At 52.9% G+C, this 57,671-nt stretch carries 30 protein-coding genes and 1 pseudogene (2 of these 31 cut by a window edge); 16 read left to right on the top strand and 15 right to left on the bottom strand.

The features are described 5' to 3' along the window. Nucleotides 1-1,669, top strand: partial view of an alpha-xylosidase gene (gene yicI, locus U8T64_RS12360; RefSeq protein WP_322183910.1) — the 3' portion only. 662 nt of this gene lie to the left of the window's left edge; only the last 1,669 of its 2,331 coding nucleotides appear in the window; its start codon lies off the left edge, out of view; it ends in the stop codon at nt 1,667-1,669. 118 nt (nt 1,670-1,787) lie between these two features. Here yicI and U8T64_RS12355 read toward each other — a convergent pair whose 3' ends face one another. Continuing rightward, nucleotides 1,788-2,414 carry a hypothetical protein gene (locus tag U8T64_RS12355; RefSeq protein WP_322183908.1) on the bottom strand — a complete coding sequence of 209 codons (627 nt, stop codon included), beginning with the start codon at nt 2,412-2,414 and terminating at the stop codon, nt 1,788-1,790. Nucleotides 2,415-2,566: 152 nt separating this feature from the next. Continuing rightward, on the bottom strand, nt 2,567-2,944 hold the full coding sequence (locus U8T64_RS12350) for a hypothetical protein (RefSeq protein ID WP_322183906.1): 378 nt from the start codon (nt 2,942-2,944) through the stop codon (nt 2,567-2,569). 645 nt (nt 2,945-3,589) lie between these two features. On the opposite strand from U8T64_RS12350, the gene U8T64_RS12345 reads away from it, so the two are divergent. The 4 genes from U8T64_RS12345 (at nt 3,590) to U8T64_RS12330 (ending at nt 7,107) form a co-directional block, all read left to right on the top strand. Continuing rightward, nucleotides 3,590-5,305 (top strand): S-layer homology domain-containing protein, encoded by a 1,716-nt coding sequence (locus U8T64_RS12345; protein ID WP_322183996.1) that lies wholly within the window; start codon nt 3,590-3,592, stop codon nt 5,303-5,305. Further along, nucleotides 5,274-5,549: a hypothetical protein gene (locus tag U8T64_RS12340; protein ID WP_322183904.1), complete on the top strand. Its 276-nt coding sequence runs from the start codon at nt 5,274-5,276 to the stop codon at nt 5,547-5,549. The genes U8T64_RS12345 and U8T64_RS12340 overlap by 32 nt, the downstream gene beginning before the upstream one ends. A gap of 17 nt (nt 5,550-5,566) precedes the next feature. Further along, on the top strand, nt 5,567-6,250 hold the full coding sequence (locus tag U8T64_RS12335; protein WP_322183902.1) for a hypothetical protein: 684 nt from the start codon (nt 5,567-5,569) through the stop codon (nt 6,248-6,250). Nucleotides 6,251-6,381: 131 nt separating this feature from the next. Beyond that, nucleotides 6,382-7,107, top strand: a complete 726-nt coding sequence (locus U8T64_RS12330; protein WP_322183901.1) for an S-layer homology domain-containing protein — start codon at nt 6,382-6,384, stop codon at nt 7,105-7,107. A gap of 460 nt (nt 7,108-7,567) precedes the next feature. Here the strand turns inward: U8T64_RS12330 and U8T64_RS12325 are convergent, their stop codons facing one another. From U8T64_RS12325 to U8T64_RS12315, 4 genes and pseudogenes are all read right to left on the bottom strand, one after another. Further along, complete coding sequence (locus U8T64_RS12325) at nt 7,568-8,200, bottom strand: hypothetical protein (protein ID WP_322183899.1); 633 nt, start codon at nt 8,198-8,200, stop codon at nt 7,568-7,570. A 1-nt stretch (nt 8,201) separates the two neighbouring features. Continuing rightward, complete coding sequence (locus U8T64_RS12320) at nt 8,202-9,173, bottom strand: DUF4854 domain-containing protein (RefSeq protein ID WP_322183897.1); 972 nt, start codon at nt 9,171-9,173, stop codon at nt 8,202-8,204. A 300-nt stretch (nt 9,174-9,473) separates the two neighbouring features. Then, a pseudogene (locus U8T64_RS13905) lies at nt 9,474-9,539 on the bottom strand (zinc-ribbon domain-containing protein); the annotation flags it as partial. An 81-nt stretch (nt 9,540-9,620) separates the two neighbouring features. Beyond that, nucleotides 9,621-11,870: a glycoside hydrolase family 3 protein gene (locus tag U8T64_RS12315; RefSeq protein ID WP_322183895.1), complete on the bottom strand. Its 2,250-nt coding sequence runs from the start codon at nt 11,868-11,870 to the stop codon at nt 9,621-9,623. Between the two features lie 518 nt (nt 11,871-12,388). Between U8T64_RS12315 and U8T64_RS12310 the strand changes: the two genes are divergently transcribed. The 7 genes from U8T64_RS12310 to U8T64_RS12280 all read left to right on the top strand — a co-directional run bounded on the left by U8T64_RS12310 (nt 12,389) and on the right by U8T64_RS12280 (nt 17,017). Continuing rightward, nucleotides 12,389-12,646, top strand: a complete 258-nt coding sequence (locus tag U8T64_RS12310; RefSeq protein WP_322183893.1) for a hypothetical protein — start codon at nt 12,389-12,391, stop codon at nt 12,644-12,646. Between the two features lie 292 nt (nt 12,647-12,938). Next, the gene (locus U8T64_RS12305) at nt 12,939-13,205 is read left to right on the top strand and encodes a hypothetical protein (protein WP_322183891.1); all 267 of its coding nucleotides are present in this window, start codon (nt 12,939-12,941) and stop codon (nt 13,203-13,205) included. Nucleotides 13,206-13,368: 163 nt separating this feature from the next. Then, nucleotides 13,369-13,626, top strand: a complete 258-nt coding sequence (locus U8T64_RS12300) for a hypothetical protein (protein ID WP_322183889.1) — start codon at nt 13,369-13,371, stop codon at nt 13,624-13,626. 292 nt (nt 13,627-13,918) lie between these two features. Then, entirely contained in the window at nt 13,919-14,191 is a 273-nt protein-coding gene (locus U8T64_RS12295; RefSeq protein WP_322183887.1) for a lung seven transmembrane receptor family protein, read from the top strand. A gap of 169 nt (nt 14,192-14,360) precedes the next feature. Continuing rightward, on the top strand, nt 14,361-15,941 hold the full coding sequence (locus U8T64_RS12290) for a hypothetical protein (protein ID WP_322183885.1): 1,581 nt from the start codon (nt 14,361-14,363) through the stop codon (nt 15,939-15,941). Then, the gene (locus tag U8T64_RS12285; protein WP_322183883.1) at nt 15,942-16,517 is read left to right on the top strand and encodes a hypothetical protein; all 576 of its coding nucleotides are present in this window, start codon (nt 15,942-15,944) and stop codon (nt 16,515-16,517) included. It abuts the gene before it with no gap. Between the two features lie 323 nt (nt 16,518-16,840). After that, nucleotides 16,841-17,017, top strand: coding sequence for a hypothetical protein (locus U8T64_RS12280; protein WP_322183881.1), 177 nt, complete (start codon nt 16,841-16,843; stop codon nt 17,015-17,017). 17 nt (nt 17,018-17,034) lie between these two features. Here U8T64_RS12280 and U8T64_RS12275 read toward each other — a convergent pair whose 3' ends face one another. The 3 genes from U8T64_RS12275 to rlmB all read right to left on the bottom strand — a co-directional run bounded on the left by U8T64_RS12275 (nt 17,035) and on the right by rlmB (nt 21,174). Continuing rightward, a complete protein-coding gene (locus tag U8T64_RS12275) occupies nt 17,035-17,238 on the bottom strand; it encodes a hypothetical protein (RefSeq protein WP_322183879.1) in 204 nt (67 codons plus the stop codon). 116 nt (nt 17,239-17,354) lie between these two features. Next, nucleotides 17,355-20,315: a hypothetical protein gene (locus U8T64_RS12270; RefSeq protein ID WP_322183877.1), complete on the bottom strand. Its 2,961-nt coding sequence runs from the start codon at nt 20,313-20,315 to the stop codon at nt 17,355-17,357. A 4-nt stretch (nt 20,316-20,319) separates the two neighbouring features. After that, nucleotides 20,320-21,174, bottom strand: coding sequence for a 23S rRNA (guanosine(2251)-2'-O)-methyltransferase RlmB (gene rlmB / locus U8T64_RS12265; protein WP_322183875.1), 855 nt, complete (start codon nt 21,172-21,174; stop codon nt 20,320-20,322). An 800-nt stretch (nt 21,175-21,974) separates the two neighbouring features. Between rlmB and U8T64_RS12260 the strand changes: the two genes are divergently transcribed. Further along, nucleotides 21,975-22,685, top strand: a complete 711-nt coding sequence (locus tag U8T64_RS12260; RefSeq protein ID WP_322183873.1) for a DUF6062 family protein — start codon at nt 21,975-21,977, stop codon at nt 22,683-22,685. Next, the gene (locus U8T64_RS12255) at nt 22,682-23,518 is read left to right on the top strand and encodes a DNA-3-methyladenine glycosylase family protein (protein WP_322183871.1); all 837 of its coding nucleotides are present in this window, start codon (nt 22,682-22,684) and stop codon (nt 23,516-23,518) included. The genes U8T64_RS12260 and U8T64_RS12255 overlap by 4 nt, the downstream gene beginning before the upstream one ends. Nucleotides 23,519-24,922: 1,404 nt before the next feature. On the opposite strand, the gene hemW is transcribed toward U8T64_RS12255, so the two are convergent. The 4 genes from hemW to U8T64_RS12235 all read right to left on the bottom strand — a co-directional run bounded on the left by hemW (nt 24,923) and on the right by U8T64_RS12235 (nt 32,454). Then, nucleotides 24,923-26,038 carry a radical SAM family heme chaperone HemW gene (gene hemW, locus U8T64_RS12250; RefSeq protein WP_322183869.1) on the bottom strand — a complete coding sequence of 372 codons (1,116 nt, stop codon included), beginning with the start codon at nt 26,036-26,038 and terminating at the stop codon, nt 24,923-24,925. 62 nt (nt 26,039-26,100) lie between these two features. Continuing rightward, nucleotides 26,101-26,838, bottom strand: coding sequence for an endonuclease/exonuclease/phosphatase family protein (locus U8T64_RS12245; RefSeq protein ID WP_322183867.1), 738 nt, complete (start codon nt 26,836-26,838; stop codon nt 26,101-26,103). A gap of 14 nt (nt 26,839-26,852) precedes the next feature. Then, nucleotides 26,853-28,655 carry a translation elongation factor 4 gene (lepA, locus tag U8T64_RS12240; protein WP_322183865.1) on the bottom strand — a complete coding sequence of 601 codons (1,803 nt, stop codon included), beginning with the start codon at nt 28,653-28,655 and terminating at the stop codon, nt 26,853-26,855. 727 nt (nt 28,656-29,382) lie between these two features. After that, entirely contained in the window at nt 29,383-32,454 is a 3,072-nt protein-coding gene (locus U8T64_RS12235; protein ID WP_322183863.1) for an S-layer homology domain-containing protein, read from the bottom strand. Between the two features lie 496 nt (nt 32,455-32,950). Between U8T64_RS12235 and U8T64_RS12230 the strand changes: the two genes are divergently transcribed. Further along, on the top strand, nt 32,951-33,259 hold the full coding sequence (locus tag U8T64_RS12230) for a hypothetical protein (RefSeq protein WP_322183861.1): 309 nt from the start codon (nt 32,951-32,953) through the stop codon (nt 33,257-33,259). Between the two features lie 58 nt (nt 33,260-33,317). Here the strand turns inward: U8T64_RS12230 and U8T64_RS12225 are convergent, their stop codons facing one another. After that, nucleotides 33,318-39,164, bottom strand: coding sequence for a hypothetical protein (locus tag U8T64_RS12225; RefSeq protein ID WP_322183859.1), 5,847 nt, complete (start codon nt 39,162-39,164; stop codon nt 33,318-33,320). Between U8T64_RS12225 and U8T64_RS12220 the strand changes: the two genes are divergently transcribed. Then, nucleotides 39,163-39,531: a hypothetical protein gene (locus tag U8T64_RS12220; RefSeq protein ID WP_322183857.1), complete on the top strand. Its 369-nt coding sequence runs from the start codon at nt 39,163-39,165 to the stop codon at nt 39,529-39,531. The two genes, U8T64_RS12225 and U8T64_RS12220, sit on opposite strands and share 2 nt — an antisense overlap. A 4-nt stretch (nt 39,532-39,535) precedes the next feature. Here U8T64_RS12220 and U8T64_RS12215 read toward each other — a convergent pair whose 3' ends face one another. Then, on the bottom strand, nt 39,536-57,671 hold the 3' portion of the coding sequence (locus U8T64_RS12215) for a hypothetical protein (RefSeq protein WP_322183855.1). Its footprint extends 11,297 nt past the window's final position; 18,136 of the gene's 29,433 nt are visible here — the last part of the coding sequence; its start codon lies off the right edge, out of view; its stop codon occupies nt 39,536-39,538.

Raw genomic sequence — 57,671 nt, 5'->3', positions numbered from 1 at the left:
GGTGGTCACCCGGGTGCAGTTCTCCGTGCCGGGAGAGAAGCTGGATTTCATGGTCATCGGCGGCGGAGACGGCAAAACCGTGCTACAAAACTACACCGCCCTCACAGGCCGCCCTGCCCTGCCCCCCGCCTGGTCCTTCGGCCTGTGGCTCACCACCTCCTTCACCACCAGCTATGATGAAAAAACGGTCACAAGCTTTGTGGACGGCATGTCGGAGCGGAAGATCCCCCTGCACGTGTTCCACTTCGACTGCTACTGGATGAAGGAAAACGAATGGTGCAATTTCACCTGGGACGAGGCCATGTTTGACGACGTGCCGGGCATGCTTTCCCGTATGAAGAACGAAAAGGGCCTGAAGATCTGCGTATGGATCAACTCCTACATCGGCCAGAAATCGCCCTTGTTCCGGGAAGCCATGGAAAGGGGATATCTCTTAAAGCGTCCGAACGGCGATGTGTGGCAGTGGGACCTGTGGCAGGCCGGCATGGGCCTGGTGGACTTTACCAACCCCGCCGCCTGGAAATGGTATCAGGAAAAGCTCCGCGCCCTGCTGGAGATGGGTGTGGACTGCTTCAAAACCGACTTCGGCGAGCGCATTCCCACCGACGTGGTCTATTATGACGGCAGCGACCCGGAGCTGATGCACAACTATTATACCTATTTGTATAACAAGTGCGTCTTTGAGCTTTTGGAGGAATACAAGGGCAAAAACGGGGCCTGCCTCTTTGCCCGCAGCGCCACGGTAGGCGGCCAGAAATTCCCGGTACACTGGGGCGGCGACTGCTCCTCCAACTACCCCTCCATGAGCGAATCCCTGCGGGCCGGGCTTTCCCTGTGCCTCTCCGGCTTCGGCTTCTGGAGCCACGATATCAGCGGCTTTGAGGGCACCGCCCCGGCTGACGTATACAAGCGCTGGGCGGCCTTCGGCCTGCTTTCCACCCATTCCCGGCTTCACGGCTCCAATTCCTACCGGGTGCCCTGGCTCTTCGATGAAGAGGCGGTGGACGTGCTGCGGAAATTCACCAACCTGAAATGCACTCTCATGCCCTACCTGTATTCCGCCGCCGTGGAGACCCACCGCACCGGCGTACCCACCATGCGCGCCATGGTGCTGGAATTTCCCACGGACGCCGATCCTCTAAACATTCCCTGCGCCGATCTGGATCGTCAGTATATGCTGGGAGAAAGCCTGCTGGTGGCTCCGGTATTCACCAGGGAAGGCGATGTGGATTACTATCTTCCCGCCGGCACCTGGACGGGCCTCCTGGATAACCGCACGGTAGAGGGCGGCCGGTGGCTCCACGAGGTACACGATTTCATGAGCCTGCCCCTGATGGTGCGGGAAAATACCCTTCTCCCCATCGGCGCGGACGACCAGAACGTGGAATACGATTACGGCAAGGATCTGACCCTTCACGTGTTCCAGCTGAAGACAAAGGCCTATACCGATATCAAGGACCAAAACGGGGACGATCTCCTGCAGGTCTCCGCCGAAAACCAAAACGGCACGCTTACTTTCCACTTCGAGGGCAAAGCCGAAAATCTGAAGCTCCTGCTTCGCAATATCAGCAGCGTAAAGGAAGTTTCCGGCGCCGCCGCGGAGCAGACCGGGGAAGGCGTTCTCCTGGCCGTAAACCCGGAGCTCCGGAACGTGACGGTTCGGTTGTAACGATCGCTTTTGAAAAACTATTCTTAAAGAAAGAAGCAGGGCTGTCGATAAAGGCAGCCCTGCTTCTTTCTTTAAGAATGTGATAAATTGAGATAAACAATACGGCACATTTGATCCATCAAAGGACAATTCTCGAATACGTTTCGTATGTAATAAAGTCATAAGTACCCCAAGTATTGTAGGAACTGGCTCGAATTCCTACTTTAATGTTTTTTGGGGGAGATACAGATAAGCTTTCTCCGCTTTTCATATTCGTTTTGTGAGCAAGGTCAGAGCCTGTATTTAAATTGGTATATCCTAAATTATACGTAGTTCCGGGGACGATTTGCGTAAAAGAACGAATCATGGTCGTATCAAACCGAACCTTGTTTTCAATGTACCTTGTGGTAGAAATCGTTCTGAAAGGCTTACTGGCCGCAGTTTCAGACGGTTTCCGAAGAGAGACGCTGTCAACATATTGAGTTACTTCTGTTGTAGTTGAGTAGGGGGAGCTTTCGGAATAAACTTCCGCTTTCGGCAAACCAGCAGGAACAGACCAATCAGCAGGGAAAAGCTCAGAGAATTCAGGCAGCTTTTCCAGCACATTTCCTTCTAAATCCATTACATAAGCATCTATGCCATCGGCTGACCAGGACTCTGCATAAATCAGTTCATTTCTAGCTTCCAATATTTTAGCTTTAGTTATAGAATCAGCGTTATCAAGGTTCATAATATGCGTAATGACGAATTGTGTAAAACTCTCCAAGGTCTTTGGCAACAGCAGAAAGAGAAGTAGTGGATAATAGAACTAAAGATAAGAAACAGGCAAATATAAACCGAATGCGCTAAATGCGTTTTTTCATATATAGCTCCTCCTATCATTTAAGCAACGAGTAAAAGTCATAGAAAACCTGGTCGTTAAAAACACTTTGGCTGTTCCCAGTCTGAAGGGAACAACTCATGAAATTCCGGAACTCTTTCAATGATATTTCCCTCCAGATCTGTTACGTAAGCTTCAATGCCATCGGCGGCCCAGCCGTCAAAACGGTTCATCACTCTTCGGCGAGCCTCCAGAATGACAGGCTCAAGAGAAGCTTCCGCATCGGCAAGCTTCATGTAAGCATAATAGTCCACTCCGTTTTCCTGAAACAGCTCGTCCATTTCCGCGGCGGATACTGTTTCCGGTGCATCGGCTTGAGAAATCACATTGTCCGATGCAAGGGCAGAGCGGTTTCCTGCTGTGACGCAAAACAGGACAAAAATAAGCATCAGGGCCGCAGCTTTCCATTTTTTCATAACGCTTCTTCCTCCTTGATTATGGTGATTATTATTTTTTGCTCATACTCCCAAAGTATTCCGAGAAAGCTACTAAAAGTCTCGTTTTTTCACTTAAAAGCTTATCACTTTTTGCAGAGTTTGTAAATTGTTAAATTGTACAAATCATACAATAAATTTAGTGACATTTATCGATATGCACATTTATAGTTAAGATGAAGCCGAAAACCTGAAGCTCCTGCTTCGCAATATCAGCAGCGTAAAGGAAGTTTCCGGCGCCGCCGCGGAGCAGACCGGGGAAGGCGTTCTCCTGGCCGTAAACCCGGAGCTCCGGGACGTAACGGTTTGTTTATAACGCGTAAAAATTTCTTTCAGAAAAGGAGCGGGGCTGCCTGACATCGGCAGCCTCGCCCTCTCTTATTTGGGGACTTATATTATACAACACACCCTCGAAAAACACTCCCTTATTTACTGTAAAATATTTCTTCCAAAATTTTTAATTTTTGCGAATATTCACAAAGCGAAATTTTTGATATGGTTAATGTGACCCCAAAAACTGTCTAGAAATCTTTTTTTGACGCTTTTCTTACTCAAAATTAAGAAAAAAGACAGAACCACTATTTTTGGTTTGTGAAACGATTCAAAAAAGCAAAAAAGCTGTTGAGTATGGTTCTTCTTGCTTCTACTCTGCTTGCAACCGCCGCCATACCGGCAGAAGCTACCGCCTTTTCCGATGTCTCTGGATCAAATGCTTACCTGGACGCAATCAATTATGTTTCCGACAATAACCTGATGGTGGGAACTACCAGTACCCAGTTTTCCCCCGGTACCGGCCTTACCCGGGCTATGATCGTTTCCATTCTTTACAGAAAAGCCGGGTCTCCTGCTGTAACCACCAACAGCACGCCCTTTACGGATGTTCCCGCTACCGCTTATTATCGCAAGGCTGTAATCTGGGCGGCAAATCAGGGTATTGTTGCCGGAACGACTGATACCACCTTTTCTCCCAACCAAAATGTGACCAGAGAACAGGCCTCTTGCTTTTTCCAACGCTTTTCCAAAAAGACTACCACTACCGTAACAAAAAGCGATTCCTACACCGGATATGCCGATTCCGGCAGCGTTTCCAATTTTGCCAAGGAATCCGTAGGCTGGGCTATTGCCAACGGCCTTTTGGAAACACCCTCTAACAAAATAAGGCCTACCTCCCATATGACCCGAGGAGAAGCAGCCTTTGCCCTGACCGCCTTCGGCACCAATGTGGAGCGAATCCTTTCCGGAAAGGATCACTTTAAGTTCCGAAATGTCAGCAGTAATTTTTCTTCAAAATACTATATGACCAACAATCATTATACAAAGGCAAAGAATAGGGTTTATAATAAATACTATACTACCGAAAGTAAGAAGGTTTATAATAATGCAATAAAAGAGTTAGACTACTGGAGAAACTCTTCGTGGAAAGGCCATTGCTTCGGTATGTGCGCCACCTCCATTTCTCAGATCGGCGCAAAACCGGGAACAGAACAGGAAAGCGCCCTGACCTATTACCACCTTGCGCAGCACTATGATAACCTTTGCGGCATTTCGCACGATGTCTGGACCACTAATACTTCACAAGAATTTAACAATACCGTCAAAAAATTGCAATTTGCAAAAGGACCCGCTCTATTGTCTTACATTTCCGTGAATGACACTGACGAAGTGCATCACGCTGTTATTGTGAATTCCTGTACGTGGAACAGTACCGGTGATCGCTATTACTGGAAGGTTTATGATCCCAACACCGCACAGACAAGCCAATGGGCTATTACTATAAAAGATGGCTATTATCACCTTCCTGACGGTACCCATTTTTTAACCTTACACGCATTGGCTAATTATACTGAAAACGGGAAGGAAATCAATGAACTAAACAAGTTTAACTATCTTGATATTGACGGATATCAAAATTTGAAAAATTACTCCTCTGGAACACTCTCTTTAGATGAGCCTTCCATGGAAAGCAATACTTTGCCGGAGGCCTTTGCCACTATGGAAGAGGAGCGCCGTGACCCTAACACCTACTCCACGATCGGCTTCTATCTTCAGGACGGCCTCATTATTACCAACGACTGCGGGGAAACTCTGGAATGGAGCAGAGAAAACGGCTTTACCGGTGATATGGAGATTTATGACTTCCGACCCATCATTGGAAGGCCCCCTTCAGGTACACCTGGAAGTTCCCCTCAGCAAAACCTTTACAGTGAAAAGCCCCGAAGAACAGAGCCAGTATTTTACCATTGTAGATCAATACCGCTTCCAATACGCCACTGGCTTTTCCGGCTCCGCTGTACTGAGCAGCAACGGTTCCATGGAGCTGGAACACTGCCTGGAGGAGTTTGAAGTGGGCTATTACTGTGCGGAAGAAGCTGATACTCAAAGGCTTTCCGGGAAAAACGGGCACGCCGTAAAAATCGATTATACCGATGGCCTGCTCAGCGCCGCCGGAGAAATGGAACAGTATACCGTAACCAAAACCGATGCGTCCGGCGTCAGGCATACAACGGTTCACACTGCTGAAGCGGTGGTGGAGGAAGCCTCTTCTTCATTGATTCCTGAACCGGAAGAAAGCTCTTTGTCTGAATAACCTGGGAGGGCACTCTAATGAAACCCCTGCTTCACAAGCTTTTCCTGCTGCTTCTGACGCTTTGTTTTCTGTGTAGCTGCGAAAGCGATTCCTTAGCTTCCAGACCTTGGATCAAAGGGTATTCTCCCCGGCCTGATAACTACAATCCTGCTGACTATACAAACTTATATTTTAACAGCTACAAGGGACTATGTATTACCAACGCAGAAGAAGAAACTTTTCACTATGACGGAGACTATCTATGTAATGGTATTACTTACTTGTATTATGGGAATATGAAAATCTATCGCGCTCATTTTGCGATTGGTTTCGGCGCGATGACAGAATTGGAGGTCCTTTCCAGCCGGTATTACATGTTTGAATATTCCCTGAACCCAGGCACGGACATTTCTCTCAGCATAAACGATACAAACGCTTATACGGGCAGATGCACGTATCCCTCTCCGGGCGTCACTGTCTCCGCCACTGCAATCACCAAAGCTGTTTTATTCCAAAGCGGCACCGCCATTCTGGACGGTGATCTTTCCGAATTTGAGGTTTCCTATCAGCGCCCGGACAATACGGAAACTAAGTTATGTTTGACCGGCTCTGGGAAAGACCATGTGGAGGTTTATTACGAAAACGGCACACTTGTTGCCGAGGGCGAGGAACTGGAATATTACGTTACGAAGGAACCAATCTGGCAGGCTCTACCTGAATAATCTGGGAGGGCACTCTAATGAAAACCCTGCTTCAAAGAGTTTAACGGCTCTTCTGAAACAGCGGGATAGCTCTCTGCAAGCTTTATTCCGGCAGTTTTATTTTTCCGCCCTACCGGTTGAGAGGAATATTTATGAAACGACTCCTGCATAAGCTTCTGCTTTTGATCGTTTCCACGGCTCTGATCCTGCAAAGCAGTTCCATAGCCTTGGCAAAAACAGAATCTGCCGTTTCTTGGTTTGCCGATGTCTCTCTGGGGAAGGAGGGCTTTTATGATGACGTCATATATGCTGGGTGGGAGCTCGGTTTCTTCTATGGAACCGCTCCGGAACAATTCTCTCCCAGGAAACCGGTGACCCTGGCGGAATCCGTTACTTTTCTGGGAAGAGTATACGAGAAGCTTTCCGGGATAAAGCTGGAAGAATCGTACAGCGTTGCGGATATTGACCCCGGCAGGTTTTACAGCCGGTATGCCATATGGGCCAGAGAGAAGGGGCTTCTTGATCCTTTTTTCCAAAAAAGTTTCCAGCCGGAGCATCCCATGACCAGGGAAGACACCGCGATTCTGCTTTACAGATTTCTTCTGCTCTTTGATACCACGAAAATGATAGGCATGGAAAACGCCTTTCACTATGCGGACGAGGAAGAGCTTTCCACGGAAGGGCAGGCGGCTGTATACACACTTTCCGCTATTCCCCTTGTTCCCTATGACCGATGTGACTATGAAAAAAAGTGGCTGGCCCCCGCAAAAAATACCTTGCGCAGGGAAATGGCTTCTTATACAATGCGGATATGGCGTATTGCAGCCATATCAATGATTTCGGCAAAATCAAGGGCAAGGACGGAACCGGCCCGTTAAGTTCAATCAAAAACAACCGTGAAAATTTCTTTCAGAAAAAAAAAGGGGGGGGGGAACCGCCGTATATTGGCAGCTCCTCCCTCTCTTGTTTTTGGGGCTTATAGTACAATGCTTTTCCCCGAAAGCACCCACTTTTTTCGTTAAATATTCCAAGGAAAAATTAAGGTCGAGATTCTTCGTAAAGAAGTGAAACTTCTTTTCCTCAGTAATGACAAAGAAGAGACCTTGACCTTTTTTAACGACTAACAACTAGTTCGCTAAATCATAATTTAAGGGTAAGTCGCATATTTCACTTCTGTCATTCTGAGCCGCCAAAGGCGGTGAAGAATCTCGCCCTTCTCTAACGACTAACAACTAACAGCTAACGACTATTATCATCTTCCTTGTGGTCGGCAAAATAACTATATTCTCCCGTACCAAACAGGAACATGTGTGCCTGCTCATTGCTCATTTTTAATTGCTAATGATTCCTTTCCTCCCGTTCCCTGAAAAACTCCTCGCAGAAGCGGTTCCACTGCTGCTCGTATTCCTCATGGGGGAGAAGCTTCAAATCCATAGGGGTGAACACGCCCCGCTTTTGGGCCTCCGCGGCGAATTCCAGCAGCACCTCGTTTTCCTCCGCCAGAAAGCCCCGAACTGTGGGAAAACCCTTTTTTGCCGCCAGATACAGCCGGGTGTGGCCATCGCAGGAAAGGTACCGTTCTCCATAACGGATCAAGGGAATGACGATTTCCTCCCAGGCGGAAATAAAATCCTCCACCGCCCGCAGCTTTTCCTCGTCTACAAAAAACTGAGAGGGCTGAATTTCCGAAAGCGTTACCGGAAACAGCTCTACCGGGGGAAATTCGGCGATCAGCGTTCCATCTTCTTTCAGAAACCGTGTAATATGCTCCGCGTAAAAGCGAAAGGTTTCTATCAGCTCCTTGTACGCTTCCCCGCTTTCGGGAAGCTCTCCCAGCCGGATCACGGCTGTGGTTTCCCCTGTAATTTCCACCTCGCAGGGAATGCCATCCACCAGAAAACACCCGTGCTGGCGCAGAGCCTCTTCCCGAAACCGGGAGTCCTTGTAATTGTCGATCCGCTCTATTTCCATATCAGGAACCTCGATATTCCTTAGAGTAAAGTTCTGTGCCATCTTCCGCTATATATTTGAGGACAATAACGGGGTCTTCTACTTCCACCAGGGTCTTTAAGAGATTTGCCATGCTAGCATATTTTTCGCTTAAATCTTTATCATCTAAATAACTTCTCACAGCTTCCACAAAGGCCTTCTCATCCACATCATATATGTCTTTATAAATATAAGTATAAATAAGCTTGTTTTCCTGCCCAGATATTTCAACTTCTAGGATGTCTGGATCTGTCATTTCCCGCAAGTTTTTCAACTGCAATTGCACAAGATCAGACTGAACATACTCTTCCATGGTCTTAAACTTGCCCTCAGCTGTAAAGCCACGCTCTTCTTTCTGTTTTTTCCACGCCTTTACCTCATATTTTCCAATCAGGTCATAAATCTCCTCATCACCGTTCAAAATCTCTAAACTTTGCTCCAGCGCACTGGCAGCTGCTTCATAATCACCTTGAGCATCGTACGCCTCTACCGCCAGCAAAAGATCCCGCTTGTACGACTGACAAAAGGCTTTCACCTTTCCTTGGGCCGCTTCATACTGCAAGTCGTCCTCTACCACCTTATTATAGTACGAAAAGGCTTCTGTATCCTCTCCCTTCTTTTCCGCTTCTACAGCCTTCTCAAAATCTACTTTGGATTGCCGCAGCACTTTCAGATCCTGCACAAGCCCCGGCAGTCCGTTTTCTGTACAGTAAGTGGACAAGGTTTTAATCAGCGCTTCCGCTTCTTCATACGCAATTTCTCCCCAGTTGTACTCTTCATAGGCGTTTTCTGCCAGCTCTGTGAACCGGTCGATAGCCTGAAGCCTGTTTTCGTCATCTAAAAGCTCCAGTTGAAGCCCGGCCGTTTCATAGTCTTCCGTCCCCATAGCCCGGTTGTAGACCTGGAGGGGAGCGTTGTACCACCCCAGAAAACAGGCCAAAGCAATACCAGCCACTACAAGAAAGCCCCCAACGCTTCCCAGGACGATCCAGCGGGTCTTCTTTTTGGAGGGCTGCTTCGGAAAGCCGCCCGGCGCAAACTGAGGCGCGGCAGACGGCGCAGGCGCATAGCCATAGCCGGGCTGCTGGGGCGCCTGTCCGGCCTGCTGAGATTCATAAGGCCCCTGCTGGGGTATGTAAGGAGCCTGGGGCGGAACGACAGGCTGCTGAGGACAGGCGTTCTGGGGAACCTGCTGATGCCCCGCTTCCGGTCTTCCCTGAGAAACAGGGGCGGCAGGGGCCGCGGGCTGCACGGGCGCTCCGCAAAACGGGCAGAACCGTGTATTCTCCGGTATTTCTCTGTGACAGTTTCTGCAAATCATAGGTTTCTCCTTATCCATTCCCACAATATTTTTCCCTTTGCGGGCCGCCAAAGCTGCCGGCCCCCGCAAGCCTGACAAACACTATCTTTTATACTTTTCTGTTCTGCCGTCTGAAATAGGGCCGCTCCAATTCAGGCCGAAGCCGAAATCATAGGTGTTCCCGCACTCGTCCGTATAGGGAAGCATATCGAAGGGAACGTCCTCCTGCTGGGTCTCCACGGTGTCCATATCCTTGGGCAGCTGGATAGGCAGCAGGCCGCCGGGCTCCGCGTTTCCCACCAGAATGTCCAGTTCGGCCTGGGCCTGTACGCCGAAATGGGCTACAATTCCTGCCGCCTCCTGTTCAAATTCCGCCATGACCATGGGCTTATTCAGCTCGGCAATGACGATGACCGGCTTTTCGCCCATGCGGTCCTTGGTTTCCAGAATGTTGGCTAGATCCCGCTCGTTGGCGGCCCGCACCGTTTTGCCCCGGTAGCCCCGGTCGGTGAAATCCTCGTAAGGATCTCCCCCGGCAATGCTGTGCTCTCTGGCCTTTTCCGCCGTGTAGGGAGAAAATTGCAGGCTGACGGGGAGGTAGCCGTTGCCGCCACGTTCCCGGTCGCTGGTCTCATAGGGATTGGTAATGGGCGTTTCCACAAACACCAGCCCCACGTCCGCCTCCTCCGGGGTATCCACAACGGTGAAATATTTGGAAAGCAGGCTTTTGGGAACCGGGTCAAAGTCCCGGGCCTCGTCCATGTTGCGGAAGAAGGCGGGGGTGGCGTCTATGTGGCGGCGGGGCACGTAAACCTTCACGCCCTTTCTCAGGGGCAGCACGTTTTCTTTATTTTTCAGCAGGATCACCGATTTCAGCTGGGCTTCATAGCCCTCCCGGCAGAATTCCTCGCAGCCTACCAAAGCCGCGCTCTCCTCCGGGTCGAGATAGGGGTTTTCAAAAAGCCCGCAGCGGAAGGTGTTGAGAAGCAGCCGCACGGCGGATTCCTCAAACCGCCTGCGCATGGTCTCTTCCCCGTATTTCTCACAGCCCAGGCGGTAGGCCTCCAGCACTGGGCCGGCCTCCGCGTTGCCGCCGAACTGATCCACGCCGTTCATGAGAATGCGCAGGTGGCGCTCCGCCTCGCTTAATTCCTCCACGCCCCAGCAGCGGCTGGCAAAGCCCTCTACGCCTTCCCCGTGGTCGGCGGTAATGCCCCAGTCGGTACAGACCACGCCCTCGTAGCCGTACTTTTCCCGAAGCAGGTCGTGAATGATGTATTCGCTGTAGGAATTTCCCACGTTTTCGCCATTCTTTTGATCCTGTCCCCAGGGCACGGAATAGTAGGGCATAACGGCGGAGGCGGCGCCGGTGGGGCCGGAAAGCCGGAAGGCCCCCTCCAAAAAGGGCTTCAGGTGTTCTTCAAAATTATTGCCGGGATATACCGCGTATTTGCCCCAGGCGTAGTGGGCGTCTCTTCCCCCTTCGCAGGTACCGCCGCCGGGCCAGTGCTTCGCCATGGCGTTTACGCTGTCCCGACCCCAGCCGGTTTTCTCCCCCTCGGTGGTCTGCATGCCGTCGCAGTATGCCCTTGCCATATCGGCGGAAAGCCCGGCGTGCTCGCCGAAGGTATCGCCGAAACGCATCCAGCGGGGCTCGGTGGCAAGGTCAATCTGGGGAGAAAGGGCGGTGGCGATGCCCATGGCCCTGTACTCCCTGGAAGCGATCTCCGCGAAGCGCCTGCACAGCTCCGGGGAGAAGGTAGCGGACATGGCAAGGCCCTCGGGCCACTTGGAAACGTCGCCGCCCGCGCCGCCCCGGTATTCCGCGCCGGAGGAGGCCGCGCCGTGGCGGGGGTCGCTGCTGGTGTTCACCGGCAGGCCCAGGGGCAGGCTTTCCGCCATGGCCTGCATTTCGTTGTTCCACCGGGCGGCGGTATCGGCGTTTTCCAGCTTCATGGCCAGAATGTGCCGGATATTGTCTTTTTCCAGCAAAGCCTTCTGCTGGTCGGTCAGGGCCCAGGGCTTTTCCCCGCTTTCCGGGAAGGTCTTTCCGCCATAGGTGCCGGGGAAGGGGCCAAAGGGCATGGCCGGTACCATTTGATGGGGGGAATAGAGCATCAGCCCGGCGATCTGCTCCACCGTCATGCGGGAGGCCAGATCCTTCGCCCTTTCCTTCGGGGGAAGCCGCCAGTCCTCATAGGGCAGAAGCTCCCCGGTTTTCGCCAGGTCCTTAAAATAACAGCCGTCCCGCTCCAGAAGCTCCACCCCGGAATCCGGGCTGAAGCCCAGGGCAGGACCGTTCCTGTTTTCCACGATCACAAATTTTCCGTCCTTTGAGCGCTTTTTTTCCACGCGGCATCTTCCTTTCCGTCAAGCAAGATTCAGAACTTGTACCAACAGAGAAAGCGTACAGCTTTCCCCACTTCGGCGCTTTCAAAAAACACCGAGGTTCCTTTTCTCTTATTGTATCGGCGGCGGAAAAAATTGTCAAGATATCTAAAAAACTAAAACAGAAGAAAAATGAATCTGGGCGGTATGCCTTTGCTTCTTCCCTGCCGCGGCGGTTTCCTGCTTAGTGCAAATTTTCTATGGTATTTTTCTGTTTTCTTAATTTTTTAGTGAATTTTATTGACTTTTCCTTGATTGAGGTGTAAAATCAGTACAGAGCAATATTAACGCGTCCTTTTGAAAAATGTCTTATCACATTTTTGTTTTTTAGCCCTTGAAAATTTAACAATGCCCGAAATAATTTTTCGTAAAGTGATTTTGGACAAAGCGGCTTTCTTCTAACGCAAATTGTTGAGGGAGAAAGGAGGAATAAACCCATGTAAAATCTTCATCTGTAGTATCTCTATAAAAGGAGGAATTCTGTGTTATCTGAAAACGGAAAAGACTGGCTTCATTGTTCTGTTCTTGTTGCCGCTATCATCGTTGATTGTTTTGTTGTATCACACGTAAAACTGTTTTACAGCAGCTATTTAATCATTTTCGTTTTTTTATGTTGCATTTTAAATGTTGGTCGTGATATTTCACAAAACCGGAAAAACAAGAATCGCCTGAAAGAAGAACCGGAAAAGGAAAAAGAGGATACTTCTCCAGTTTTTCAGGATGATGAAAGAAGGAAATAGCGGCAGTTTGTTTTCCCATAGTTTTTTCAAGAAAGGGGTGTTCCTTAAATGCAAGATTGGTTCAGCAAAAACAGAGAGGTGCTTTCCAGGCTCTGCTTTCTGTTTGTCGGAGTATTTAACATCATTTATTTTTCCTTAAAGGATATCGTCTCTCCGGTAGCTTTGATATTTTGGTCATTCTATACCTGCATTTGTCTGGGGGTGGTCATATGGGCCCTGTGGAAAAAACTAAAATGCAATGACAGCTGAATAAAATACAGCGTTTTTTATTCTTAAGAAAGGGGAGATTCTCTTGCCATATAAATACGAGCCTACCGTATCAGACCTTTACAAAAGCTGGCTGATTTGCAGTGTTTGCTCGCTTGGTATTAACATCATAAGCTTCGGCTCGATCGGGGCGATCATAGTCACCGCGATCTCACTGCTGTTTTTTCTTGGATCACTGCTTTATCTCTGGTGGAAAAAGGCAAAAAGCAAGCGTGAAATTAGAGAAATCATGGAAAAATCCGAAAACGAACAAGATAGTTCTGTGTTTCGAGATGAGGAAAAGAGAAAATAGTGACAAAGTGTTTTCTCATAGTGAAAATAGGAACTAGTCTTTAGGAAATAACGCAGGAAAAGGAGGCGGTATCATTTCAAAACGGAAAATTGTTGGGGGAGAAAGGAGGAATAAACCAATGTAAAATCTTCATCTGTAGTATCTCTATAAAAGGAGGAATTTCGTGCTATCTCAAAATGGAAAAGACTGGCTGTACTGCTCCGTCCTTACCATAGCTATCATCATTGATTGCTTTGTCGTATCGCACGTAAGATTATTTTACAGTAGCTCTTTGATTTTTTTGGTCTTAGCTTATTCAATTTTAAATGTTGGTCGTGATATTTCACAAAACCGGAAAAGCAAGAATCGCCTGAAAGAAGAACCGGAAAAGGAAAAAGAGGATACTTCTCCAGTTTTTCAAGATGAAGAAAGAAGGAAATAGCGGCAGTCTGTTTTCCCATAGTTTTTTCAAGAAAGGTGTGTTCCTTAAGTGCAAGACTGGTTCAGCAAAAACAGCGAGCTGCTTTCCAGGCTCTGCTTTCTGTTTGTCGGAATTTTTAACATCATTTATTTTTCCTTAAAGGATATCGTCTCTCCGGTAGCTTTGATATTTTGGTCATTCTATACCTGCATTTGTCTTGGGCTGGTCATATGGGCCCTGTGGAAAAAACTAAAATGCAATGACAGCTGAATAAAATACAGCGTTTTTTATTCTTAAGAAAGGGGAAATTCTCTTGCCATATAAATACGAGCCCGATCCCGGCCAGGGTATTATCTTTTCGGCAATCGGCGCCGCAGTTTGGTTTTTGTGGGCAATGATCGATTTCTTTACCCACCGCTCTCCACTGGATATTTTTATCAAGGTAGATTTTGCAATCGGCTCCCTCGCCTATCTCATCTATGGAGTCAAAAAGAATAAGTCCGATGAAACTGCGGTGAGAGAAAAATTGCAAGAAGAGCAAAAGGACAGTTCCCCAGTTTTTCAAGATGAAGAAAAAAAGAAATAGCAGTATGTTGTTGTTTTCTCATAGTGAAAAGGAGAACTAGTCTTTAGGAAATACAACAGGAAAAGGAGGGGTATTATTTCAAAACGGAAAATTGTTAAGAACGGAGGTGTTTTTACTTTATCCAACAAACAAAAAAATTTGCCCACCTATGCGAAAGGAGTTACAAATTATGAAAAAATTTCTGTCCTTTTTGCTATCTTCTGTTTTGGTAATTCAATTTTCCAGCCATGCACTTGCTGAAACTACAACAAGTAATAATTCTACATTTGATACCGTAACAAATACTTCTTCTGCCGCAGAGATTAACGAAGAAGCATATGCTTTGAACACTGCTTTTGGTATTGAATGTGTTGAAGAAACACCCTTGATAGAAAAAAGAAGTCAAATGCCCTACTCTTTGATCATAAACAATTTCTCCATTTCAGATAGCAAAATTTCTTTATCTGCTGACATTCTATTTAATAACAAAAAATTGCTATCGCTTACTCAGACTGGATATGTGTTTTTTTCTGAATCTATTACCCAAAACGAAACAGGGCAGCTAACAGTCTTATTTGAAAAACAAGAGGGCCAAAATTACAAGATACTGAATTTTTCTTTATTTTCATCTGCTATTGGAGAATTATTGCTTCCAATTCATAAGAATTTAGACAAGGAGTATGTATTTGAATTTGCTATAGAACTGGATGATAAAATTCTGTATTTTGAAAGCCAGCTTGATAATGAAGAGGTTTACACCGCATTATATAACCTTGCATCTGTATCTGCAGAACAAGAAAGTTTCCCTTTAAACTGTCTTGTTGCCGATGAAAGCAACCAGGATATTACTCTTTCGGAATTAGTTCATTCCAGCGAATCTTGGAGATTTTATGCCTATTCTAACCATGCTGGCAATACAAGCGTTAACGAATTTCCGTCTGACAATTTACCCCCCGTTGCTTCTGCCAATGCTACCCCCATAGGATTGCCAGCTGGGGCTCCTGCAACTATTTTTTTAAAGGCAGGCCCTTGGGAAAGCGCTAATAATCCAGCTAAACCTCAAGTGGGGTATTGTGCAAAAACAGCCCCATATCCCGGTACGGGAAATATGACTACACGATTAATTATGTGGGAATATGTATATGGAAAATGCCAAAATTTACTAAAGGGGCAAGATCTCGCTACTGGCGGCGCAACTTCTTTAAGGATTACAGTATCCGGGGAATATATTTATTATGCTCATAATAATACGATCTCTCGAACTTATTACGATTCATATATGCGTATGTCTAACATTGCTATTGCTACTGGGCTTATGTCCAATCAACAACTTTTGCGACGAGCAGATTCCAAGCTTTATATAGATAATTCAGGAATACAGATAAATTGGAAAGAAGGTATTGGTATCGTTCCAAATCAAGTTTTTGCATCAGCAAAAGCTCTTATGGATACCATAGAGTATGTTCCAAAAGACCACAATGGCTGCATTGAGTACCAAGATACTGCCAAAGGACAAATAGCGGTATATGGAAAAGTTATCCGTGGTCGGAGAACCTCTGCAGATAGCAATAAGCTTGGTCGAGATGGAGACTATATTACTATTAACTTCAATATTATACAGCCGTCAGACCTTCAAAGGGCTGCCGGACAAAAAGAAATCGTAAACAAATACTACTTTTCTGTTTATGATCGAAATCCTTATACTCTCCAATATACAGATAAAATCATAGGCACAACACAATATCGCTCAAGTTATTATCAGGTATACTAAATGAAAAAAATACAAATTCACCTGATTCCCTTTTTACTGGCCGCAGCGCTTTTGCTGGCCACGATGATTTTTCCCTGGGTGAAGCTGGCAGAAGGAAAATCCGCCATGTCCGGGGAAATTTTTCAAAGCGTTCTCCGTGTTCAAACCATTCTGGAATCGGAGGACTGGAAAAAAGCCGTTCTCAGAAACGACAGCAGGGAGGCCTTCACGGAGCTTTCCACCAAACTCACTCTGCTAAATTCCTGCTATCAAAATTCTTCCCTCACGAAGAGAGTAAACGGAAGCCGCCTCCCAGAGCTTTCTGAGCAGGCACAGCGGCTAATCCTGATTTTGGAGGAAAAGGACGCCAGGGAAGAAGCCGCATGGAAGCTTTTGGAGGCGTTGAAGCCTTATTTTCGCGCTGTGGTCTACCGGGAGGAAGGGAAACCGAGGGACCATACCCAACTGAAGGAAGGGACAGAAGCCCTGTCAAAGCTCAGCGGCCAGCCGGAGCTTTCCGAGCTTTTCCGGAAAATTTCCGATTTGTGGAGTACGGAAGCTCCCGCAGGAAAAACGAAAAATTCTGCGTTGTCTTGACAATTCTTTCTCACCTTATTATAATGAATTTTGTAAGGTGAGGGTTACCGGTATGTGAATCACACCTCTCTTATCGGAGAAGCAGCTGTCCTATGGCGTTACGGACGGCCGCTTCTCTGTTTTTATCTCTTTTTACTTTCCTAAAAACAGCACTTAAAATTTTGATAGTCAAGTCAAAATAGGCCACGCACAGAATCAGCTTGTAAAAAGGCGCTCGATAAGCGAAGAATGTCTGTGTAAATTATCAGCCGCAAAGTGCTTGGCTTGCTGCAGTTAAAAAGAGCAAAGGAAACGGGAGAATCATTCGCAACCTGAAAGGAGCAATGAAAGGCAAAGGCACAGGCGTTGCAAGCAGCGCCCGGTTGCAAACAACGCTCGCTAAATTGGAATTTAGCGGCGAGGCTTTTACTTTCCACCTGTCATTGCTGAGCAAAAAGCGAAGCACGCTTCGCTTTCCCGGCAAAGTAAACTTTGCTGCTGCAAAGAATCCCGCTTTTTAGTGATTAGCTGTAAATAGTTAGTCGTCAGAAAGGGCGAGATTCTTCGAGAAAGTGCCAAGAAAGCGATAGTTTTCTGCACTTTTTTGATCAGTAATGGCAGAGAGGCGCTTGCTCTTCCTTGTTTCTTCCTTGTTTCTTCCTTGTTTCTTCCTTGTTTCTTCCTTGTTTCTTCCTTGTTTCTTCCTTGTTTCTTCCTTGTTTCTTCCTTGTTTCTTCCTCATTACATCTGCATCACCGTCTAAAATCCAGAACCCAAGGTAACCGTCTGAAAGAAAAGAGCCGCTGCAAAATGATGCTTTTCGCAGCGACTCTTTTTCTCTTTCTATTTTACGCTTTTCTATTTTCTCAGCTTTGGGATCACCATGACCACCAAAAGCCAGAACAGCTCAAAGGCGAACAGGATAAAGGAAGAAAGCTGGCGCAGGCCGCCGAAGCAGGCCATGAAGGCCACCAGCACAAAGCCCAGGATCACCGCCGTATTCTGAATGGCGACCACCACGCCGGCGGTACGCTTTTCCTCTACGCAGGCGGAAACCACGCTCATCATGGATTCCACGCGGCCTTTGGTAGCTACAATGCCGTCTGCCCTGGGAATGGTCTCCTCTATCAGCTTTTGGGCGGTATCGCCCAGCTCCCCTTCCAAAATTCCCACAGAGGCGGCGTCAATGCCGAAGAGCCTAGACACCATTTGGGCGGTCACATTGGGGTCTGTGGTGCGAATCAACACGCTGATGCCGCTGTCTTCCAAGCGCTGGAGCTCGTTTTTCCGGCGGCGGTCCGCGGAATAGGTAAGCACCAGCATGGCGGCCACCTCTACGTCCACCGCAATATAAACTACCACCTTATTGCCGGAGGAATACTGGCTTTCTTCTTCTCTGGCAGGCACCTCAATGCGGTGATTGATCAGCAGAGAGCGGTCTCCGATATAGATCTTCCTTCCGTCTACCCGGCCAATAATGCCGCCACCCGCTTCATAGGTGATATCCTCTATTTCAGGCAGAGCGTCCTCGTTTTCACTGATCACCTGGTCAAACACGCCGGAAAGGGGGCCGCCCACCTCCTTCATCAGAGCCGACGCCGCCATAATGGCGCTTTCCGCCCCGGCCCGGTTGCCGAAGGTTTTAATGCCGCCCAGCACCACCGTGCCTCTGGGGAAGATCTCGTCCGCGTCTACCAATACGGCGTTTACATTGCCCAGCTGCTCCACGGCTTCAAACCCTACTACCATAGCTCCGGCCCGGCGGGCCGTTTTACACAGGCGGCTGATGGGCAGGTTCACGGAAACCATATTGGATACCGCCACGCAGGCGCAAGAGGCCGCCGACAGGGCACTGAGGGCAGTGGGAACGTTCCGGGTGATGAGCAGGCAGGCGATACATACCACCAGGGAGGAGATCAGCCCGATCGGGGCCAGCAGCTGAGAGGCCGCCTCCGAAGGATCCGGGCTGTAGGAAAGCTCCAAAAACCGCTTTAAGAAGCCGGCCTTGCACTGATAGGCGATCAAGGGCTTTTCCGCCACGCAGTCCTTTGTCATTTTCAAAGAGGTATTGTAATCGTCATAGACCCGAACGCTGTACTTCTGCTCCCGGGAGGTAATAAACCGGAAATTGCTGTGGATCCGGCGGATCATGGTGAGCTTGCCCGCCGCGTTGACAAAGAGGATCGCGGAGAGCACCACGGCATAGAGATGGAGCTTTCCATCCGCCAGCTCGGACCGGAAGAAAATAGAGGCCACCGCCTGGATCGCCACCGTTACGGCCGCCACGGCAGCGGCACTGTCGGAATTGGCATTCAGGGCGAACAGAGCCTTCAGGCCGTTTATCACAGTGCGGTAGCACACGCCCACCGCCACGAACAAAAACACCACGGTGAGCACCACGTACACAATGGTCATGGAGCCGCCGTCCGCCGAGGCGCCGCCGCCGAAGATCAGATTCACCAGGGCCAGAAGAGCCGTGCACACGCCGGTGATCATCATGCGCATGGTGAGCTCCCGCATATCGCTTCTCAACTCGTGGGAAATGGATTTCGCGTCCTCCGGGCCGGTGTAATCGTCAATGGACTCTCCGGTATCGACCACCGGTTCCTGCTCTTCTCTTTGCTCCTCCAGCTTTTTGTTCCGTACCCGGCGGCGAGGCGCATGCCTGAGTTCTTCCTCCTCCGCCGCCTGCCGCAGGCCCTCCGATTCGGAAAGCAGGGCGCTTTGCAGCACGTCCGCATTGATAACATGGGTGGGAATGCTGCGGGAACGGTATTCGTAAATACTGGCGATCTGGGGAATTTCTCCCAAGGGCCTGCCAGAAATGACCTTTTGCTCCGCCGGGGCGGCTTTGGGTTCTGCCTGGGGCCGCTCCGCTTCCTGTTGGGAAAGCCCCTGTGCCTTTTCTTCCACCGTCTCGATCGGCGTTTCTTCTCCCTCCGCAGGGCCTTCCGCCAGCTCTACCGGAGTAGGCTGCGAAGGTTCCTCATAGACTGTCTCCTCAGCCTCTTCAGCCCCATATTCCACAGATTCCAGAATTTTATCGATCGATTCCTCGCTGACGGCGGGCATCTCCTTCACCCGCTGCAGTTCGATGGTATCGTTTAATACATTGAGCTTGATCTCCATGGTTTGATCACTGGAGGTTTCCAACATGGCCTTTTGCAGGCTGGAGATCCCCTCCTGCTCGAGGTTTTCTCCCTCTACCTCGATCCCGTGCTGTTTGGCATAGGGGTCGGCGGCAAAGGCCGTGACCGGCATGGGGGCCACCACGCCGAATTCATCGGCGATCTGGCTTTCGTCCACGCCAGCAGTCTGCACCGCTTCCGCCACCCGGCGGCGGCGCTCCTTCTGAAGCCGCTGGAAATTCTGCTCCACCTCGTCGTCAATGGCCTTTTTGGAATCATCGAACAGGGCCTTATACCCCTCTTCGCCCAGGGTAAATTCCCCGGTGGCGGGGTCGAAGCCCTTCCGGTATTCATCGATGGGCTTGAGCTGGAGGCCGTAGTACATATCCTCGCTCTCATCAAAATCCGGCGTCTTTTTCTTTCTGCCAAAGAGGCCGCGCTTTTTCTTTTTCTGCTTTCCGGCGAGGGGCTCTTCCCCTGCCGCCTCCGGCGGCACCTGGAAATTCCCTGTGGCGAAAGCGTTTAAGTCCGCCGTGTCCTCCATAGCGGGACGGCGCGGGGCGGGAGCCTCCTTCGGAAGCTCTTCCGGCGCCGCCGCCTTTTCAGACGGAGACGAAGCCGTACCCTCTTCCCGCAGGCTGCGCTGCTCCTCTAAAATATCTTCCAATGTAAATTCCTTTTTTTCTGCCATAGGGTCAGGAATTCCTCCTTATGGGATCGACTGCGTGCAGTCCGCTTCTCTGCCTGCACACCTCGTAGCAGAGGATACCCGCCGCCACGGAAGCGTTCAGTGAATTGACTTGTCCCTTCATAGGAAGCGACACCACAAAGTCTGATTTTTCCTTGATCAGCCTGCCCACGCCCCGGCCCTCAGAGCCGATGACCAGGGCCAGGGGCCCGGTAAGATCTGTTTCACACCAGGGGCTGCCGTCCATATCGGCGGCATAGATCCACACCCCTTTTTGCTTTAACTCTTCCAGCAAAGCCGCAAGGTTCTGTACCCTTGCCACCGGCAGGTGCTCCACCGCCCCGGCGGAGGCCTTGCCCACCGCATAGGTCAGACCCACGCTGCGCCGCTTGGGAATCACCACGCCATGGGCGCCCGCGCATTCCGCCGTGCGGATCACTGCCCCTAAGTTGTGGGGATCCTCCAGCTCATCGCAGATCACCAGAAAGGGCGGCTCATTTCTTTCCCGGGCCAGGGCAAAGATCTCCTCCACCGTGGAAAATTCCTTCACCGCCGCCACGGCCACCACGCCCTGATGGGCCGCGCCGCCGCACAGGTGATCCAGCTTGCGGGGATCCGCTTCCTTGATGGGAATACCCGCTGCCTTTGCTTTCGCGATCAGTGAAACCAAGGCCCCGCTTTTTTCCCCGCGCTGTACATACAGGCTGTCTATCGTGCGCCCGGCCCGCAGGGCTTCGCTCACCGCGTTGCGCCCGGCGATCAGATCGCTGCCCCGGGCCGGAGCCTCCCGCTTGGCTTTTTCTTCGGAAGTCCTGCCGAAAGTTTCCTTTTTAGCTTCTCTTTTTTCTCTCTGCCTGTCCACTTTCCGGCACACACCCTTTGCCAAACGCAGATTCCGATCACAGTTTCTCTTATTGTAGCACATTCTTCTGTAAATCTCAAATAAAAATGCAATGGAAAACCGACGGATTTCCCCACCCCTCTGTTTTCCGCGACGCGGCTCTGTGTAAAAATTCATTTTCTACTGTTTTTTGCATGAAAATTCTTTTTTACTCCCAGTATTTTCCACTTTTCCCTGCGTTTACATAAAAGAGATTTATCTGGAAATCCAGCTTGTGGAAAACTCGGTGGAAAATGTTAAAAACACCTTGTCCCAAGCGGATTTCTCTTTCCACAGCTCTTTTTTTCTCCGGCAATTTATGTTAACGGCAAGTTTTTGCGCTCTCTCCGGCCCATTTTTTGGGCATTTTTCTTTCACCCCTTTTTTTCGCAATATCCGGTATGATAAAACTTTTCTTCATCTGCATTTTGTGTCAATACCTTTTTTGGGACAGACGTTTTTTCCAGGTTTTTTTCCACATTCTCTATGCAGCCTTTCTTCTCTTCAGCAAAACTCCCTTTCCGGAAAGAAATGCTACCTTTTTCTTCAAATCTATGGTATACTGAGGAAAAACCAATGAAAAAATGGGTGTTTTTTTCAAAAAGCTTCCGGAAGCAAGCCGGATTTTCCTTTGCGGAAAAATGGATATTTATACACGTCTATTCCGGTCAATACAGAAGGTAAGATTGCCGGCACATGCTTTGAAAAATCGTTGCCGCGCGATCTGACCGCCCGGGGCGCCGGCAGAGAGCGCTCCACCGGGCAAAGAAAGGAGTTTTGTTATGAGAGAAGACATTTGTTCCATTCCGGTCAACGACGTATTCCTGCCGAAGGAGGGCTGCCCTTTCTGCCGCATGCGGGACATGCTGGAGGACAGAATGGCAACCTACATCACCGGCGCCGCCATGATGGAGCCGGACGTTCGCATCGAAACCAATCGCCTCGGCTTCTGCCGGGAGCATTTTGCCCAGATTTTGAAGCGAGGCAGCAGGCTTTCCGTGGCTCTGATTTTAGAAAGCCTGCTGGCCGAAGTGCAGAAAGAGGTTTTTCCGGAGGGAAAGTCCTCCGCAAAAAAAATAAGCGCCGCCGTTCACGCCAGGCAGGAGCACTGCTTTGTCTGCGAAAGCCTGGAGACCAATATGAAAAATCTGGTACGAAACACCTTAAAGCTGTGGCAGACGGACCCGGAATTCCGCCGGCTTTACAGCGAACAGCCCCATCTCTGCCTGCCCCATTACGGCATGGTGCTGGAGGCTTCTCAAAAGCTGCTGCCCAAAAAGGAGCTTGCCGCCTTTGAAGCGGAAACGGCCCGGCTTGCCGGGGCTTACCTGAAGGAGCTTTCGGGGGACGTCACCCATTTCTGCCGCATGTTTGACTACCGCAACGCCGGAGCGGACTGGGGCAATTCCAAGGACGCCATTGAGCGGGCCATTTTCTGGCTGACCGCCAGAGAGCCGGACGTTGCCCAGAAGGCGGACGAGAAAAACAGATGAGCGCGCCCGTTACGATCCCGGCCCTGTTTGATCCCGCCCAGACCCTGACCTGCGGCCAGGCCTTCCGCTGGCGGGAGGTTTTGGGAGAAAATAGCCTGCCTCTCTGGGAGGGAGCTGCCATGGGAAGGATTCTTCGGCTGCGGAAAACGCCAACGGAACAGGGAGACATGGTCTCTTTTTTCTGCTCTCAGGAAGAATTTGAAGCGCTCTGGCAGCCCTATTTTGACCTGGAGGCAGACTATCAGGCGAAACAGGAGGCTCTTTCCGCCATTGATCCCATTTTGGAAACCGCAGCGGGTTTTGCCCCCGGCATTCGCATTCTGCGCCAGGAGCCCTGGGAGGCCCTGTGCTCCTTTCTCATTTCCCAGAACAACAATATCCCCCGGATCCAGGGAATCATCGGGCGGCTTTGCGGCCTTTTGGGAGATCCGATCCCCGGTTCCCAGCTTTTCACCTTTCCCGGCCCGGAGCGGCTGGCGGAGCGTTCTGTGGAAGATCTTGCTCCTCTGCGGGCCGGGTTCCGGGCAAAATATCTGATCGATGCGGCAAAAAAGGTGACCTCCGGCGAAATAGACCTGACAGAAATAGCCCGCTCCTCCGCAGCCTTCGGAAGAATCGAGCTTCAAAAAATCCTGGGCGTAGGCCCCAAGGTGGCAGAGTGCACCCTGCTGTACGGCTTTCACAAAACCGAATGCTTTCCCATAGACGTATGGATGAAGCGGGCCATGGCTGTTCTTCTGCCGGGCCATACTCCCGAGGAGTTCGGAGAAAACGCGGGCCTTGCCCAGCAATATCTCTTCCACTACAGCCGCATGCACCCGGAGCTGTTTTGATGTCGAAGCCGACTTTGAATGAGGAATTAGCAATGAGATGAGCAATTTAAGGGCTTAGTTCGCTAAATTGGAATTTACCATGTTAGTTGTTAGCCGTAAGTAAGTAGTTGGTTGTTAGAAAAGGGAAAAACCTCCAAATTGTCATTACTGAACAGAAAGCAAGGAAACCTTGTTTTCTCGGTGAAGGATCTCGTCCTTTGCCTCTTTAAGGGAATTAAGGGCGAGATTTTTCGTCACTTTGTTCCTCAGAATGACAGTGGGGAACTGTTCAATAAATTGGAATTTGCAGCTGCGCTGCGGGCACTCGCGAAGCTGCTTGATAGGGAAAATCGGTTTCTGACCCGACCGACGGTGACCCGCCTATTTTCCTCATGTCATTCTGAGGAGCATAGAAAGTTATAGCTTTCTTGACGAAGAATCTCGTTCTTTGCCCTTTTATTCAGGGAATTAAGGGCGAGATTCTTCGCCTGCGGCTCAGAATGACAGCGAGGGAGCCCGCCCCTCTTTAACGACTAACAACGAACAGCTAACGACTAGTTCGCTAAACTATAATTTGTTGCTTTCTTATGGTAAGCTCAGAGGCTATCCTTTTTGTCATTGCTGAACAAAAAGCTATAGCTTTTTTGTGAAGAATCTCGTTCTTTGGTCCTTTTCCGGAATCAAGGTCGAGATCCTCTGCCTGGAAAGCGGAGTTTACTTCACTTTTTGCTCAGCAATGGCAAAGAGGGCAGTCAGTACACCACAAATTGGAATTTAGCAGCCCTTTGCCCCCCCTTATTTATAGAGGGGAAACAGACTGCTTCGCAGTCTGCGGGGACCGCCGAACGGTGAGCGCGTCCCGGTGGGGGGAAGGTCTCCAGTGGAGAACTCAGCTGTCGCTTCAGACATTGCTGAACGTGCCCCACTGGGGCACAGCAACCACTCTGACCCGTTCTCGTTTATCAACTCGGTCGTTGCTGGACGTGTGCCACCGGCACACAGCAACCGAGCCGACAGGCGAGAACGGTGGAAGGGATAGTCACACGCAGAAAGTAGGATGGAACCGCCAGTTTCGATCCCCTCAGTCACGGCTTCGCCGTGACAGCTCCCCTTATAAATAAGTGGAGCCTAAGGGCGCTAAACTATAAATTTGGTTGATTTCTTATGGTAAGCTCAGAGGCTATCCTTTTTGTCATTCTGAACGAAGTGAAGAATCTCGTCCTTTGATCTTTTTCCGGAATCAAGGTCGAGATTCTTTGCTCCGCTCAGGATGACAAAAGAGGGAAGTTTGTTCTTCTCTAATGACTAACAACTAACAGCTAACGACTGGTTCATTAAACTATAATTTATCAGCTTACCTCTGCAGTCAGGTCAGAAATTATCCTCCCGCGCCAAGCAGGGGCACGAGCGCGGCGGCTCACCGCGTTACTCCGCGCTCAATTTCAAAAACAGCGCGTTGAACACCAAAAAACCCCGGGGAGTAAAAGAGATTTTGCCTTCGTCCGCCCGCAGGAGCTGGGGCGGGCATTTTTTTGCGTTTTGCAGCAGCCTCGCAAAGCCCCTTTCCCCTTCAGCGCCAAAGCGTGCCCGGCAGCTTTCCCGGCACAGGCCTTCTGTGAGCCGCAGGTTCAGCATGGCGTATTCCTCAAAATCGCCGCCCTCGCCGTCCGGGCAGGGGGACTTCCCTTCCAAAAAATCTGAAAGGCTGCGGGGATAGTAAAACCGCTTTCCCGCAAAAAAGGAGTGGGCGCCGGGGCCGAAGCCCAGGTATTCCTCACCGTGCCAATAAACAAGGTTGTGCCTGCTTTCCCGCCCCGGCTTCGCGAAATTGCTGATCTCGTACTGCTGGTAACCGTATTTTTCCAGCTCCTGCACACAGAAGAGATACTGGTCGGCAATTTCATCGTCCTCCGGCAGAACAAGCTGTCGGCTTGCAAAGGGGGTTCCCGGCTCCACCTTCAGAATATAAGAGGAAAGGTGCTCCGGCTCCAGACCAGCAGCAAAGGCAATGGACCTTCCCAGCCTTTCCGGGCCTTCCTCCGGCGCGCTTTTCGGCAGGCCCAGCATCAGATCCAGAGAAAGGTTGAAAAATCCCGCCAGCCGGGCCGCTTCCACCGCTTCCTTTACGTCCTCGGGACTGTGCCTTCTGCCTAAAAGCGCCAGCTCCTCCGGGTCGGCGGACTGCATGCCCATGGAAAGCCGGTTGAACCCCGCCCGGCGTACCTCTTCAAAAAACGCCCGGTCTACGGAAACAGGGTTTGCCTCCAGCGTGACCTCCGCCCCGCTGTCGAGGAGGAAGCTTTGATCCACCGCGGAAAGCAGCCGGGAAAGGCGGCCCGCCCCCAGTAAGCTGGGAGTGCCGCCTCCGAAATACACTGTTTTGACCGATCCTTTTCCGCGCTCCGCCGCCCACTGCTGTAAGGCCCGCTCCACCGCGGAAGCATATTGCTCCATCAGCTCTTCCCCGGCGCGGAGAGAGTAGAAATCACAATACGGGCATTTCCCATCGCAAAAGGGCACGTGAATGTAAATTCCCGGCATATCAGCTTCTCCTCTTATGGCATACCGCTTAAGGCGTTGACCGTACACGGTGCGGCGCTGCCTTAAAGCTCGATCAGCGCCGTGTGGGGGCGGTGGTCGGAAGCCTCCACCGGCGGGATATCCGCCTCCAGCGCCTGAGCGTTCTTTACAAAAATATAGTCGATCTTCTGCTCCGGCTCATCGGAGGGCCAGCTTTTCAAGGGGCAGGGAAACAGCGCCGCCGTATCGGTCAATTCTTCAAACAGAGGGGCAAGGATCGGGCTGTCCGGCTCCAGGTTGAAATCTCCCATCAGCACCACGGGGCCCTTTTCCTCCCGCAGCAGGGAAAGCACGGTTTCCACAGCGTTTCTGGCTTCGGCCTTCGCCAGGCCGAAATGGCTGATGAGCACGGTAAAGCCTTCCGCAAAGCGCGCCCGCAGCACACAGCGGGTCTCATAATAGGCGTCTTCGTCCCGCACCGGGGGATCGGGGATTCCTATGGTTTTTGCCTCCAATATGGGAAACCGGGACAAAATGGCGTTTCCGTAGGGGTTCCCCCCAAGCCGCAGGGCGCTGGCAAAATAGCAATGGCAGCCCAGCATGGCGGCAAGCTGCTCCGCCTGGCCGGTATATTCCGGGGAGGGGCCGCCGCCGAAAATTTCATTCAACCCTACGATATCGGCCTTTTGGCGGCGGATCTCTTCCGCCATCAGCGCAAGGTCTACAGGCTCCTGCCAGATTCCGCCCCGGCGCTCCAGCTCCTTTTGCCGGTGATAATTGATCCCGTGCTGAATATTGTAGGTCATAAACCGAAGCTTCATTGCCGCTCTCCCCCTTACTCGTCCAGCTTCAAAACCGCCATAAAGGCTTCCTGGGGCACCTCTACTGTGCCCAGCTGGCGCATGCGCTTTTTGCCTTCCTTCTGCTTTTCCAGCAGCTTCTTTTTCCGGGTGATGTCGCCGCCGTAGCACTTGGCAAGCACGTCCTTACGCATGGCCTTCACGGTTTCCCGGGCAATGATCTTTCCGCCTACGCAGGCCTGGATCGGCACCTCAAACAGCTGCCGGGGGATCTTGTCCTTCAGCTTTTCCGTCATTTTTCTGGCCCTGGGATAGGCCTTTTCGGCGTGGAGGATAAAGGAAAGGGCGTCTACCACCTCGCCGTTCAGCATAATATCCAGCTTTACCAGCTCGCTCTTCTGGTAGCCCATCAGCTCATAATCGAAGGAGGCATACCCTCTGGTACGGGACTTCAGCGCGTCGAAGAAATCGTAAATGATCTCGTTTAAGGGCAGCTCATAGTGGATATCCACCCGGTCGGTATCGATATATTTCATATCCTTAAACACGCCCCGGCGCTCCTGGCACAGTTCCATGATATTGCCTACGTACTCGGAAGGGGAATAAATATGGGCATTGGCAATGGGTTCTTCGGCGCTTTGAATGGTGGAGGGATCCGGATAGTTGGTGGGGTTATCGATGGAAAGCTCTTCTCCATCGGTCTTTTTGATCTTATAAACCACGCTGGGGGCGGTGGTGATCAGGTCTAAATTGTATTCCCGCTCCAGACGCTCCTGAATGATCTCCATGTGCAAAAGCCCCAAAAAGCCGCAGCGGAAGCCGAAGCCCAGGGCGGCGGAGGTTTCCGGCTCGAAGGACAGGGAGGCGTCGTTTAAGCGCAGCTTTTCCAAGGCGTCCCGCAGGTCGGTGTAATGGGCGCCGTCCGCCGGGTACACGCCGCAAAATACCATGGGCTGTACGGAACGGTAGCCCTCCAGCGGCTCCGCCGCCGGGCGGGAGGCCAGAGTGACAGTATCGCCTACCTGGGCCTGGCGCACTTCCTTGATAGAGGCGGCGATATAACCCACCTCCCCGGCGCACAGGGCATCGGCGGGCTCCAGAGTGGTAGCCCGCATAAAGCCGCACTCCACCACGGTAAATTCCCCGCCGGTGGCCATCATGCGAATGGTGTCACCGGGCCTTACCGTGCCCTCCTTCACCCGCACGTAAACAATGACCCCGCGGTAAGAATCGTAATAGGAATCGAAGATCAGGGCTTGCAGGGGGGCCCTTTCATCTCCCTGGGGGGCGGGAATGTCTGTGACGATCCGCTCCAGCACCTCCTCTACATTCTGGCCGGTTTTGGCGGAAATGCGGGGCGCGTCCATGGCGGGGATCCCAATGATATTCTCAATTTCCTGGCAGACCCGATCCGGGTCCGCGCTGACAAGATCGATTTTATTCACCACAGGCAGCAGTTCCAGCCCGGCATCTACAGCAAGGTAGGTATTCGCCAGGGTCTGAGCCTCGATGCCCTGGGAAGCGTCTACCACCAGAATAGCCCCCTCGCAGGCGGCCAGAGAGCGGGAGACCTCGTAGTTAAAGTCCACGTGGCCGGGAGTGTCGATCAGGTTAAAAATGTAGTCCTCGCCGTTTTTGGCGGTGTACACCAGGGTCACAGCGTGGGCCTTGATGGTGATGCCCCGCTCCCGCTCCAGATCCATATTATCGAGAAGCTGGTTTTCCATTTCCCGCAGGGGAACCGCCTTGGTCAATTCCAAAATGCGATCTGCCAGAGTGCTTTTCCCGTGGTCAATGTGGGCCACAATGCTGAAATTTCTGATTTTGCTTTTATCCATACTATTTCGTTTCCTCCCGGAAAAGATCGATCAAAATTCAGGAAATCTCTAAACTCCCTCCCGCATGACTGGGGTAAGTCTCTCCCCCGGCTGTGCAAAGAAATTTTAGAGGTTTTCTTAAGTATACATGATTTTGAACAAAAAGGGAATGGTGTTTTTTCTTTCCAATCGGCATTTCAAAGACTTCGGTGTTTTTCTTTTGTCGTTTTCTACCTTCTGGCTTGTCATTCTGAACTTTCTCTCTGTCATTCTGAACTCTCTCCTTGTCATTCTGAACTCTCTCCTTGTCATTCTGAACGAAGTGAAGAATCTCGTCCTTTGATCTTTTTGGAGTGCTTTAAGGACGAGATCCTTCGGGCGCTGCCCTCAGGATGACAGGTGGGGAGATTCTGCATTTTCCTTTCGGTGTTCAAAAGTTTTCTCCGGCCATTTTCAGCCTTCTGCCCTGTCATTCTGAACGAAGTGAAGAATCTCGTCCTTTGGTCTTTTTGAAGGACTTTAAGGACGAGATCCTTCGGGCGCTGCCCTCAGGATGACAGGTGGGGGGATTCTCAAAGATAATGGGGAACATCCTTTAAAATGGCGGGAAGAAGGAATCCAAAAAACGACAAGGATGATTTATTCCTTAGTATAACAGAATTTTTTGCACAAAGAAAGACCCATGCTTTCGCATGGGTCTTTCTTTTATTCGGGATTAACCGAAATTCGCCATTGGGCGATCAAGTTCTTACTTCGCCTCGGGCATGGTGATCTCGGTTCCGTAGTAGGAAGCGGGAACACTCAGGGAGGCAAACATCAGGTCGGCATAAGCCCACTTGGTGTCGTCGGTATTGATATCGGTGAAGGGGTTCGTGATATCGGTGCTGGTCTTGATGGCTTCCTTCTCCGCATCGGTGAGGCCGATGTAGTGGTTGGTCATCGTGGCAGACTCCATACGCTTGATGTTGGAACCAGCGCGGAAGGTGCCATCGGTGTAGCCGGAGATGGTGCCGTTGTTGCACAGGGCAGCAACGTAATCCTTAGCCCAGCTGGAAACCTTATCGAAGTCCTTTACCTTATCGGTGGTGCCGCCTTCCTTTACCTCAACCTTGAAGGTCTTGGCGATCAGGATGGAGGCCTCTTCACGGGTGATCTTATCGTTGGGACGGAACTTGCCGTTGCCGTCGCCCAGAGCGATCCCAGCCTGCTGAGCGCAAGCAATGTAGGAAGTATACCATGCATTGCCAACGTCAGTGAAGTCGGGCTTGCCGTAATCCTTGGTGGAGTCATAGATACCGGCCGCAACAACCAGCATCTTGGCCAACTCTGCACGGGTCACGTTGGCGGCGGGACGAACCTTGCCGTTGCCATCGCCAACCATGTAGCCACGGAACGCGGCATAGAGGGTCTGGCCGTCCTTGGGCTTGAAGGTCTTGATATCAACGATCTTCGCTACGGTGCCGTCTACGGACCAGCCTACGAACTCAGCGCCCTTGACAACATCGGTAACTGTGGGCAGCTCGGCGATCAGGCCATCGGCGCCAACATCGGCGGTATCGAAGGAAGCCTTGCCGTAGCCCTTGGTATCAAAGCTGATGCCGGAGGTAACAGCCTGGCCCTTGGCATTGATGTTAGCGGTAACAGCCAGGGTCTTGCCCGCTACATCTTCAAAGTTCTTGCCCAGAGCGGTAGCGCCATCAGCGGTAGCCATGGTCAGGTTCAGAGAAATGCTCTGGCCAGCCTTGGAGCTGAAGTCCCACTTCTCTTCGCCGCCTGCGGAAACAGGAGTAGCGGTAAACGCGCTGACATTGATCGTGGTCTCGGATCCGCCGTCGGGAGTGAACTTGATTTCGCAAGCTTCCACGTTTTCTCCAACAGTCACGGTTACGATACCGTTCTCATCTACGGTGAAGGTGAGGCCCTTCTGGGTACCGGTATTGGCATCAACAGCAACGCCATCGATCGTTACGGTGGTACCCTCAGCGAAGGTGTAGGTATCGCCTACAACACCCTCGGTGATCTCAGTCAGAGCTTCCGTAGCCGTCGCGTCATGGGCAGTAGCCTCTACAGCCTCACCGCCTGCCGTATAGATGGGCTCGCCCAGAGCCTTCAGAGCGTTGATGATATCTTCCTTCGTGAAGTAATCGCCAACCTTACCCTGAGAAACATCGATACCCTCTACCTTAATGGCACCGTTCAAAATCGCTTCCGCTACGGTGTCTCCGTCAGCAGTGGCAGGAATTTTGCCGGTAGGAATCTCTGTGGTGATCGTTGTGGCAGTGGCCTTGGCGATATCGCCGGTCAGAGCCGCGGGGAACTTATAGGTTGCATCGCCAATCACTTTTTCCATACCCAGAGCGCTGGCGGGAGTAACATTGATGGTTACGCCGTTTGCCGCGTCGGCGGAAGCATACTCGATAGCGGTGATGCCGAAGTCCTCCAGCGTTACACCAGCGGTGCTAACTTCACCCTTGAACTCGGTAGTGCCATCGTAAGTCTTGTTCAGGCTATCGAAGGCCACGGTGGTGATACCCTTACCGATGGTCAGGGCCACAGTGACAGTCACCACATCGGTGGTGGCAGGCAGTGTGAACTCGAAGGTAGCATCGTTGCCGTCAGAGCCATCGTTTGTAACCTGAGCGCTTACACCGTTTACACCAGTGATGGCTACGCTGCTCAGAACACCGCCGTTCAGAGTAGCAGCGGAAACAGTACCTGTTACCTTACCGCCCTGGTTGGAAACGGTAGTACCGGTAACATGGTCACCAGTATAGGTGGCGGAACCGCCGGTGGTGTTCAAGGTGTACTTGGATTCGCTTACTTCGCCCTTGACACCCGTTACAGTAGCGCCAGCGAAGGTGTAAGCATCCTTCTGAGCGCCAGCCAGGGTAGTACCCAGCGCAACGCTTACATTATTGACAGTGCCCTTAGTAGCAGAGCTCTGATAGGTAGCAACGTAGGTTACGGTGACCGTATCGGTACCAACCAGACCGTTGCTGGTCTTGAAGGTATAGGTGCCGTTAGCAGTCAGAGTAGTAGCGCCCTGCTTGATCGCGGGAACGTTAGTAATATCGGCTGCCACAGGAGCGGTCAGAGTCTTCTTCGCTACAGCGGAAGTAGCGGTGCTGACTACACTGCCATACTTGCCGTTTGTGCCCTTATCTGTAACGGTGCAGGTGATGGTCTTGCCAACATCGGCAGCTACAGGAGTATAAGTGTTGGAGTCGGTACCCTTATTGGTGCCGCCTACCTTCCACTGATACTTGGCGCTGACAGCATTGCCGCCGCTATAAGTAGCAGTGATGGTATCGCCGTATACCGGGCTGGTGGTATGGCCGTTGTTCGCCGCCAGAGCAACCGTACCGGTGAGAGCTTCCTTCACAGTGAAGGTCTCAGTGGTGGCAATATCCGAAGTGGGATCGCCAGAGGTAGCGGTATGGCTGGCCGCCTTGGCCTGAATGGTGTAATTCTTGGTGTGATTCAGAGCAGAACCCTTGATGGTCAGCTCAACCACTGTATCGCTCTTGCGGGTAACAGCAGTTACCGCACCGCTTACAGCAGTTCCGCCGTCCTGAACCTCGAAGTTCGCAGCGGTCAGAGAAGTGGCCCACTTGCCGTTCTTCAGCGTTACCGGAATCTTAGCGGTATCCACAGGATCCAGCTTCTGGTTCGCGGTGATGCTGATAGCGGGATCGCTGGATTCCACTTTAACGTAAATGGGAGTGGACTCAATAGCAGTGCTGTTTGTCAAAAGTGTACTAGCACCAGATGCGTCCCCAGCGTTACGAGCAGACTTAAAGTTCATTTTACCTAAACTCATACCCGCATTTGCTACATTTTCAATCTGCGCTGTGCTGTCGTACTTTTCAACCTCAATTTTATGAGTGCCTGCCGTAGCGGCTTTAAACTGCAGATAACAGTCCCACTGGGTATTTTTAGGAAGAAAACCAGTACCATTAGTTGCATTGACCAGAACAGAGCCGGTACCCGGTGAGGTTGTTTGAATATTAGCTGTATTAGCACCTGTGAAAGTATAGGCTGTATTACCAGGGAAATAGTCCACTACTGCGTCTGCAGTTGTATCTGTCCAACCGCATACACTGGGATTGTTCATATAAGAAGTGTGAATTTTCTCATATGTAAATGCCCCGCCGGAATAATCTATACGAATACTGCTGTTATTATACAGACCATATTCATATGTGTCACCGTTCTTCTCCGTTTGCAGATCCAAATCCACTGCTACGAAAAAAGTAGCACCCTTCTGTACTACATATGGATCCGCTTGCGTTCCGCTGCCGGAAAGGGCCTGCGGCATGTTGTTTACCTTTTGGGCATACTCAGGAAGCTTTGTTACGTCTTCATTTTGGTCTGAGCCGGTTATACCTAAAGCCGTCCGCAACAAAGTCTCTCTTTGTGTCGCATTTGTCTTGCCGAGGGCGGTCAAAACTGCATCACTAAACGTAACAGCCTTCAAGGTGACATTTACCTTTGTCGGTGCCGCAGCTGACGCGCTCATAGGAATTGCCGCCAGGATCAGCATAAGTGCCAATACGCAGGCTACCATTCTTTTGAACCTTGTCTTCATAAATGCTTTTCCTCCATATTTTTGTTTTGCCAACTGAACTGTTTCCTTTTTCGTTATATCGCTCTCCTTTCCATTACTTCCAACTCTACTTTTTGTTAGAATCTCATGGGCGGTATCGTGTACAAATCATTCGCCTTGTCTACAATCAGCGCCGCATCACCTGTGTTAGCATTACCATCCATGTCCACGTCCATCAATTGCAGAACCAAGGTCAGAATTTCCACTCCACTTTCATCTACGAACGGAAGCGTCACATTATTTGCCTTATCTACAATCAATGCCGCGTCACCTGTATTGATATTGTCGTCCAGGTCCACGTCGCCGGTCTCGTATCTCAGCTTTACGTCACGATATGCCGTATATAGTTCTCCATCTACCTTGATGGTGTAGATGATCCGATAATACTCCTCTCCGCGTACTGTACTGCTGGTGGCTTTCGTGTTGTCATAGTAATTCGATGCTTCCGCTCCTGTATTGGGCTGGATATGCGCTTTCGCATCTTCCCCTTCGCCCACTGTGTACAGCTGGGCGCGGCTGCTTCCGTATCCATCGTCTCCTATGACAACTTCCTGAACCTTAATCTCAGCGTCCGGATTTGCCGCCAACCAGTCTGCTATTGCAGTTCCGTCTACGGTTGCTATCATTCCGCTGTAATCCGCTTCCTGTGCGTTGCCTTCTGAATCCACAGACGCATCTACATACTTGGCTACATAGTCGGGATTCGTACTGTTGGTTTGATAGTACCCTTCTGTTTTGTAATAGAACACCAACTCGTCTCTGTAAGAGTTCACGGTCCTTGCTTCCGCTCCCTCTCCCAAAGAGGCATTCACAGAATCCAGATACTGCTGTGCAGCTGCCTTTGCGGCGTCATCTGCCGTGCTGTCTGCCTTCAGGCTCTTCCACACATCGCTGTTGCCTTCTGTCAGCTGCAACGGGTTCGCGTTATCAGGATTATCGGGGTCGTAATTAGTATACAGCTTAATCTTGACAAATGCAACCTTTTTTTCGGGATCTGCATTGGTAATATTTTGCTCTGTCAAAGCGGTTTCGTCAAAATCAGCCACCAGAGCAAATCCATTGTTTCCGTCAGGTACATTGGCAAGTGCCTCGCTGTAGTTATCTGCTACGGTTCCGGTCCAATCGCCGGTACCGGTCCAGTTAACACTTTCTGTCTCTGTGCCTTCATTCACAAAGGTAACCTTCTTCAGCGTCCAGTCCACATTTGCGCCAGTGCCGGAGGTCTTCAGAGCAATGGGCAAAGATTCCGTATTGTTGCTGAGGGTTGCTGTAGCGGAAGTATAGCTCTTCACCAGATCCAGCAGACTCTGGTTGTTCAGAATCATACCGGCAGTCACATTCAAAGTCGCAATTCTGGTATCCTTCGCAATCGTCAGCGCGCCGGAGGCCTTTTCATAAGTGGCGTCCTGACGGTCAGACTTGACCTTGTCCGCTTCCTTGAAGTAGATCTCCACTGTACCGTTCACGGTGGGATCCAAGCCCTGGAAGCTTTCAAAGGTGAGGCCTGCCAAGCTGGGATCGTTGCCGATCTTCGCCGCCAGATCATCTCCTGTTACCGTGGCGCTGTCCTTATTGATCACAGCGGGAGTGATCTTGCCTTCCTCGCCTTCCACAGCGGTAAACGGAGTGGGCAGCAGGAAGTAATGATAATTTCCATCAGGGCCGGGATACTTGACGATCACGTCCATTTTGGTGATATCAAAATCATCCTTGTTTGTGGCGCCGGAAATATCAATATTGATGGTGTAGTTTTCGGGATGGTCGGGATCCGTGCTGGGATCGATCTTCACAGCGGCAGGATCGGGCTTCACCGTTTTCGCCACAGTAGTAGCATCATCTGTGAGAGTCAGGGTGACTTCATTGGTGATATCATACCCAGCGGCAGGGGTAACCTCGGGAGAGGTTGTGCCCACGGCGTCGATACGAGAGATGATTTTTGCTGTCTTGTCATCGCTCAGACCCTCAGGAACATTGATTTCATTCTTCGGCGCATCGGGATCATCGCCGGGAGTAGTGACGCTTGCCGCATCATACTGAGCCTTCAACTGATAGTCGGCGGTGGCGTCCGGCGCGGGATCAGAGAAGGTCGCATTGGTCACAGGATCACCTGCGCCAGTGAGCCACTGCTTCACTGTGGGATAGACAGTGACTTGCTCGCTGTTCCGAATTTCATACTTGCCGTTCTCGTCCTGAGTAAGATGCACCGCAACAGCTTTCGCGGTATTGGGCAGTCTGGTCTTGATATTATTCTCAAAATCGACTGCGCCGGTCTCGCTGTATCTCATCTGGAGGGTCTCAGGGGTAATGGAGGGCAACCCTGCACCGGTCCAGAGAATGTAATCCTCCACATTGTAAGCCTTCGCAATGGGATCGGAGGGAGCCATACCGGGCACGCCGGCCGCGGCTTCTCTTCTCACCGTATACCAGAGCTTGCCGCCCATGGAATTCAGCACGGTGGCGGGAGCAATACCGGAATCGAACACTGCGGGGAGAGAAACGGTGGTATCATCAGTTCCCAGCTTGGCAGAAGCAATATGCCCGCTGAGCTTGTCGTTCTCCGCGTCATAAGCGGTATAGATATCCACTACCAGATTGGCATAGCCATCAGCAGCGGGGCCGTTGTGCACCCTGATCTCATCGTTCTGAGGATAGGGATTGTTATTAGCAACGGTATCAGAGCTGTTCGTAATGATATCGCTGGGCTTCGGAGTTTCTTCCTCATCATACTTCTTCGCTACCACTTCCACCTTCTGGGTGATGACGGGAGCTGTCCAGGTTGCGCTGGGCTTGTTGATGGGCAGGGTAGTCTCAGCAGTATCCGCAGTATTCTTATTTGCCGCGGACAGGGCCGTCCAGTCTACCACGCCATCGTTCAGCGTGATGGTAACAGGAGCGGTCTCAAAATCGGTTCCGCCTGCCGTCCAGTTGGCTGCCGCATAGATATTTCCAGTTACAGGTACTACCGCCATAGACCAAGTGGCGGAAGGATCCTGTACCGGAGCGGTATTGCCGCTGTTTTCCTCATCGGACATATAATAGCCATAGGTCAGCTTGGGCCCGGTAACACCGGATACATCAGCGATCTTGTTAATGACATCGTCCGCGGTATAGGTGTCGGTTTCGGGATCGGCTACCAGATCGGACTTGACGATCTGTACTGTTTCAGGAGTAGGCTGATCCACACTGAAAAGCGCGTACTCTTCCTGCTTCGCAACAAGGAACGGAACTTCATTGCCCTCGCTATCTTTCATTGTCTGTTCTTTGCTTTCTCCACCTGTAATTCCGGTAAACAGCCTGAGCCTTGTATTATACTCTCTGGCGGTCTGCGTGAACTGCACAGTGTAGTTGTAGCCGCCCTCGACCGGTTCCACCGTGATGTCTTTCACACCGTCCAAATTGCCAAAGGCCACACCTACGGTTTTGGTTCCGTCTTCGCTTACCAAGGTGAGCTGAACCTTCCCAGCATCCGCTTCAAGGGCTTCCGCCAGCTGACCGGCTTCATCTCCGGTAATCCGTACCGTATCCTTGGTACCCAGGGGCTTATTCTCTGTTACCTCAAATTTAAGGTTTGCTCCGTATAGTCTGATTGACCTTGATACTTTAGCAGTGATCTTTACGGAACGCATTCCCGGATCGGTGTTTGAATACGTTCTCACAGTGCTTCCGGTAAGTGCATTGTATTCAGCAGTTCCTTCCTCGTTCCCGGGAATGGGGAAGGAAACTTCATACCGATCATCCAGAACTTTCTCTCCATTCAAGGTTGCCAGGTCAGAATCAGTTGTTGTATTGTCCTCGGCCACTTTTTTCACAGAAAGCCTAGCGGAGTTCACGGCATCGTAAGTATCCTCTCCCGCGTCATTTGCGCTGCCGACCCATTTCTTCATTTGGGCGGCCGTGAGGGTAAATTCATCAGATTTTACCTCCCCGCCTTTCTCAACAGGGCCTACCACCACGAATTTAACAGGATCTACATAATTCAACAAATCATTCAGCTTTTCCTTGGGCCCGAAGGTTTCCTCTACCTCGGTATCCTGCAGCACAATAGCAGTATCGCCATCGGCCACGCGGATCTGAATCTTATCGCTCTGAGTATAGGTTACACCGTCTACCGGAGTATTCTGATAGCTCAGCCACATAATATCTCCTACAGCAGGAGTATTCTTCAAGGTTTCAGGAGTGATGCCGGTTTTGGTAAGATCGGCAGCGTCAATGGTAAACAGGGCTTCCCATGATATTCCGGTTTTTGTTTCATCGTCCCACAAGAAGATCTGATCACTTTCGATCATGAAATCCTTTGTGTCTCCCAGAACCGTCAGGGAAGTACCTTCATCATTTACTGCAAGATAGTAATCCGCCGGGTTAGGCAGCACATTGACATAGATTACAGAGGCATAGCCGCCTTCGGGAATGGCGCTGGGAGTCTTGTAGTAATCTGTGGGCTGTTTATAAGTAACGCCGTCAATTTCCTTTTCCTTGTAGGGATTCCGAATGGTGAACAGGCCGTGCTTGTTATAAACACCATCGGTATTCATGCCCTTTTGGGTCAATCCGGCAGTACCGTTGTACAAGGAAGCCTGCATCCAGGAGTTCACATAGGTCTGCGCCGTATTCTGAGTACGCACACCGCTTTCCACCGGAGCGTTCACACTGGTGGAAAGTATCACATTCTCCGCGTCTAAGGCATCAAGTACATCCTCCATGGTGTCTCCAAGCTTGATCTTCAGGGGATTATCCTTGGAGCCGGGAACGCCAGCGGGCACCACATCGGTATCCTTACTGTAATAGAAGATGTTTTCTTCCGGGTTGATCGCTACCTTCGGGCTGCTTGCCGCAGAACTGGGATCCTTCGCTTCCTCGCTATCGGCAACCTTTTCCCTACGGGCGATATAAATCTCTTTCTCGTCCTTCAGGAAGCTGTAATCAGCAGATACAGGCTTATTCGCCTCGGTGCTGCCCTTCAGGTCATCCACCAGCTTCAGGGCCAGGCCTTCCGTGGTGTTTACCGCATCGCCGTCATTCAGAGAAGGAGCGGCAGTTACTGTACCGTCAGCGTTCAACACCACCAAGTTATCGGCCGTGATGGTGGTTTCACCGATCAACTCTCCGTACTCGTTTTCGTTTTCGGTGGTCTTATAGAACATAACAGTATCGCCCACCTTGAACTTCGTCTCGTCAGAGGGGAACTTCAGGTAGTCGGTACGGGCATTTTCATCGGCTGCCGCTGCGGCAGCCATGTAAGGCAGGTTCTTCTTGTTGATGATCGCGCCTTCATAGTTACCATCGGGAGCTTCAGAGGGGTTTGTAACGGTAACATAGATAGGTTCTGAAACAATCACCGATGAGTTTGTCATATTTGTGCTCGCGCCCGGCGCATTTGCCTCGGTATTACGAGAAGACTTATAGTTCATTTTACCCAAGCTCATGGAGCTGTTAGCCACATTCTCAATTTGAGTTGTACTATCGTACTTTTCAACTTCAATTTTATGTGTACCAACCTTTGCCGCCTTCAGCTGCAAATAGCAGTCCCATGTAGCATTCTTGGGAAGATAGCCAGTACCATTCGTAGCATTAACCAGAATAGAACCTGTACCCGGTGAGGTTGTTTGAATATTAGCTGTATTAGTAGCTGTAAAAGTATAGGGTGTAGTACCAGGGTAATAGTCCCACAGAATATCCGTATCAGCGCCCAAATAGCCTGCAATACCGGGGTTGTTGATATAAGAATTGTGAACTTTCTCATACGTAAACGCACCGCCGGAATAATCCACACGAATACTACTGTTACTACCCAGACCATATTCGTATTTTCCATCAGTACCCTTATCCGTTTGCAGATCCAAATCCACTGCTACAAAAAAGGTGTTCCCTTTTTCTACCACGTAAGGATCCTCTTCCGTTCCACTGCCGGAAAGGGTTTGCGGCATGTTGTTTACCTTTTGGGCATACTCAGGAAGCTTTGACGCATCCTCATTTGTCTCTGCGCCAACCATATCCAAAGCCTGCCGTAACAGATTCTCTCTTTGTGACGCATTTGTCTTGCTGAGGGCGTTCAAAACTGCATCACTAAACGTAACCGCCTTCAAGGTGATATTTACCTTTGTCGGCGCCGCAGCTGACGCGCTCATCGGAATTGCCGCCACGATCAGCATAAGTGCCAATACGCAGGCTACCATTCTTTTGAACCTTGTCTTCATAAATGCTTTTCCTCCATTTTTATATCTTTTTGACCTAAAGCCTTACTCTCTCTTCCTTATCACATCCCTTTGTTTTTCTTTGTTTGGGAAAATTTAACATGTTAGAATCTCATGGGCGGTATCGTGTACACATCATTTGCCTTGTCTACGATCAACGCCGCATCACCTGTGTTGGCATTACCATCCATGTCCACGTCCATCAACTGTAGAACCAAGGCTAAAATTTCTGCTCCGTTCTCATCCACAAACGGAAGCGTCACATCATTTGCCTTGTCTACAATCAATGCCGCGTCACCTGTATTGATATTGTCGTCCAGGTCTACGTCGCCGGTCTCGTATCTCAGCTTTACGTCACGATATGCCGTATATAGTTCTCCATCTACCTTGATGGTGTAGATGATCCGATAATACTCTTCCCCGCGCACTGTACTGCTGGTAGTCTTCGTGCTGTCATAGTAATTCGATGCTTCCGCTCCCGTGTTGGGCTGGATATGCGCTTTCGCATCTTCCCCTTCGCCCACTGTGTACAGCTGGGCACGGCTGCTTCCGTATCCATCATCTCCTATGACAACTTCCTGAACCTTAATTTCAGCGTCCGGATTTGCCGCCAACCAGTCTGCTATCGCGGTTCCATCTACGGTTGCTATCATTCCACTGTAGTCTGCTTCCTGTGCGTTACCCTCCGAATCTACCGTAGCATCTACATACTTTGCCACATAGTCCGGGTTATTCGGATTAGTCTGATAATACCCCTCGGTCTTATAGTAGAACACCAGCTCATTTCTGAACGACGCGACATCTCTTTGAGCATTCTCTTCCAACCCGGCATTCAGATTATCCAGATACTTCTGTGCCGCTGTCTTTGCGGCGTCATCTGCCGTGCTGTCTGCCTTCAGGCTCTTCCACACGTCGCTGTTGCCTTCTGTCAGCTGCAACGGGTTCTGGTTCTCCGGATTATCCGGATCGTAGCCCACATACAGGTTGATGGGAACCGCGATGTAGGGATAGTTCTCCGCATCTACCGTGTAACCGGGAGAGGCGTAGTCCGGGCAGGCCAGCAGGGCGAGCTTGCCGGAATTCTCACGGTTTGCCAGAGCTTCGGCAATGAGCGCGTCACGACCGGCCTGCTCCAGGGTGGTATCCTGCAGCGCCGCCATGGGCTGCCACTTGCCTTCCGCGCCCTGTTCGCCCAACACCCAGCCAACGAAATCCTGATCGGCGGGGGCTTCCGGCAGAGAGGTCATTCTCTGGAGGGTATCCTCCTCGGGCGTTTCAGACTCGCCCAGATAATAGGCGTAGCCTGCCTCGTCCAGATCGGCCACCAGATCCAGAAGCGTCTGCTCGGTGGAGACCATGCCTGCCGTGAGGTTCAGAGTACGAGGCTCCTCCATACGGGTCACTACTGTGCCGGTGGTGGTCTTATCGCCTTCTCTGATATAGAAGTAGGCAGTATAGGCCTTCCCGGTGGGCTGACTGATCACATCCTGCTTTCCGCTGTTTACCACATCGGGCAGGGTGATCGACATCTTGTGGCTTGTACGCCACTGACCACTATTATAGCTCTCAATCCAGCGCGAGTCAATAAAAGATTTGTCGATTCTTGTCATTTCCTCGCCAGCGCCGATCACATAATAATCGGAGCCAACTGTGCCCAATGTCAGCGTGTTTCCGGTGGAGCTTACCACCGTGATGAGGCTGGGGAAATATCCCTGTACATCGGCTAAGGTCGCGCCGGGCGCTACCGTGATGGGGTTCGTGGGAGAGGAGCCCTCGCCCTCGGTGATTTGCAGATAATCCGCGACATAAGTCTGAGTTTCCGCATTGAAGGGAGCGTCCATGGTAACGGGATAGGGCTCGCTTTCCATACCGTCGCCCTGGCGGGTGATATAGGCCACGCCGCCTTCCACCGGCAGGTAGCTTTGCAGCAGTTCCTTCAGCTGAGCGGTGGGGTTTGCGGGCACCGTATAGGTGAACTCGCCGACCTTCTTAAAGCTGTTCTCCGAATCGCCTCTGGCATACACGCGGATCACATCGCCATCGTCCAAAGCATTTTCCACCTCAGGGTGGGCCTGGCTGTAGGTGATAGAATCCTTCTCCGTACCGTTGGCATTGAACACCGTGAAGGTGAGCCCGGCCTCCGGAGAAATGCTTTCGGAGGGATACCCGATGGAGCCGTTTGCGGTATAAACCGTGCCGTCCACCGTAATGGAGGCCTGTACCACAGCGGACTTCGCGGTACCCATGCCCACCGTGACGGACCGGTGATCCGTACTTGCGGCAAGCGTTACGCTGCTGAGGGTCTCGCCGGGCCTGGAGCTGATCTTTGTCCAGGTATCCTCCCCGCCGGTAAAGACGGGAGCGGCAGTCTCATCGCCATACTGATCCAGGAACTTCATCTTGAGCTCGCCCGAGGTATCGGAGGCCTTCAACACCACGTCATCCACCTTCAGGAAGGTAAAGGTCAGGTCATCGCCGGTGATCTCCCGCTTCACTTCCAGCGTGTAACTGCCGGAAACATTATTGGGAGCGGTGGCAAGGATCAGATACCTGCCGGAAACGGCTTCACTGGTCAGCGTGAGCACACCGTTCTGGTCGATGGAAACTCCCTTCGGCCTGCTCTGAACGCTCCACACAATGGCGCTGCCGTCCATGGGCTGGTCGTACTGGTCATAGGGTGTTGCCTGGAACTTCGCGGTGGTCTTACCGGGAGTATCGGCGTCTTCCATGACGGGCACCGCCATGGTGCGATCTTCGTTTACGCCCTCCAGAGCGTCCACGCGGATCCATGTTATTTCGGAAGGTGTTCCAACCTCTTCCACATTGATAACAGTCTCACCGTCATAGAAGGTACCGTTCTTCTCGGCAGAGCCGGTAACCTTTACGGAAGTTGCTCCGTTCAAGGTCAGCGTATCGGTATCGTTATCTATGGTGGGAGTCGCGTCAGCAGGCGCCAGCGCCTCGGGGGCGTCATAACCTACCGTTTCAGAAGCGTCTCCCATGTAGCTGCCGTAAGAATCCACAAAGGCGGAATGCAGCTCTACGGTCTCTTTATCCTCCTGTACCGCGGAAGGCGTGATCTGCAGCCCCGCGATAGCGGAATATTCCTGACCGGTGATCGAAAGGGTCACGCTGTTCTTCAGTCCGGCGGCGGAAACGGTAAGGTTGGCGCTGCCGGTTTCGGCCGTGTTGTAAACAGTCACGTTGCCGTTTCTGTCTACGTCTACACCGGTCACATACGGGTCGATGGACCAGACCATATTTGTCACATTCACCCTGCCGCCAAACTGATCTTTGACCTCGGCGCTGTACTGGGCCGTGCCGGGAGCCGTAATGGCGTTGCTTCCCTTCACATCCAGACGGGTGATAACGATCTCGGTGGGTACAGGCTCCTCATCGGAAACCTGGATCTCCTTGGTATCGGAGCTTTTGCCGGAGGCAGCCATGACGGTGAATTTCTCCACACCGCCGGCGATGACCGCCACGCCGCTTTCCGCTACGGTAACGCCTTCTGTAGGCGTGGGCAGCGTCCACTTCACCTGGGCGCCGGTGATCTTCTCACCGTACTGATCCAGGACCTCGGCTTCCAGGTGAGGCGCTTTTCTGCTCACTGTCTCTGTCAGGATCTTCACAGACTGTGCCTGGGGTTCCGCATGGCCGGCGTACACCTCTACAGAGCCTTCCACCTTTTCCGTGCCGCGGGTCGCGGCAGCGGAGACCTGATAGGTCTTGGCAGGGCTCTTCGCGGGCACGGTCAGCTTGCCGTTCGCGGCTCCTGTCCAGGTGAGAGTTATATCGGTCCGGTCTGTCATATCCGTACCGAACTCACCTACGAGCTTGTGGTATACCGGTACCTCCAGGTCGGCGTCGGTCAGAACCGTTACGGGGCTCTGGGCCGTAAGCTTTACAGTCTTCAGGCTTTCCTCACTGAGCGTCTTGCCGCTGACGGTGATCTCCGCCTCGTCCTTTACGGAATCTGACAAGGCGGCCCGCACGGTAAAGGGCTGATCGTGGCCGTTCAGGGTCAACTTGCCGCCGGCGGTCAGCACAACATCTGTAAGGCCCTCTGTGACCATGGACCAGATGGGCGCCGTATTCACAGGCTGTGCCATCTCGTTTCCATACTGATCCAGATATTTTACCTTCAGCTGGAAGTTCTCGCTGTCTCTGGGAACAACGGTAGGATCGATCTTGATTCCAACGCAGGCGCTGTCTTCCTTTGCGATGTCTGTCGTGGCATATCCGGAAACTCCGGTGGCGCGGTCTGTAGCGCTGATCCGGATCCCCTTGGCCTCAGGCGCCGTGGAAGCCACCGTCAGCATACCGTTCTGGACAGAGCCGGAAGCGGTCACGCCTGCGGGAGCGTTTTCAACGCCCCATACGATATTGGGATTCGTGGTAATGGGCCTGCTGTACTGATCCAGGATCTCCGCGGTATACGCCACGTTATTGCTGCCGCTCACGGGGATATTCACCGCACCGCTGCCAGTGTTTCTGGTAACGGTAATGCTGGAGACCACAGGCGCTTCCTCAGAGATGGCGAGGGTCTTCGTCACAGACTTTCCGTCCGCCGTGTAGGTCACGGTAAAGCCGGTCAGGGACTCATCGGTGATCTTCAGACGGCCCTTCTCGATTTCAACACCGCTGGCGGGAGCATCGATCTTCCACTCGTCGCCCAGGGGCACATAGCCCGGGATCTCTTCGCCGAACTGGTCAAAGTACTGAGGTGTCAGGGTGGTATCGGAGCCGCGCCTTACGGCGGATTCCTTGATCCCCACAGCGGAGAGCAGAACTCCCTCGCTGTAATCCCGCACCAGGTCAAACTTCGCCGAGCCGCTTACGCCGGAAGCGTAATCGCGTACCCGGAGGGTAACGCCGGAGGCTTCCTTCGCCCCGGCGGGGATCTGTACCGTTCCAGTGCCGTCGGCAGCTTCTACCGTTACGCCGCTGGGTTCGCCGAACAGTCCCCACACTGCCGCCGCGGGCAGGTCGATCTCCTGACCATACTGATCATACGCCTTGGCAAGGAAGGGCGTCAGGCTGACTTGCTCCGCAGCCTTGATCGTTCCGCGGGCCGGGCCTGTCACCTTGATCTCGGCAAGTCTTGCCTCCTCACCTCTGGTGATGGTCACTGTTTTCTTGAATTCCTTCTTGCCGCCGTCCGTACAGGTCACGGTGGCGGGGAAGGTGATGGATTGTACCTCAGAGGGGAATTCGCCCAAAGTTCTGGTGCCTTCGTTGTAGGACAGATTCTCCTTCTGCTCCTCTGTCAGTTCGGGCTCAGTAGTCAGCTTCGTGAGATCTACCGCAATGGTATAATCCGCCGGAAGCTCCATTTCCTCGCCATACTGATCCAACCCAATAGCGCTGAGCGTCACGGAAGTAGCTCCAGGTGCCATCTGGACCGGCCTTACCGCCACATCTGTCAGCTTGCTTTCCTGACGCAGAATTGTGAAGGTGGTCTTGCCGCTTACCTTGGTGCCGTTCTCCAGCGCGGTGATCGTAACCGTTTGAGCCGCCTTGGCGGTCTTGGGTACCGTTACGGTGACCTTCTTCGTTGTGCTGTCCGCTGTGCAGGTCACGTCGCCGGAAGCGCCGTCCAGGCTCCACAGGAAGCTGGGGGCGTCGATATTTTTGCTTTCGGCCTGGAAGGTCAGTGTAACAGGTGTATTTCCTGTAGGCACGGTGACCGGGCCGTCCGCCTCACCCTCCTTCAGCACTCTGGTCACGGTGACAACAGGCGTGCGGTCAGGCAGGGCCGTGCTTCTGTCAAAGGTATCGGAGGCCTCGAAACGGCCATCGCTGGTCACAGCCTTCACATTGACCAGCAGGGCGTCGTGGAAGGTCAGCAGACCGCCGCTGGAAACGGTGGGTTCCACCGCGGTCTCGGAGGCGTCGTCCATCTCTTTTCCGGTGATCTGGAACAGAGGAATAATGCCGTCGGGCTTATCCATCTTCGCGCCATACTGGTCGATATAGTTTACAACCAGCTGGATCACGCCGTCCTCGGTATCTCCTGCTTCCAGGGTAATTCCCTTGAGCTCAGAGGCCGTGCGAACCAGATTTACTTCCGTATCACCGGAGAGCTCGCCGTAAAGGGCGGTGATCTTCACACCGTTTTTGGGAACGGCGTTGTTGGATACTGTGAAAATACCGGTAGAAACATCTTCGGTCGAGGCCGCCATGCCGGTGCCGTTGATGGTAGGCATGGTCCGCCAGGTAATGGCGCCCTCCGCGATAGGAGTTACCACACTCCCGTGATCGTCCAGTACCGTAGCTCCAAAACCGTAACGGTCCTGACCAGAAACGGGAATATAGATGGCTCCGCTGCCCTTCAGACGGGTCACCAGGATCTCCTTCGCCGTCTGGGGATCTACACTGTAGCTGTTATCACGGGCTAGTGTTGCGGTGGCTTCCTTGCCGCCGGCGGTCACCTTGACCTGCATATTGTCCACGTCCGTGGGCAGCCAGAGCACGCCGTTGTGAGCGTCCGCTTCCGTCCGGAATTCGGCTTCACGGGTCTCCGTGGCTCCTTCCGCCGCCGTGCCTCTCTGGGTAACGATGCTCCATACGGCATCCGCCGGAGTGGGCATCAGCTGCCCGTACTGATCCAGGTATTTGACTCCCAGAGTCAGGGAAACATCACCGTCCGCCTTGGTGGGCAAAGCGTTTGAGGTGATCACGATGGAGCTGAGCACCTGGCTTTCCTGACGCAAAGCGGTTTGCTTTTTCCCGGTGATCGGGTCGCTGTCCGGGCCGGTGGCCAGTGTGACCTGAACCACATCCTCCTGCGCGGAGGTACCGGCGGCATAAGTTACCTGTACATCATCACTGCCGTTGAGCACGATGGTACCGGCGTTTGTTTTCCAGCTGTAGGTGCCGGCGGTAAAGGCCATCTTTCCGCCGTACTGATCCCGCAGAATGCTGGTGAAGTTTGCATACACGTCCTGCTTGCTGCTGAGCTGCACCTCGTCCGGACCTGTCACAGACAGGTAAGAGGCCTTGGCGGGCTCATCACCTACCAGAAGCGTCTTCGCGGCGGAATAGGAGCTGCCGTTCAGCAGTGCCGTTACACTTACCTTGATCTTCGCCGCATCGCCGGAAGACAGAGTGCTGTCGTTATTTCCGCTGTTGGCAAAGCTGGGCGTTATCGCGTCTTCCGCTGTGGAGCGCATCTCATAATCTGTCACTTCCCACTGGGAAACCACGGTGCTGCTGCTCAGATCCATTTCCATGCCGAACTGGTCTTTCCACGTGAGCTCCAAGGGAGTGGAGGTCTGGGGCGCGACCATATCGTTTTTGATCTCCACGGTGGTGACTGTGGAAGCGGCCTTCTGCAGCGTCAGAGACGCGGTGCCGAATTTCGCGCTCACAGGCTCCGTGGCCATCACCGTGATCGTTCCGGCGGCGGCGCTGCTTTGCACCGTTACCGTGCTTTGAGTCTTCTGGGTCTTCTGGATCTCCACACCCGCGGGCATATTTTCGATTTGCCAATCGCAGGCGCGATCCAAAATCACGTTGTTATTCTCGTCCAGGATCCTGGCGCCATAGATCAGCGTGGGAGGCGTTTCCTTCAGCGTAGGCACCGCCACAGTGGAGGAACCGTAGATCTGATACACCTCTACCCGGTCTACCTTCTGCTCCAGGTCGTCTACCACGGGGATCTCCTTTTCAGGAGAATCCACGCCGTCCGCCGTTACCATTACCTTGACGGCAGAGGCCGTACCGGGATACAGAATACCATCGGCGGTCAGATAAGCGCCGGATCCCTCGGGCGTTTGCCCGGTCAGCGTCCAGCGGACCTCCGCCGGATCCGCGGCGGCATTGCCGAACTGATCCAGGTACCGGGCAGTCAGCTGCACAGCCTTTCTCGGCACCTTGGTGCTGAGCACTTTCACAGAAGCCAGCCTGGGCTCTTCCTGAACAAAATCCACACTGCCGGAGCCGGGCTTTGTAACGCCCGCGATGCGGACAGAATTGCTGATCCCTACCGCGTTCTTGGCTTGCGCGCCTTCCGCCGCGACGATTTCACCGACAGCGGCGTCGGGCACGGTATAACCGGTGGTGGGCGCCGTGATCTTCCAGGTCACGGTATCGTTCTCCTCCGTGGGAAGCATCACGTTGCCATACTGGTCAGCCGCCACATAACCAAACTTGGCGGTGGTCTCGCCTTCACTGTTCAACGTAACTGTGCCGTCTCCCAGGTGACAGACTGTCACTGTGGTCAGCACATTGTTGTAATTGGGTTCACCGCTGTGGATCACCTGCAGGGTCTTTTTAGCCTGGCAGGCAAGGCCGCAGCTCACTTGTACTTCAATAGAAGCGGGGACGTAGCCGGCAGTCAGATCCAACCGGCCATCGCTGGAAAGCACCGCGTTTTCCGGTGTTCCCACCAAGGACCATACCGCCGTTGCGGGGGCCGCCACAGGTTTTCCATACTGATCCAGATACTTGGCGGTAAGCTGAGTCACATCCTGATCCTTCACTTTTTCGGAAGTGATCTCCACACTGACTACATAGCTCTGGCTGTGAACCAGGTTCAGCACGGCATAGCCGTATTTCCCGGTAGAGATATCCATGGCGATCACGTGGATACCGTCAGTAGGCTTACTATTTGCGCCCACTGTTACAATGCCGGTATTCCTGTCTACGGAAACGCCCTCGGGCGCGCCGGACAGGCTCCAGGTCAGGGTGGGCCTGATCTCCTCGCCAAACTGATCCAGCACGGTGGCCTTGTAGGCCACTGTTACAGAAGCGTTGGGCAGGATCTCCACATTTCCGCTTCCGGAAACCCTTGTTACCTGAATAGTTTCACTGCGTCTGTTCTCTTCCGTTTCATTGGTGATGCGGGCAGCCGCTTCCAGCATTTCTCCGGCCAGTACCGCCTGTACCTTGACATCGGCATATTCGCTGCCGTTCATGGTCAGATCCGCGTCTTCGCCTGCCGGTGTGATGCTGGCGGTACCCTGCTCGTCGACATCACCCAAGGACCAGGTAACGGAGGTCACTTCCGCAGGCTTTGCCATTTCTTTCCCATACTGATCATAATAGACCGCACGCAGCCGGCCCTGACCGTTCTTTACGGCCTTAGGCTCAATACCGATGGTGGTCAGCACCGAAGGCGCTGCCTCGATCTCTATCTTTGCGCTGCCGTTGATATAGGTTTCCGCCTGGGTCAGCGTTACCGTGACCTCAGAGGCAGGCTCCGCGTTGGACTCCACGGACAGGATCGCCGTTCCAGCCTGTGTAGAACTTTCTGTCAATGTAATTCCCTGACCGCCGCCGGAAAGGCTCCAATAGGTATTGCGGTAAGGCGCTGTCATCAACTCGCCGTACTGATCCCGTACAGTGGGCGTAAGGACAGCGGTCTCCGCAGCCTGGCCCTTGGCGGGGATCGTGATCTTATCGGGATCCGCGCTCAGGGAAATCTCCGCGATATGGGGCAGCTCTCCCTTGGTCAGCTTCTTTCGGACCGTGGTGCCGCCGATGACGACCTCCACGGTAACACTGACTGTTTCTTCCCGGTTATAGTGCAGCACATCGCCTTCGATGGACGCCGTGCCGCCCTCATAAGCCCACACGCTGTAGATCGGCGTTCCCAGACCCAGCATGGGCCGGTTGTACTGATCTACCGCCACAGCGGACAGCGTAATGGAATCCTTGGTAGGATTCAGCGCCGAGGGCGACAGGATAATATCCTTCAGCTTCGGCATATCGTAGATGAGCATCAGATCAGCCTTGCCGGACTTCATGGTTTCCCGGTCGGCGGCGACCACCTGGTAGGTGCCCTCGGAAGCGGCGGCTCCTACCGTGACAACACCATTCTGATTGATCGATGTGTCACTGGGGCTGCCTTCCAGGCTCCATACCTCTTCCATAGGATACCGGCTGCCGTACTGATCATATCCCTCTGCCGTGTAGGTGACAACAGCGGGGCCGATCACCGCGGCGGCGCCGCCCACCTGCTTGACCTGAACGGTCTCCAGGGCAGGCTCTCCGGCCTCCTCGATCGTAAGCTCTCCCGTGCCGGTAGCGCTTTCCGCCGTAATGCTTACCCGGATCAGGGCTTCCTTCCCCTCCAACTCTTCCGGAGAGATCGGGCCCACGGTAAGCAAACCGGTCTTTTCGTCCAGAGAGACCAGCTCGCCCAGAACCACTGGCGCGCCGTCCTTTGTCACCATGGTATTACTGGTATAGATGTTCTTCCATGTGGGGCTTCCCAGATAAACCATTTCCTGGCCGTACTGGTCATAATACAGGGCGGTCAGCTGAGTAGTGGTGCCCGGACGTACCTTCTTTTGCAGCAGCCCGGTAGAGGTCAGCATGCTTTCCTCCTTGCTGGTAGCAAAGGAGGCCTCGCCAAACACCGTGCCGATCGCCGCCCGCACTCTGATCACATTCTGCACCGGAGCGTGAGGCTTGATGGTGACAATTCCGTTTTCTACCTCAACGCCGGGATCGCCTGTTTCCCCTGCCATCACATCCTGAATAGACCAGGCAAAGGTCTCCCCGCTCATTACCTGACCATACTGGTCATAAGCGGTGGCCTGGAATGTCACGGTGGCAGTTTTCTGCTCCAGAGTGGGAATGGACATTACCGCGCTGCCGGAGATCCGCTTTACAGAGATCTCGGAAGGCGCGGGCGTACCCAGATCCTTCACAAACAGGGTCTTGGAAACCGACAGACCGGAGGCCTGATCTTCTACCGTGACCTCTACCTGCTTGAGATTCTTATCATATGTGAGCATATTTTCGCTCAGGGTGGCATGGCCGCCCGCGGCGGTTTCTGCATCAATGGACCACAGGAAGGTCCTGCCCTCCATTTCAGTGCCGTACTGATCCTGAGCAATAGCCAGCAGCGCTACGCTGTTGGTACTATCGGTAACAGGCAGCGCGGAGTTCTTGATGGCGATGGAGGTGATCTTCCTCGCCTCTCTGCGCACGGTAAGCACATCGTAAGAGGAAACGCCGTTTTCTCTGGCGGTAGCGGTCACCTTGATACCGGTGGCAGTCTCCGCGCCGGGTTCCACTGTTACAACTGCGCGTCCCTGTCCGCTCTCGCTCTGATCCGGTGCCACAGACACACCGGCACCGGCGCCGTTCAGAGTCCAGACGACCTCATCGCCCGCGGGCGTCCAGCTGTTGTTATATTGGTCATAGAAGGTCGCGGAGAACACGGCTTCCTTGCCGATGGCCATCGTTCCTACCGCGGGCACGGTGATATCCTCTGTGCCGTCGATCCTCTTTACCTCTATCTTGGCAACATGGGGCGCCTGGCCTACAGGCAGGGTCTTCTCCGGCGAGATCTTGCCGGAACCCGCGTCGCTGACCTGCACCGTCACAGAAGTGGTGGCGGCGGAAAGGCTGAGCTGGCCGGTCATCTCATTGATGGAAGCGCCCTTCGGCACGGAGGAGATCAGCGTCCATCTGGGAGAGGCCGCCTCATAATTCATTTCCGCGCCGTACTGATCCAGATACTTGGCAGTCAGCGTGGGCTCCAGATCCCCTGCGGGAATGGCGTCCTCGCGGACCTCCAGCTTGTCAAATACGGATTCCTGGCGCTCGGTCACAAATTCCGCTGTACCGAACGCGCCGGACTTGGTCTCGGTGGCTGTTACACGGATCGTACTATTGTCCGCCGCAGTGCTGGTCACAGTGACAACGCCGGTATTTTCCTCTATGGTAACGCCGGTGTAGCTGCCGTTTATCTTCCAAAGGATCTCGGGAGTTCCCTCTACGGGATAATCGTTGCCATACTGATCCAGATAGCGCTTTACCACGTAGCTGAACTGGTTGTCGGCCTTGCCAGGCTCCGGCACAGCTACGGACTTATCGGCGGGCTGTTTCTCTATCACCAGAGAGGCAAGATATCTCTCTGTGGTATCGCCGAAGGTCATGGTGGCGTTGGGGGAGATCTCCGTACCGTCTGTCACGCTGACGGTCATGGACTTCGCGCCCTTGTAGGTCAGCTTTGCCGTATTATCAGCATTTGCCACCAGCTCCACCGTATCCTTGGGATTGGCGGAAACCACGGTCCAAACGCAGCCAGCCGGAGTCTCCTTTTCAAAGAGATCCCCATACTGGTCACGGTATACGGCAGTCAGCGCGCCGTCCTGAGGCGGCAGGACCGTACCGTCCTCCTTCACAGTCAGATACCACTTCTGGGGCTCGGAACGATAGGTATCAAAGGATACCGTGCCCTTGGTATTCCCCTCCGCGGTGACCTCGATCTCGATCCCCGCTTCCTGAGGAGCCCCGGAGGTCACTGTGACGATCCCGCGGCTGTCATCGGCTTCATTGGCCTTGACTGTGACACCGTCTACCGGTGTTTTGACCTGCCAGGTATAGGAGCCGGTATAAGCGGTATACTCGTTGCCGTACTGATCCACAGGAGTGACCGTCAGGTTCAGCTCTTCCTTGCCGTCCTTGATCTCCATGGTGCTGCTGGAATTATCCTTCACCTTGGCGGGTACATTCACATATTTTTTATCTGCCGTTACCTCCAAGGCCGCCAGTCTGGGAGCAGAGCCCACTGTCAGCCTGGTAACGTCGGAGGCCTTGATCGCGTCTCCGGTATCCCGGTCCTTCACCGTTACCTGAACGTCCACTGTCTTCAAATAGTCGATATGAGGCGTCAGCAGACCATCGGTGGAAAGGCTTACCGTGGTAAGCTCCGCCGTGCTCTGGGGGTCGGAGTCGATCTTTTCCCAATACAGCGTGCCGGGCGCTTCCATGACGGTATCGTACTGGTCATAGCAAATAGCCTTCAGCTGCGTGGTAACCTCCGCGCCGGGGGCGAACTCGAACTGTACCGGCGCGATCTGGATCCTGGTCAGCACCGATTCGCCGCGCACCGTGTTGAAGGTGGTCCAACCGGCGGCACCGTTCTGATGCATGGCCATGACCCGAATGCCGTTCTTCGCGGGGGCTTCCTTGGTAATGAGCACAGTTCCCACCGCCGGGTCAATGGTGATGCCGGCATAATTGTCGGGCAGCAGCCACTTCACCGTCTCGCCTGTCATAATGGTACCGAACTGATCCAGCACCTTTGCCGAGAAGGATGCTCCGGACTTGCCGCTTCCGGCAGGCACGGTAATGTTTCCTTCTCCATCAGTACGGCGCACCTCAATGGAGGTGGCCTTTGCCGCTTCCTCGGTGACCTTTACCTTCTTGGTATCGGAAATACCTGCGGTACCGCTTTCCAGGGTGACGGAGGCAGCGCCGGTCAGGGTGAGCAGACCGGACTTGCTATGAATGCTGGCCGTGGAGCCCTCCTCCGGAGTCACGGACCACACCGCGTTCTTGGGGGCGGTCATTTCCTTGCCGTACTGGTCGTAATATTTGGCGTTTAAGGTCACGCCGGTGGTAGCCGCCTCCTTGGGCAGCAGATAATATTCTCCTTCCTGCTGAGAAAGCAGGATCTCTACAGAGGTCAGAACGCTTTCTTCCCGCAGGGCCTGGAAGGAAGCCTTTCCGGGAGTGACAGCGCCTTCCTTGCTGGCCGCCTTCACCGTCACGGTCCCGGCGGCAGTCAAAGAGCCCATTGTCACCTGGCCGCTTTCCTGGCCGACCGTTACGCCGTCTACAGGCGGATCGATGGTGTAGACCAGTTCTTCCTCTTCGTTCCAGTTCCGGCCATACTGATCCAGAGGCTGAGCCACCGCCTGGATGGCGGCATCGGCTTCGCCCTTCTTGGGCACAGCCAGCTCGGTCACTTCCTGGCCCGCAGCGTTCTGCAGGGTCAGGGCGATCTTACTGAACCTTGCTTCATCGCCCACCGTCAAAACGGCGGTATCGGTAAAGACCCGGGCATCGCCGTTGTCGTCCTTCTGGCTGGGATCTGTCACCGTAGCGGTCACCGTAATGGAGGTGGCCCCGTTGCGGGTCAGCAGACCGCTGGTCTCGTCAATGGCAGGGTGTGCCGTGGCGGGTTCTGTTTTGGTCTCGTCGATCGTCCAGCTCACGGTAGCGTCCTTGGGCTTTTCGATCTCCTTGTCCTCCAGGTTCAGATAGGCAAGCTGCATGGTCATGGAGCTGTCATCAGGCGGCATCTGCCGGCTGGTGATCTTCACATGATCCAGCAGGGTGTCAATATCGGCAGCCTGCTTTTTATCCAGCTTCAACAGGAACGTATCGGACAAGCCGGTATTCCTGCCGATGGCCTTTACCCGCACCTGCCCGGCCTTGGCCTGGGCAGTTACGGCCACAACGCCGCTGTCGTAGTTCACGCTTACGGTGTTATCGGAGATATCCTCCAGGCTCCAATAATACTGCTCTGTACCAAATACGGGGTCGGTATACGGCCTGTTGTACTGGTCGTACAACTGGGCGCTCATTGCCTCGTAGAAGGGGTTCACCGGCGGGATCTGAATAGCGCTCACCTTGCCGTTCAAACGGGTCACCTTGATGTGGTCCGCCCTGGCGGCGTCATCGGCGGTAATGGTGGCGGTATCCGTCAATGTAACTTCCCCGGCACCGCCTGTCGGATCGGAGTATTTCACGGTTGCCGTAACATCGACAGGCTTGTTGTCCGCGTCAAAATGGAACAGACCCGTATGCTCGCCCACATTGCTGGTGGGCCCCCAGGTGATCTTCGCGCCGTCGGGCTGGGCGATCACCTGACCGTACTGATCGTAATAGGTCAGTGTCAACTGCCCGTCAGTGGTTCCGGCGGGGAAGCCGGTCTCGTTGATTTCCACCTTGGTCGCGATGGACTTTTCATACACGGTTTCCGCCACCAGGGTTCCGGTAACGGTCCGCTTTACGTCCTCACCGTTTTCGTCCTTCTCCAGCAGCGTGGTGGCCGCCGTGATGGTGACAAACGTACCTTCCACCGCGTCCTTGGGAACGGTCAGGATCGCATGGTCCTTTTCCGTTTCATTTCTTTCGATCTTCAGATTTTTGATATAGTTGCTGCGGGCTTCCCAGGCCGGCTCACCCACATTGTTCCAGGGGCGGCCGTACTGATCAAAGCCGTGGCAGATGTACTCTTTTTCCGTATCGTTCTGAGAACCGACCAAAATCCCCAGGTCACCCCAGACTTCGATCTGCTCAGCGCCTGTGATGGTCATGGTTTCCAGCCTGGCCTTTGCCCCCAGGGTAATGACCTGCTCCGGCGAGGTCTCGCCGTCTACCTCTACCTGAACCGTCACTTCCTCGGAGCTGTTCATGGAGAGCTTGCCGTCGCTGGTAAGCTCAGCGTCCACGCCCTTGTCGACCAGGGTCCAGACAGGAGGATTCTTGGGCTGATAGTCAAATACGGTATTGTACTGGTCCAGCACCTCGTAGCTCAGCTGGAAGTTCTTCTCCGGCGGGGCAACCTTATCCTTTACTCTGACGCTCTTGAGCACAGAGGGCTTCCGGATCAGATGGACGATATCGGTCTTCGCCAGACCGGATTCCTTCTCGATCACCGTGATCTCCACAGTCTGGTTGCCCGGGGCCTTGCTGGTGATGACCAGAGCGGCGGAATCGCCCGCTGTATTCAGTGTAACGCCCTCCAGCTGCGCCGGCCGCATCTGCCACACTACATTGCTGGTATCCAGTTCTTCGTTGAACTGGTTCACCACTGTGGCAGAATAGGCCACCAGTGTGGTCTGATCCTGTCCGTTGGCGGGCTCCGGCACCAGTACCGGATCTCCGCCGGTGCGCTCCAGCATAATGGCATAGGGCTTTTCATCATCACCAAAGGTGATCTTATGCTTTTGCTTGGAAATATGGACCCCGTCCGCATCATCGTCATAGGCTACGTCGATATAGACTTCCTCTTCCACGCCGTTCAGCGTCAGAACGCCCTTGCTGGGATCGGAGATCACAACAGAACCGGCGGGGCTGACCATCTCTTCTCCGCTGCTATTCTCGGAAACGTTCCAATGATACTGCCCAACGCCCGGAGCGGGAGAGGGCATCTGGTCTTCATACTGGTCGTAGAAGATGGGAGTCAGCTCCAAACCGGGATGAACGATCTGGCGCAGATAGCTTTCCCGCACAGAGATCTTTGTCAGAACACTGTCTCTATGGCGAACAGCCAGCTCCACCGAAGTGCCCGGCACATTGTCCACACCGTCCGCGTACAGCCGCACGGCCACATTGATATGGTCCTTCTTGGGCGCGCCGGCCTTTACCTGTACCGTGGCGGACCGCTGGTCATCTCCGGCCGCAGCAGCCATGGATACCGTCTGCTTATTGTTGTCGCTGCAGGTCCAGACAAAGTTTGCCTTATACTGCTCCGCCCAGGGGATGCCCGCACTCTCGCTGCGTCCGTACTGGTCGTAAGCAACCACAGTCATTCTGGCCTGCTTATCGGGCGTGCCGGCCACTTTTTCCGATACGGTCACGGAGATCCCGTTTTCTGTTACCACCACATCGGGATCACTGCCGGTCTCCGGTACGATCTCAAGGCGGCTCACTCTTGCTTCTCCGCCCAAACGGATCGTAGCGGGCTTGGAATACAGGAACATCTCGTCCCCGGTTCCCGCCGGCTTGGCTTTTACTCTCACCAGGATCGTATCGCCCGGCTGCATGGAGAGAGTTTCTCCCTCCGGTGTTTCGGCAGTCCAGGAAAGCTCGCCGCTGGTATCTACCAAGCGGGGCGAAACGCCCTCTATGGAGGAGGTGTAATCCAGCAGATCCCACAGGAACTCATAGCCGCTGCTCTGGGTAGAAACGCCGAGCACCTGCCCGTGTTCGTCCAATGCGGAAGCCTGTAAGCGGAATCTGCCGTCCGCGGCGGGAACAGCCTGGGTATCTACCCGTGCCCCCGCGAAGGCGGTATCGCTTTCATAAGTGGTGGTGAACCACGCGGTACCGGACACGATGCCCGTATTGCTGCTGGCCTTCACCGTCACTGTTTTATTTTTGGGAGCGGAGCTGGAGATCATCACTCTGCCGCCCTGGTTCACAGAAACACCGGAAACGGCGGGGTCGATCTCCCAAATGAAGGGAGCGCTGAGCTCCATCTCAAAGCCGTACTGGTCGTAGGCCTTCGCCACAAACTGCCTGACCTCATACTGCTCCTTCCCATCCAGATGGGAGGGGACCTCCACCGTAAAGCCGTCTTTTCTTCCGGTGGCTTCCTCCACCTTGATGCTGGAAAGGCTTTGGGCCTGGCCTACTTGGAAGGTCTTCAGGGGAGACCCGATCACTTTCTTATTGGAAACCGTCGTTACCCGCACGGTAAACTGAACGGTAGTGTCCTTCACCGTTACCTTGCCGTCGGAGGTTAGCTTCACTCCCGCGGGCTGAGAATCCTCCAGGATCCACTGGCATTGGCCGTTGTAGGCCATTTCCTGATCGTACTGATCGTAGAACTTTGCCGTCAGCTGCAGATCCTTCGCGTCGGAGGCGATCTTCGAGATCTCCTCGCCCTCGGGCTGGACCTGAATGCTCTTGAGCACCGCCAACTCTCTCGTAATGGTCACCTTTTTGGTGCTGGTGAGCGTGGCCGCTCTGGCGGCGGGCGTATGAGAGGCCGTGATCTCCACCTGCAGAGGCAGACTTGCGAGAGCGCTGGCGCTGTCTGTTACAGTAAGCTCACCGGTGGCCGGATCAAAGGTAATCCCGCAATCCGCGGGCAGGCCTGTGATCGTATAGGCCGCTGTGATATCATTCTTCTCAGCGCCGGAAGCCGTATATGCCTTTACCGGGTACTCCGCTGTTTCGTCCGCCTCTCCAGGCAGGGGCGCGCGCAGAGTCTCCGGGCCGCTCAGGGCAATGGAGACAATGGCGTCACTGTTCTCGTCGCCCACTGTGATCTTAGCGGAGGGAGAAGTCACTCCCTTGGCCGTTACAAAGACGATGGCATAGCCGTCCGGATCATGGATATACAGCTGATCTCCGGTCAGGGTAGTCTGATCGCTGGAGCTTTCCAGCATGGTCCAGATAGAAGCTCCTCTGTACTCAATGGCCTCGCCGTACTGATCCTTATACTCCGCCAGCAGTGTCCCGGTTCTGGTATCTGTGGGCACAGTGGTGGTAAGGACATTGACAAAGGTCAGCTTTCTGTCCGCCTTGCGCAGGGTCAGATAGGCAACACCGGAAACGCCGCTGATGGAATCCACCGCCACGATCTCAATGGTGCCCTCCTGGGCATTGCTGTTTACCGTGACCACGCCGCCGCTGCTGATAGATACGCCTGCGGGGGTGCCGCTGATCGTCCAGAAGAAGCTGCCCTCCATTTCCTGATGATACTGGTCAAACACTCTGGCCTGGAACACCGCGAAGGCGCTGTCACCCAAGCCG

Source organism: Neglectibacter caecimuris, assembly GCF_034335015.1.
Lineage (GTDB): Bacteria > Bacillota > Clostridia > Oscillospirales > Acutalibacteraceae > Acutalibacter > Acutalibacter caecimuris_A.
The sequence above is the reverse complement of the archived record's forward strand: the minus strand, read 5'-3'. Positions and strand labels throughout refer to the sequence as shown.

Bases quoted from the DNA above. Each gene is read 5' to 3' on its own strand.
- U8T64_RS12340 (WP_322183904.1), top strand. From the start codon at position 5,274: ATGGAGCTGGAACACTGCCTGGAGGAGTTTGAAGTGGGCTATTACTGT.
- U8T64_RS12230 (WP_322183861.1), top strand. From the start codon at position 32,951: ATGTTGTTTACCTTTTGGGCATACTCAGGAAGCTTTGTTACGTCTTCA.
- U8T64_RS12245 (WP_322183867.1), bottom strand. From the start codon at position 26,838: ATGAAGCTTCGGTTTATGACCTACAATATTCAGCACGGGATCAATTAT.
- U8T64_RS12225 (WP_322183859.1), bottom strand. From the start codon at position 39,164: ATGCCGCAAACCCTTTCCGGCAGTGGAACGGAAGAGGATCCTTACGTG.
- U8T64_RS12335 (WP_322183902.1), top strand. From the start codon at position 5,567: ATGAAACCCCTGCTTCACAAGCTTTTCCTGCTGCTTCTGACGCTTTGT.
- U8T64_RS12275 (WP_322183879.1), bottom strand. From the start codon at position 17,238: ATGAGGAAGAAACAAGGAAGAAACAAGGAAGAAACAAGGAAGAAACAA.
- U8T64_RS12290 (WP_322183885.1), top strand. From the start codon at position 14,361: ATGAAAAAATTTCTGTCCTTTTTGCTATCTTCTGTTTTGGTAATTCAA.
- lepA (WP_322183865.1), bottom strand. From the start codon at position 28,655: ATGGATAAAAGCAAAATCAGAAATTTCAGCATTGTGGCCCACATTGAC.
- U8T64_RS12325 (WP_322183899.1), bottom strand. From the start codon at position 8,200: ATGGAAATAGAGCGGATCGACAATTACAAGGACTCCCGGTTTCGGGAA.
- U8T64_RS12220 (WP_322183857.1), top strand. From the start codon at position 39,163: ATGTTGTTTACCTTTTGGGCATACTCAGGAAGCTTTGACGCATCCTCA.
- U8T64_RS12260 (WP_322183873.1), top strand. From the start codon at position 21,975: ATGAGAGAAGACATTTGTTCCATTCCGGTCAACGACGTATTCCTGCCG.
- U8T64_RS12285 (WP_322183883.1), top strand. From the start codon at position 15,942: ATGAAAAAAATACAAATTCACCTGATTCCCTTTTTACTGGCCGCAGCG.
- U8T64_RS12255 (WP_322183871.1), top strand. From the start codon at position 22,682: ATGAGCGCGCCCGTTACGATCCCGGCCCTGTTTGATCCCGCCCAGACC.
- U8T64_RS12235 (WP_322183863.1), bottom strand. From the start codon at position 32,454: ATGAGTTTAGGTAAAATGAACTTTAAGTCTGCTCGTAACGCTGGGGAC.
- hemW (WP_322183869.1), bottom strand. From the start codon at position 26,038: ATGCCGGGAATTTACATTCACGTGCCCTTTTGCGATGGGAAATGCCCG.
- U8T64_RS12350 (WP_322183906.1), bottom strand. From the start codon at position 2,944: ATGAAAAAATGGAAAGCTGCGGCCCTGATGCTTATTTTTGTCCTGTTT.
- U8T64_RS12330 (WP_322183901.1), top strand. From the start codon at position 6,382: ATGAAACGACTCCTGCATAAGCTTCTGCTTTTGATCGTTTCCACGGCT.
- U8T64_RS12280 (WP_322183881.1), top strand. From the start codon at position 16,841: ATGAAAGGCAAAGGCACAGGCGTTGCAAGCAGCGCCCGGTTGCAAACA.
- U8T64_RS12345 (WP_322183996.1), top strand. From the start codon at position 3,590: ATGGTTCTTCTTGCTTCTACTCTGCTTGCAACCGCCGCCATACCGGCA.
- U8T64_RS12270 (WP_322183877.1), bottom strand. From the start codon at position 20,315: ATGGCAGAAAAAAAGGAATTTACATTGGAAGATATTTTAGAGGAGCAG.